This window comes from Pseudomonas sp. CFBP13528 (assembly GCF_005233615.1).
In the GTDB taxonomy this organism is placed as follows: Bacteria; Pseudomonadota; Gammaproteobacteria; order Pseudomonadales; family Pseudomonadaceae; genus Aquipseudomonas; species Aquipseudomonas fluorescens_AM.
Map to the genome: position 1 here is coordinate 1 of NZ_QGAJ01000026.1, position 49,962 is coordinate 49,962.

Genomic DNA, 49,962 nt, shown 5'->3' on the forward strand with positions numbered 1-49,962 from the left:
TGGCGGTGACGGCGCGCGCTTCGATGGCGGCGGCAGCGCCGGCACCGTCGAGGCGGTCCATGTTGGCTTCGGTGGCGTGGCCGGCGTTGGCGCCTTTGACGACCGCTGCAACGCTGTCTTCGTTGTCGACTTCATCCCAACTCAGCATTGAAATACTCCTTCCTGATCTGTTCTGACGGTGTGCGGAACCGTCCAAAAAAATATGCGGTTTGCAGGCTTCAGGCATTGAAATACTGCGCATAGTGTGGTCGGAAAATACCGAGACTGCACACTATGTAGTGGTGTGTTCTGTTTGTGGGCACACTATATGGTGTGTAACAGGGTAGGTCAACGCGCAAGAAGATCGTCTGAATGTTTAAATATCGCGTTGAAAATATCGTGGTATAGCGCCTCAACATTAAATAGAATGAATCTCATTTGAGACTCAGTCGCGCCGCGCAGGTCGCTTGCCATGAATGATGCTGTTGTACCGACCCACGCCCCCGAACTGACCGTGTCGAGCCTGTACCGCGACCATCACAGCTGGCTGGAAAGCTGGCTGCGCCGGCGTTTGGGCAATGCCTGGGATGCCGCGGACCTGAGCCAGGATACGTTCCTGCGCGTGCTCGCCAGCGCGCAGCCAATCGGGCAGATGCAGGAGCCGAGGGCGTATCTGGTGACGGTCGGCAAGCGCTTGCTGGTCAATTTCCATCAGCGACGCAGCCTCGAACAGGCTTATCTGAATGCCTTGGCAAGCCTGCCGCAGGCCTGTGTGCCTTCACCAGAGCAACGCTGGTTGTTGCTGGAAACCTTGCACGCCCTGGACGACCTGCTTGAGGGGCTACCGATGCAGGTGCGCCGCGCTTTTCTGTGGAGCCAGCTGGAAGGCCTGGGCTATCGGGAGATCGCCGCACGCCTCAACGTGTGTGAACGCACGGTAAAGCGCTACATGGCCCAGGCCTACGAACACTGCTTGCTGGTGAACCTGTGAACCGCGACGTTGCCCGCGCCGCCGCCCAATGGCTGGCGCTGCTGGAGTCAGGCGCGGCCACCGAGCGCGATCACGCCGCGTTGCAGCGCTGGCGTGACAGCCATCCCCAGCATGAGCAGACCTGGCAAAGCGCACAGGCCCTGCGCCAGCGTTTCAGCGACTTGCCCCAGGCCCTGGCGATGGCCAGCCTCGATCGCCCGCAACCCGGACGGCGTGCTGTGCTCAAGCGCGCGCTGGGGGTTGCGGCTGTGTTGCCGACGGCCTGGCTGCTCAGCCGGCAATTGCCCATCCAGACCTGGCGCGCCGATCTGCACACGGCCACGGGAGAGCGCAAGCGCTTGGCATTGGCTGACGGCGCCAGCATGCAACTCAATACCGCGACGGCGGTGGACGTCGACCCGGCGCAGCGGCGGATCACCCTGGTCGAGGGTGAGTTGGCGTTGAATGTACCTGCAGCGGCGGCGATAAGCGTACAGACGCGTTACGGCGAGCTGACAGTCAGCCAGGCTGAGGTATGTGTCCGGCAACTGGACACCGGCTGCCTGGTGTCGGTGCTCAAGGGGTCCGTCCGGGTACGCGGCCTGGATGGGCGAACGGCAACCTTGCAAGGAGGGCAGCAAGCGCCGTTGAAAAACAACGGGCTCGGCGCCTGGGTGGCGTTCGATGCGCTGCAACTGGGCTGGCGCGACGGTGTACTGACCGCGCAGAACCAGGCGCTGGGGGATTTCCTGCGGGAATTGACGCGTTATCGGCCGGGCGTGCTGCGCTGGGACCCTCGCCTGGAAACGCTGCGGGTCACTGGTAGTTTTCGTCTGGACGACACCGATCGCATCCTCGACTTGCTGGCTTCCAGCCTGGGGTTGCGCGTTCAGGCGCGGACCCGGTATTGGGTCACACTGTCTTGAAACGCTGACGTCGTAACTGCTGTTGAATGAACACTGCTGCTCATATATCCGTATCGAATAAATAAATAGTTATATATTCCTTTTATTGTTCTTCTCGATGGCGCATTTTGAGGGCCTGCGCATTCGTGCGGATTGACCCAACAGCCAAAAGGAAAGCCGACATGACCATCAAAGCGATCAACGTGCGCAACCAGTTCAAGGGCACCATCAAGGAAATTCTGCTGGGTGAAGTGGTGTCGGAAATCGACGTGCAGACCGCGTCCGGCATCGTCACGTCGGTCATCACCACCCGTTCGGTGCGTGACCTGGAATTGAAAGTGGGCAGTGAAGTGATTGCCTTCGTGAAATCCACCGAAGTGTCCATCGCCAAGCTTTAAAAGGTGCTGGATGGGTACTGTCAGTCGACGCGATCAAACACTCTGGCGATATCTTCGCGACTCAGTACCCCTTTACCGGTTCCGTCCTGCAACTTGAATGTGCCATCGGCATTGATTGTGATGCCGGCGGAACCGGCCAGGGTCACTGCCGCGCCTGAGCGGCCGTTGAGCAAGTCGCGCAGCGGTTGCTCGCCGTGCAAGGTTTGTCCGATGGTCGTTGCCATGCCTTGCAGGGAGCTTGAGTTGATTCCGCCCACCAGGATGACGTGGCTGTTCTTGTCCAACGATGCCTGCAATGTTTGCATCAACCTTTGAGTCGTGCTGCTGCCAGGGTTCAGGCCCAGCTCCAGGTTGCTGCCGGTCAGGTGCATCAGGGTGCGGTCCTGGTAAGCAGACCCGTTCCACCCGGTAAGCACCGCCAAAGCAGAGCAGTCTGACAGACCACGGGTCGTGAGCGCGTCCCGGCCTTTATGCAGGGTCACTGACTGGCCCATTTCAACCTGCACCGTCTGGGTGCCTGCGCGTGCGTCGGGCGGGTTCGCCAGTGGGTGTTTCAACCCCGCCAAGCGCATGGGCCGCTGCGAGGCGTGGGTGTCAGCGGCGTGTAAGGCCGAGGCGGCTGATGCTGCAGGCTCGCGCAATACCGGGTTCGGCTTGAATGATTCCATGATTGGCACAGGGCCGATAGCGGGAGGGCGTGTCGATAGCATAGCGCGCAATGCTCCGAAGGTTTCAGACGTACAAGGGACTCCCCTGAGTGCTGAAAAAGCCTTTTACGGTTCCCGCCCCATTCAGCGGTTTTTCAGACTGCGCTCCATACGCTGCAAGCCCTCTTCCAGCATGGTCCTCGGGCAGCCGAAGTTCAGGCGCACAAACTGCTGGCTGTCATCGCCAAACTCGATCCCGGCACTCAACCCAACCTTGGCCTGTTCAAGGAAAAACTGTTGCGGGTCCTCCAGGCCCAGGGCGCTGCAATCGAGCCAGGCCAGGAATGTGCCTTCTGGCGCATGCATCACCACGCCGGGCAGGCGGGTTTGCACGGCGTTGAGCAGATAGTCCCGGTTACCTTGCAGGTAGTGCACCAGTGCCTGGAGCCAGTCGCCGCATGCGCTGTAGGCGGCGCGGGTGGCTTCCAGGCCCAGGGGGCTGACGCTGTCGACCATGCCGCAACGGGCCTGGTTGAAACGCTCGCGCATCCCGGCATTCTGGACCACCGCGAAACAGGTCTTCAGGCCGGCCACGTTATAAGCCTTGCTGGCCGACATCAGCGTAATGGTGCGCTGCGCAATCTCGGGGCTGAGGCTGGCGGTGGGAATATGGCGGCGGCCGTCAAAGCACAGCTCGGCGTGGATTTCATCGGAGATGATCAGCGCGCCGTTTTCCATGCACGCCTGCGCGATCGCCAGCAGCTCCTGGCGGGGGAAGACCTTGCCGATCGGGTTGTGCGGGTTGCTCAGCAACAGCGCGCCGGCACCGGTCAAGGCATCGCGCATGGCCGCCAGCGGCGTGTGGTATTGGCCGTCAATCAGCTCGAAAGGCACTTCGATACGTGGCAGGTTCCAGTGGCCGGGCGCCAGGCGAATCGGGCGATAGTTAGGGGTTTGCAGCACCACCGGCTGGCCCGGCTGGACGAACGCGTGCAGCGCCATATTGAAACCCGGCTCGACGCCGGGCAGGAACAACAGCTCATCCGGTTCAACACGCCAAGCGTACTTGGCCCACAGGTCGGCAATGATCGCCTCGCGCACATCCGGGCCGGCGACACTGTAGCCGAGCACCTGCCGGTCGAGGCGCGCATGCAGGGCCTCTAGCACGGCGGGCGGGGCGGCGATGTCCATGTCGGCGATCCACATCGGCAACACGTCTTGCGGGTAGCGGTTCCACTTGGTGCTGCCGGTGCCCAGGCGTGGGTGGATCGTGTCGAAATCAAAGCTCATGGGGGGCTCGTATCAGGGGGCGGATAAAGAGTGGCGCTGATTCTAGCGCCATTCGTTTCATAGGCCAGCGCTGAATATTGCGCAGCACCGTTCCATCACCGACAAGCTCTGTCATAAAAACGCCACTGCGCTGGGGATCGAATCAGGGAAGGGCTATTTTGGTGCATCTCAATCACTCGAGTAGTCACGGATGAAATACCAAGCCTTCAACCGCACCTTGATTGCCACTGCCCTGGTGTTGACGGTCAGTGGCGTGCACGCCGCTTCCCAGGCCCCGGTGGCCGGGGAAAATGGCATGGTGGTCACCGCCCAGCATTTGGCAACGCAGGTGGGCGTGGATGTGCTCAAGGCCGGCGGCAATGCGGTGGATGCGGCCGTTGCGGTCGGTTACGCACTGGCAGTGGTGTACCCGGCGGCCGGCAACCTGGGCGGCGGCGGTTTCATGACTGTGCAACTGGCGGACGGGCGCAAGACGTTCCTCGATTTCCGCGAAAAAGCCCCGCTGGCGGCCACTGCCAATATGTACCTGGATAAAGACGGCAACGTCATCGAGGGCTTGAGCACCAAGGGTCATCTGGCCGTCGCGGTGCCCGGCACTGTTTCCGGCATGGAGTTGGCCCTGAACACATACGGCACCCTCAAGCGCGCCCAGGTCATCGCCCCAGCGATCAAGTTGGCAGAACGCGGCTTTGTCCTGGAGCAGGGCGATATCGACCTGTTGCACACCGCCACCGGTGAGTTTGAAAAAGATCAGGACATGCGCGCAATCTTCCTGCACAACGGGCAACCGCTGCAGGTCGGCCAGACGCTGATACAGAAGGACCTGGCCAGGACCCTCAAGGAAGTGTCCGCCAAGGGCAGCGATGGCTTCTATAAAGGTTGGGTGGCCAAGGCCCTGGTGGATTCCAGCCAGGCCGGCAAGGGCCTGATCACCCAGGCGGACCTGGACAAGTACAAACCCCGCGAATTGGCGCCCATCGAATGCGATTACCGTGGCTATCATGTGGTTTCGGCGCCGCCGCCAAGCTCCGGTGGCGTGGTGATCTGCCAGATCATGAATATCCTCGAAGGCTACCCGATGGCGGACCTGGGCTATCACTCGGCCCAGGGCTTGCACTACCAGATCGAAGCAATGCGCCACGCGTATGTGGACCGCAACAGCTACCTCGGCGACCCGGATTTCGTGAAGAATCCGATAGCGCATCTGCTGGATAAAAACTACGCGGCGAAACTGCGCGACGCGATCGAGCCGCACAAGGCCGGGGATTCCCAGGCGATCAAGCCGGGGGTATCGCCCCATGAAGGCAATAACACCACCCACTATTCCATCGTCGACACCTGGGGCAACGCGGTTTCCGTCACCTACACCCTCAACGACTGGTTTGGCGCGGGCGTGATGGCAAGCAAGACCGGGGTGATCCTCAACGATGAAATGGACGACTTCACCGCCAAGGTCGGCGTGCCGAACATGTACGGGCTGGTCCAGGGTGAAGCCAATGCCATCGCGCCGGGCAAGACGCCGTTGTCGTCGATGAGCCCGACCATCGTGACCAGGGATGGCAAGGTGGTCATGGTGGCAGGCACGCCGGGCGGCAGCCGCATTATCACCGCGACCTTGCTGACCCTTCTGAATGTCATCGACTACAAGATGAATATCCAGGAGGCCGTGGACGCGCCGCGCTTCCACCAGCAGTGGATGCCGCAAGCCACCAACCTTGAAACCTTTGCGGTCAGCCCGGATACCCGCAAGATCCTCGAAAGCTGGGGCCATACGTTCGCCGGTCCCCAGGATGCCAACCACGTGGCGGCCATCCTGGTGGGCGCTCCGGCCCTGGATGCCAAGCCGGTGGGCAACAACCGCTTCTATGGCGCGAATGACCCGCGTCGCAATACCGGGCTGTCGTTGGGGTACTGACACCGACCCGTTCGCGCATGGAACATCTGCGGCCTTTCCGGGCTCTACCCCGAGAGCCCCGAAAGGACCCCAGCCATGAAAGCGCTGAAAATCGCCACCTTCAACATCAACGGCATTCGTGCCCGGCTGCCTAACCTTCTGCACTGGCTGGCGCGCGAGCAGCCGGACATCGTTTGCCTGCAGGAACTCAAGGCGCCGGAGAGGCTGTTTCCCTATGCCGATTTCGAGGCGGCCGGCTACGGCGCGATCTGCCTGGGCCAGGCCTCGTGGAACGGGGTGGCGATTCTGGCCAGGGACGCGCAACCGCTGGAAAGCCGGCGCGGTCTGCCCGGCGACGACAGCGACGAGCAAAGCCGCTATATCGAAGCGGCCGTGCATGGCGTGTTGGTCGGTTGCCTGTATCTGCCTAACGGCAACCCGCAACCCGGGCCAAAATTCGATTACAAACTGGCCTGGTTCGAACGCCTGATCGACTATGCCCAGGCGTTGCAAGCCAGTGATCATCCGGTGCTGCTGGCCGGGGATTTCAATGTGGTGCCCACCGACCTGGACATCTATAACCCGCGCTCCTGGCTCAAGGACGCGTTGTTGCAACCCGAGAGCCGGGCCTGCTATCAGCGCCTGCTGGAACAGGGTTGGACCGACGCGGTGCGGCATTTGTACCCTGAAGAGCGGGTGTATACGTTCTGGGATTATTTCCGCCAGCACTGGCAGAAGAATTCAGGGCTGCGCATCGACCATCTGTTGCTCAACCCCGCGCTCAAGCCCTATCTGAAGAATGCCGGCGTCGATGCCTGGGTGCGCAACGAGGCGCATGCCAGTGACCATGCACCCACCTGGATTGAGCTCGGCACGCGCAAGAAGCGTTAATCGGTCGTTGCAGACGCGAGCAAGCGCTCGACGGCGGCAAACGCCGCCTCCCGGCGCGCGTGCCAATCACCCCTGATCACCGCCACCGGCTGGTGCTGCGCGTGCATCCAGTCCAGGCTGGCCTGGAAGAACGCCCGGCGGTCTGCCAGTTGCGGTTGGCAGCGCTGGCCGTCGGCGCTCCATTCCACGTCTTCCGGGGACAGCAGCAGATGCAGGTCGTAGTGACGGGCCAGCAGTTCGCTGTCGAGCCAGCCTGGGTAATCGCCAAACAGCGTCTGGCTCCAGAGCCGGTTGGTCAGCAGGTGGGTGTCGAGGATCAGCAGCGCCGGGCACTTGGCGCGCGCCGCATCCTCCCAGGCCAACTGGCCCCGGGCGATCGCCGGGATATCCGCCAGGCAGGTATCGCGTTGATGTGCGTCGATGAAAGTGCGCACGTATTCCCCCACCATGAGCCCGCCGAAGTGCGCATGAAGCTGCGCCGCCAGCCAGCTTTTACCGCTCGATTCCGGGCCTGCCAGCACCACCACCTTCATGCGTGCAACGCCGGGTCGGCGCGCCATTCACGCCAGCCTTGCACGGCAATCATGGTAAACAGCGCATACAGCGCGGCGGTGAGGTAGAGGCCTTTGTAGAGGAACAGCCCGACGAAAATCACATCCACCGCGATCCACAATGGCCAGCACTGCACGCGCTTTTGTGCCATCCACAGCTGCGCCACCAGGCTGAAGCCGGTGAGGGCCGCGTCGAGCCAGGGCTGGGCGGCGTCGGTCCAGTGAGCCATGGCGGCGCCGAGCAGCAGGCTGCCGACAGCGCCCACCAACAGGCTGACCATGACCGCAGGCATTTCCAGGCGGCTAACCTGGCGTCCCTGCCTGACCGCGCCGGCGCGGGTCCATTGCCACCAGCCATAGAGTTGCAAGGCGGCATACACCACTTGCAGCAACATGTCGGAGTAGAGTTTTACGTCGTAGAACACCCAGGTGTAGAGCAATACCATCACCAGGCCGATGGGCCAGCACCATGGGTTCTGCTTGACCGTCAGCCATACGGCAATCACCCCCAGTGCGGCGGCGAACAGTTCAAGCCCGGACATGGCGGTTCCTTGGGGGAGTGGGAGAGGGCGGTGATTGTACCCAGAGGTGGCCAATCCTCAAAACACAGGCGGGCAAATGTGGGACGGGGCTTGCCCTGGCTTTTTGCAGGAGCGAGCTTGCTCGCGAAAAACTCACAGGCATCGCGTTCATTCAGGAAGCACGCGTTATCGTTGACGTTTTTCGCGAGCAAGCTCGCTCCTACAGGTTAGGGCTTGCCCCCTCCCACAATTTAACTCAGGGCTAGATGCGGAACTGACGCAACAACCCGTCAAGCTGCTCGCTCAAACCCCGCAACTGCGCGCTGGCCACGCTCGACTGCTCAGCCGCCAGCGCGGTGCTGTGGGACAGCCCGGCCGCCTGGGTGACGTTCTGGTTGATGTCTTCCACCACATGGGCCTGTTGCAGGGTGGCACTGGCAATCGAGGCATTCAGGCCGTTGAGATTATGCAGTGCCTGGCCGATGGCATTGAGGCTCGCACCGGCCAGGCCGGCTTGCTCGATGGTCAATTGCGAGGCGCTGTGACTGTCGCTGATCACCTTGACCGCCGCTTCCGAATGCCCTTGCAGGCGCTCGATCATCGCCTGGATTTCAGCCGTGGATTTTTGCGTGCGCTGGGCCAGCAGGCGTACTTCATCGGCCACTACTGCAAACCCACGGCCCTGCTCGCCGGCGCGCGCGGCTTCGATAGCGGCGTTGAGGGCGAGCAGATTGGTCTGGTCGGCAATCGAGCGAATCACTTCGAGCACGCCGCCGATCTGGGTGCTTTCGCTGGACAGGGTGCGGATCACCTCCACGGCCTGGCTGATGGTGCCCGAGAGCTGGTCGATCTGCTGCAGACTGCTGTCGATGTTGACCTGGCCTTGCTGCGCCTGGGCCTGGGCATCGCGCATTTCGCTGGCGGCGTGCTCGGCATTCTTGGCCACGTCCTGCACGCCGTAGGTCACTTCATTGATGGCGGTGGCCACCAGTTCCATCTGTTGCGACTGCTGCTGGCTGCGGTCATGGGCCTGGCTGGCGTTGTGGCCCAACTCGGTCGACGACTCGCCCAGGGCGTTGGCGCACACCTGCAAATGGCCGACCACCTGGCGTAATTTGGCGGTGAAGGTATTGAAGTGCTCGGACAGCTGGGTGACCTCGTCGCGCCCATGAGTGTCGAGGCTGCGGGTCAGGTCGCTTTCGCCGCTGGCAATGTTGCCCATGGCATTTACCGCAGCCTGTAACGGCTGCACGATACTGCGCGCGATCAACAGCACCAGCAGGGTCATGACCAGCGCAATGGCCAGGCCGATAGCGGAGGCTTTCCACACCTGGCCGGTGAACTCGGCCTGCACGTCGTCCACATAGACGCCCGAGCCGATGATCCAGCCCCAGGGTTCGAACAGTTGGATGTAAGAGGTTTTCTGCACCGGCGCATCGGCCCCCGGCTTTGGCCAGCGATAATTGACGATGCCGGCGCCCTTGGCCTTGGCCAGGCTCACGAATTCATTGAACACGGCAAACCCGTCCGGATCGCGGATCGCCGAGAGGTTCTGGCCGTCCAGCTTGGGGTTGGCCGCATGCATGATCATCACGGGGGTGAGGTCGTTGATCCAGAAGTAGTCGTCGTGGTCATACCGCAGGCCGCGCACCGCGCTCAGGGCTTGTTGCTGCGCCGCCTCACGGGTGAGCACCCCGGTCTTTTCCAGGTTCTGGTAGTAGCCGAGTACGCCGCTGGCGGTTTGCACCACGTGCTGGGTCTGTTGGCGCTTGGCCTGGTAGAGGTCGTCATGGATCTGTTTGAGCATCAAGGCGCCCAAGGTCAGCAGCATCAGCACGGCGACTATCAGGATCAGCCAGAGGCGCCGGCTGATCGACATATTGCGCAAACTGTTCATCGTCCTGTCACTCCGAGCCTTTTATAATTGTGGGTGTTGCATCGACTTTTGCGGCTTGTCTGATAGGCTTTCGGCCCGGAATCGAAAAACCTGAGTACTGCCTGATTTTTCACGGAATTTTTGCAGTCCGGCATTGAGAATCAACGCCGGGCGCTGCAGTGTGCTCGTTGTCAGTGAACTTTAAAAAACACTAAGAGGCACGCCAGGCGCGTGACCTTTGGAGAAAGCATGGATTTTTGGACCGCCATACAGGCACTGATTCTTGGCGTGGTCGAGGGGCTGACGGAGTTTCTGCCGATCTCCAGCACCGGCCACCAGATCATCGTCGCCGACCTGATCAACTTCGGCGGCGAGCGTTTCGAGGCATTCAATATCATTATCCAGTTGGGCGCGATCCTCGCCGTGGTCTGGGAATTCCGGCGCAAGATCCTCGACGTGGTCATCGGCTTGCCCACCCAGCGCAACGCCCAGCGCTTCACCGTGAACCTGATCATCGCGGTGTTGCCGGCGGTGCTGCTGGGGGTGATTTTCGCTGACCTGATCAAGCATTACCTGTTCAACCCGATCACCGTGGCCACGGCCCTGGTGGTGGGCGGTGTGGTCATGTTGTGGGCGGAACGTCGCCAACATGCGGTGCATGCGCAAACCGTCGACGAGATCACCTGGAAGGACGCGCTCAAGGTCGGCATGGCCCAGTGCCTGGCCATGATCCCGGGCACTTCACGCTCCGGCGCGACGATCATCGGCGGCCTGTTGTTCGGCCTGTCGCGCAAGACCGCCACCGAGTTTTCATTCTTCCTGGCCATGCCGACCATGGTCGGTGCAGCGCTGTACTCGGGCTATAAATACCGCGACCTGTTTCAGCCGGCGGACCTGCCGGTGTTCGCCATTGGCTTTGTCACCTCGTTCATCTTCGCGATGATCGCGGTCAAGGGCCTGCTCAAGTTCATCGCCAACCACAGCTACGCGGCCTTTGCCTGGTACCGCATTGCGTTCGGCCTGGTGATCCTGGCGACCTGGCAATTCGGCTGGATCGACTGGACCGCCGTCAAGCCATGAACATTCAGCACCCACGCTTGAAGACGTTGCTCTTCGTGCTGCTGGGCGCGGCGCCGTTGCTGGGTTCGGCGCTGCTGTGGCATCGCGGCGAGACCGTGATCCCGCTGGCAGCCTACGGGGTGGTCAGCGTGGTGGCGTTCTTTCTGTACTGGAGCGACAAGCGCAAGGCGCAGACAGAGGGCCGGCGCATCCCGGAAAACATCCTGCACGCCGTCGAGCTGGCGGGCGGTTGGCCGGGGGCATTGATCGCGCAGCAAGTGTTCCGGCACAAGACGCGCAAGGTGTCCTACCAGGTGCTGTTCTGGGTGATTGTGCTGTTGCACCAGGTGTTCTGGCTGGACCAGCTGTTTCTCGGCGGCACGCTACTGTCGATCCTCTAGCCACAACCCGACCTGTGTGCGCTTGGGCAGCTTGCCCACCACCAACTGGTGCGAGCGCTGCAACAAGCCACGCAGTTCGTCGGACCCAAGCGGGTAGGGCGTGTTCATGATGATCCACTGCGCACGTGCCAGGTACGGCGCCGGGTGGATGCCCGGCCGGTCGACGTGGCCGAGGAACAGTGCCTTGTCGACCTTGAACGCCAGCGACTCACCGCGCAAGTTCTGCAGGGCGAACATCTTGTTGCCGGCAATCGAGAACACGCGTACACCGCCCCATTTGTAGTCCTCGCGCGCTCCTGGCAGGCCCAGGCAGAATGCCGCGACTTGTGCTTCGCTCATGCTCATAACGTACGGTCTCCACAGCCTTTGAAGCCTTCTTCCAGGTAGTCGATCCAGGCCCGGATGGCCGGCAGCACGCCGCGCCGGTGCGGGTACACGGCCTGCAGCCAGCCGCCGGGTAGCGACCATTGCGGCAACAGTTGCACCAGCCGGCCGCTGGCCAGTTCCTCTTCGCAATACATCATCGGCAGCACCGTGAAGCCCACGCCCATGAGGGCGCTGGTCTTGCGCACGATAAAGTCATCGATACCCAGGCGAGCCTCCATGACCAGCTCATGGGCGTTGCCCTGGGGGTCGATGATGCGCTGGTGCACCATGCGGTCCGCCTCGAGTGCGCCCATGATCGGCAATTGCCTGAGGTCTTCCAGGGTCTCTACCCGACGGTCACGCAGAAGTGCCGGGCTGGCCACCAGCACGGTCTGGGCCTGGCGCAAGCGTTTGGTGACCAGCAACGGGTCTTCGTCGCCCAGTTCGCGTACGCGCAACGCCACGTCGATGCCTTCGGCCACCAGGTCGACGCGACGGTTGACCAGGGTCATGTCCAGTTGCACCAGCGGGTGCGCGGCGAGAAACCCGGCCACCAGTTCCGGCAGGATCTGCTGGGCCAGCCCGACCGGGCACGTGACGCGCAGGCGCCCTCGGGGCTCGGTGGACATGCTGGCCACGGCCTCGTCGGCCATCTCTGCCTCCAACAGCATGGCCTGGCAGTGGCGTAAGTAACGCTCGCCGACGGCGGTCAGGGTCAGTTGCCGCGTGGTGCGTTGCAACAGGCGCGCGCCCAGGCGCTCCTCCAGCTCGGCAATGCGCCGCGACAGCCGCGACTTGGGAATCCCCAATAGACGCCCGGCGGCGGCGAAACCGCCGGCTTCGACGACTTTGGCAAAGTAATAGAGGTCATTGAGGTCTTGCATGCTCGGCCTATTGTCCTGTCAGTGGGACAAACTATCGCATTTAAGCTGGCTTATCGACTATTGGTTTCATGCGTAGCATCACCACCATCTGATCGCCCCTGTCGATCCCACCTCGGAGATCCACCATGAAACTACTGCATATCGATTCCAGCATCCTCGGCGACAACTCGGCGTCCCGTCAGCTCAGCGCTGGCGTGGTCAAGGCATGGCAAGCCGCCGAGCCGGGTGTGGAAGTGACGTACCGTGACCTGGCCAGCGAAGGGATCAACCACTTCTCCGGCGCGACCCTGGGCGCGTTGGGCACCGCCGCCGAACTGCGCGACGCGGCGCAAAAGCATGAAGCCGAACTGAGTGCATCGTCGCTGGCCGAATTCCTCGCCGCCGATGCCGTTGTGGTGGGCGCGCCGATGTACAACTTCACCATCCCGACCCAGCTCAAAGCCTGGATCGACCGCATCGCCGTCGCCGGCCAGACCTTCCGCTACACCGAAGCCGGTCCTGAAGGCCTGTGCGGCAACAAGAAAGTCATCATCGTCTCCACCGCTGGCGGCCTGCATGCCGGCCAGGCATCCGGTGCGGCCCATGAAGGCTACTTGAAGCTGCTGTTTGGCTTCCTCGGCATCACCGATATCGAAATCGTACGCGCCGAAGGCCTGGCCTATGGCGACGAAGTGCGCAGCAAAGCGTTGAGCGACGCCAATGTGCTGATCAGCGAGCAATTGTTCGCTGCCGCGTAAGGCTTGTGTAAATGTTCGCTTTGCCCGGTTTCAATCTGAAACCGTGCGCCTAAACTCTGTATTCTGATCGCCTGAGCGCGAGCGGAGTACGGAGTTTTCCCGTTATGGCCCAGGTTATGCAGACGTGGGTTCAATACCCGGGAATTTTTAGACGGCCTGCCGGTTCTCATGCAGCAAAGGTGGACATCCCATGATGCGTCTCTGTGCTGTTTTGGTTCTTTCCCTGTGCAGCGGCCTGCTTTCAGTGCAGGCCGCGCCTGCGCCGCACCCGCATTGGAGTGTGGGCTTTCATCGCATGAGCATTCTCGACCCGCTGGATTCTCAGCCGATGAAGGCCATTGCGTTTTACCCGTCCACCGACGCCGAGCACACCACCACATTGGGCGGCGCCTACCATGTGGCTGCGGGCGAAGACGCCAAGGTTGCCATCGGCCGTTTCCCGATGCTGATGTTGTCTCACGGCAACACCGGCACGCCGCTGGCCCTGCATGACCTGGCCACCTCGCTGGCGCGCAAGGGCTTTGTGGTGGTGGCGGTGCTGCACCCCGGTGACAACTACAAGGACCACAGCCGCCTGGGCACCGTGAGCAATTTGTATGGTCGGCCGATCCAGATTTCCCAGGCGATCACAGCGGCGTTGAACGACCCGATGCTGTCGCCCTTCGTTGATATCGACCAGGTGGGCGTGATCGGCTATTCGGCCGGCGGCGAAACCGCGTTGATCCTGGCGGGTGCCAAACCGGATTTCGAGCGCTTGCGCCGCTATTGCCAGCAGCGCCCGGAGGACCGTGACGCCTGCACCACCAAAGGCGAGTTGGTGGTCGACCGCGACGACTTGCAGCCCCAGGCCGATCCGCGCATCCATGCGCTGATGCTGATGGCGCCGCTGAGCCTGATGTTCGGTCGTCATACCCTGGCCGACGTGCACGTGCCGGTGCTGCTCTACAGCGGCGATGGTGACCAATTGGTGGCCGTGGACAAGAACGCCGCCGCCCTGGCGCGCAAACTGCCGGAGCCGCCGGACTTCAAACTGCTGGCCGGGGCAGGGCACTTCGTGTTCATGGCGCCGTGTGACAGCGATCAATTGGCGACGATGCCGGCCATCTGTACCGATGCCGATGGCGTCGACCGTGAGGGCATCCACCGCGACCTGGTCTCCGAAGCCGGGCGCTTTTTCAGTCACACACTCGGCGAGGCGACGCGCGCCGGGCTACAGACCGCTGATCAGTAAGCGCGCCGCTTGAGCTGCACGGTCAGTGCCAGCGCGGTCACTGACAGCAGCGCCGCGCAGAAGAAGATCCAGCCGTAGCCGAGGTTCAGTGCCACGGCGCCCATCAACGGCCCGGCAATCGCCAGGGCCAGGTCGAAAAACACCGCATACGCACTGAGCCCCGCGCCCCGGCTGCTGTCCGGCACACGCTTGATGGCTTCCACGCCAAGCGCCGGGTAGACCAGTGACAGACCGACGCCGGTCAACCCCGCGCCAATCAACGCCACGCCGGTCGACGGCGCCAACCACAGCAGCGTGAGGCCCAGGGTTTCGATGAGCATGCAGGCGATGGCGGCGATAAAACCACCCACGCGGGTGATGGCGGAAATAAACACCAGGCGCGACAGAATGAAACATGCGCCGAACACCGTCAGGCAGTACGCCGCGCCGGTCCAGCCGCGATTCAGGTAATACAGGGTGATAAAGGTGGTCAGCGTGCCATAGCCAATCGAGGCCAGGCACAGGCTGGCGCCAAACGGTGCGATACGGCTGAACACCGCCCAGAACGGCAGGCGCTCGCCGCGCACCACCGGTACCGAAGGCTTATTGCGGATCAGCACCAGGCCCAGCGCGGCCAACCCTGCCAGTGCCAGGCCCAGGCTGGCGAAGCCGTAATCAGCCACCATCACCACCCCCAGCGGCGCGCCAATGGCGATAGCGCCGTAGGAGGCGATGCCGTTCCAGGAGATCGAGCGGGCCGTATGCTCGGTACCGACCGCGCCCATGCACCAGCTGATGGTGCCTACGCCAATCAGGCCCTGGGCCACGCCCAGCAACAGCCGACCAACGATCAGGATAGCCAGGCTCAGCGCCGGCACGTGCTCAAGCAGTACGGCGATAAACGTCAGTACCCCACTGATCAGAATACCGGCCAGGCCCAGCACAATCGCACGCTTGGTGCCGACGTTGTCCGACATGCGCCCGGCCATTGGCCGACTGAGCAAGGTGGCCAGGTACTGCGAACCGATGGTGACGCCGGCAACGACCGCACTGTAGCCCAGATGCTCGTGCACATAGCCTGGAATCACCGCAATCGGCAGGCCGATGCAGATAAACGCGATAAAGGTGTAGAAGACGATGGAGACGATCTGCAGCGTGATCGACAGGGAGGAGGGGGCGGCAGGCATGAATAGTCAATCGCTGGCGGGCGGTAGAAGCATCATGGCATATCCCGCACGACTGTAGGAGCGAGCTTGCTCGCGAAGAACGTCAACGATAACGCGGGTTGCCCGATTCTGCGCGGTGCTCTGAGGTTTTTCGCGAGCAGTAGTGTGCATGCAAAAAAGCCCTGTCACAGGGACAGGGCTTTTTCTTGCAGCTTGCAGCTGAGTGCTGCTCTTAGAACACCACACCCTGGCTGCGCAGGTAGTCGTCATAGGTGCCGCTGAAGTCGATCACGCCACTGGCGCTCAGCTCGATGATGCGGGTGGCCAGGGACGATACGAACTCACGGTCGTGGCTGACGAAGATCAACGTGCCCGGGTAGTTCTCCAGCGCCAGGTTCAGCGCTTCGATGGATTCCATGTCCAAGTGGTTGGTCGGTTCGTCCATGATCAGCACGTTCGGCTTTTGCAGGATCAGCTTGCCGAACAGCATGCGACCTTGTTCACCACCGGAGATGACTTTTACCGACTTCTGGATTTCGTCGTTGGAGAACAGCATGCGGCCCAATGTGCCACGAATCATCTGCTCGCCCTGGGTCCACTGGCCCATCCAGTCGAACAGGGTGACGTCGTCTTCGAAGTCATGGGCATGGTCCTGGGCGTAGTAACCCAGTTCCGCAGCGTCGGTCCACTTGATGCTGCCGGCGTCCGGGGTCAGTTCGTTGACCAGGGTGCGCAGCAGGGTGGTCTTGCCGATACCGTTCGGGCCGATGATCGCCACGCGCTCGCCGGCTTCAACCTGGAAGCTGAAGTCTTTGAACAACGGCTTGCCGTCAAAACCTTTGGCCATCTTCTCGACCATGACCGCCTGACGGTGCAGCTTTTTGTTCTGTTCGAAACGGATGAACGGGCTCACGCGGCTCGACGGCTTGACCTCGGCCAGTTGAATCTTGTCGATCGCCTTGGCACGGGAAGTGGCCTGCTTGGCTTTCGAGGCGTTGGCCGAGAAGCGGCTGACGAAGGATTGCAGCTCGGAGATCTGCGCCTTCTTCTTGGCGTTGTCCGACAGCAGTTGCTCGCGGGACTGGGTCGCCACGGTCATGTACTCGTCGTAGTTGCCCGGGAACAGGCGCAGCTCGCCGTAGTCCAGGTCAGCCATGTGGGTGCACACGCTGTTCAGGAAGTGACGGTCGTGAGAGATGATGATCATCAGGCTGGAGCGCTGGGTGAGGATGTTTTCCAGCCAGCGAATGGTGTTGATGTCCAGGTGGTTGGTCGGTTCGTCGAGCAACAGCACTTCCGGATCGGAGAACAGCGCCTGGGCCAGCAATACGCGCAGCTTCCAGCCGGGCGACACTTCGCTCATCGGGCCGAAATGCTGTTCCAGCGGAATGCCCAGACCCAGCAGCAGCTCACCGGCGCGGGATTCGGCGGTGTAACCGTCCATCTCGGCGAACTCGGTTTCCAGCTCGGCCACGGCCATGCCGTCTTCTTCACTCATTTCCGGCAGCGAGTAGATGCGGTCACGCTCGGCCTTGACCCTCCACAGCTCCTCGTGGCCCATGATCACGGTGTCGAGCACGGTGAATTGTTCGTAGGCGAACTGGTCCTGGCGCAGCTTGCCCAGGCGCACGTTCGGCTCCAGCATGACCTGGCCGCCGGACGGCTCGAGGTCGCCGCCGAGGATTTTCATGAAGGTCGACTTGCCGCAACCGTTGGCACCGATCAAACCATAGCGGTTGCCGGCGCCGAACTTGACCGAGACGTTCTCGAAGAGCGGCTTGGCGCCGAACTGCATGGTGATGTTAGCTGTGGAGATCAATTACTTTACCTATCAATAGCTTAGGGTGCGCTTATTTGAGCTGGGACCAATTTGGGACCAATCTGGAGCTTTTCCATTTCGCTCCAGTCCGAGCTTGAGTTGATCCAACGCGCATAAGTCGAGAGCAGCATCTGCACACTATGGCCGAGCTGCTGGGAAATGAAGGCGGGGTTCATGCCAGACATAATGCATATTGTCGCATAGGTGTGACCACAGTTGTATGGCGGCCGACGACGGATATTCAGCGCTTTTAGCGTTGCAACCCACTGTTTGTGTAGGTCAGATGTCTGTTTCACGTACTCCGCGTTCTTTGAAAGCGGAAAAATGAAAGGCGTTTCCAGCACCTTGCCTTTGCCTTTTTTCCGACGTTCTGCGTACTCCCTGGCAAATTGCAGAGCATGCATGGCGCGGTCATTCAACAAAACGAAGCGATCTCCGCCCGTTTTCGTACGTTCCACCACTTCCGTCGAGGCGACTCCGCGACACACGTGGGCCGTCCTCTTCTCCTCGTCAATCGCATCCCAGCGCATCGCCAGGGCTTCGGACAGACGCAATCCTGTAAAAAACACAAACTCAAAAAACGCCGCATAGATCGTGCTGGGCCAGTGATCGTGCTGATACATCTTCGCGATGATCTGGTTTGCTTCTTCTCGAGGTGTTAGTAAATTTGGCAGGGTTTGACTCGCTGCCTCATGCTGCGATCAGCGAAAAGCTCTCAATAACGGTTTGAAAAATCACGAAGCTAAATGTCAATTTTGCCGGTGTTGGGGTATCACGAGTGACCGGCATGGGTCCTCGTCAGTAAAAAGTGAGTCTAAAAATTGCCTGCAGAATTTCCAGAGTTTTCTCTTAAAAGAATCATTCTTAGAAAAGTTCGTCCTGAGGATGTTGGCTCTGTTTACGCGGGTCTGTCGGATCCGCGAGTGGTGGCTCAGTACGGTGTTTCCTATACAAGCTTGGCTGCTACTGATGAGCAGATGAGATGGTTTGAGCATATCGTCAGCCAGGAGACAGGAAGATGGTGGGCTATAGCCCTCAACACAGATGATTCAATGATCGGAGCATGCGGGCTGAATGATTGGTGCCATAAGCACCGCAAGGCTGAAATCGGCTATTGGCTGATGCCCGAGCACTGGCGCAAAGATCTCTTAACTGAAGCTCTACCAGCAGTTATCCGGTACGGCTTGCGGGAAATGGGGCTACATCGGATCCACGCAGACGTGGAGCCTGATAACAAGCCCAGCTGCGCGCTTCTGACAAAGTTTGGATTTCACCTCGAAGGCACGCTTCGTGATGTTGAGCTTAAGGATGGCAAGTTTCTAAGTCTTCACCAGTACGGCCTGCTTGCCTCAGATGCCGCTGCATCACGGTTCCTTAACTGATCACCACCGTGGAGTACCGGTGGTGGCAATTTGGTTTGGGTTGGAGTATTACGGGAGATCGGCATGGGGCCGATCTTGGGTCGATTGTTATGATTGATAACCCTGAAAATGCTCTGGAGCTCGCGCTCGGCATGCTGTTGGCTTCGATTGATATTCAGGGGCTAGATGCTAAAGATTTTGTAGATCATGCCTCCGGACTTGTCACGAAGGCCTCTAACCACTTCGAAAACGATGCAGTTGGGAGTCGGGTTATAGCTGAGCTTCACAGTGCCTATGCGCAAATGTTGGCTTCGAAGCAGCGACGTGAGACTTGAGATGATTTTTTGGTCCGACAGTGAAGCGCCGGAATTTGTTGAGGGTCTTCTTGTCCGGCGGCAAGGACTCGGAAAGGCCGTAGTCTTTCGCCTTGATGAAGTCGTTGAAGTTCTTCGGCCGGCTGCACAAAGCGCTGCCGGGTCATCCAGGATCTGATCAAGACGCTCAGACTGATCGCAGCAACGGTGGCGATAAGTAGTATTCAGCGATCACAAGATAAATCACAGAGCCCGGCCATCGGCCGGGCTCTTTATGAGCCGCAATTGGCTATAGGCGAAATTGGTTAACCATCCGGTTCAGTTCAGCCGCCAGCTTCGACAGTTCCAAACTGGCCGACGCGGTCTGGTTAGATCCTTCCGACGCCTGGCTCGACAAATCTCGGATACTGACCAGGCTTCGATCCACTTCGCGGGCTACTTGAGCTTGCTCCTCTGACGCTGTGGCAATCAGCACGTTGCGCTCCGTTATGTCGTCAATGGTTTCGGTAATTTCCACCAATGCCGACCCAGCACCACGCGCTGTATCGAGTGTTTTTTGCGCTTGGGTGTTGCTATTACTCATTGCAGAAACGGCGGCTCCAGTACCTTTCTGAATGGACGTGATCATCTGTTCGATCTCGCTGGTCGAAGTTTGCGTTCTATGCGCGAGCGCTCGGACTTCATCGGCGACCACAGCGAACCCGCGGCCTGCTTCTCCTGCCCTTGCGGCTTCGATTGCAGCGTTGAGTGCAAGCAAATTAGTCTGTTCGGCGATGGCCCTGATGACGTCTAGAACCTTACTGATGTCGGTAGCCATCACCGCGAGCCCTTGAACCTCATTGGATGCGTCTCCCACGCTTGAAACCATCAGGCTAATCGCTTCGACGGTTTCATCCACTCGTGCGCGGCCGGCTATAGCTGCCGAATTGGATCGCGTAGCGGCTTCAGATGCCGCAGAGGCATTTCTGGCCACTTCTTCAACTGCAGCGCTCATCTCGGTAACAGCCGTAGCGGCCATTTCCACTTCGTGGCTCTGTTGCTGCATGCCGGTATTCGCGTTTTCGGTTACGGCATGCATTTCCTCGGATGTCGATGCCAGCTGGTTGGATGAGTCGGATATCGACAAAAGTGTGGTTCGCAAGTTAGCCTGCATCGCTTTCAAAGCCTGCATCAGCCGCGCTACCTCATCGGTGCCTTGCACATCGATCACTTCGCTAAGGTCGTTTTTTGCAATCCGCTCAGCGATGGCCAATGATCGATTGACCGGGGTGGTGAGGCTTCGGGTGTACATGAAAGCAAGTACTATCGCAGCCAGCGTGCTCACCAAAATGAAACCGCCGACGACCAGTTTGCTTTGTTCATAAGTATGCGTTGCCTCTTTGCCCGCATTTAGTGCTTTATTGTTATTGAGTTCGATCAGATTCTGAAGAACGGTGTTTACGCCATCCGCCCCAAACTTCATTACCTCGCTGGACAGCTTGACTGCATCCTCGAATTTTCCGGCACCTGTAAGGGCCAGGTATTGATCCTGAACGACCTCATAGGTGCGGTAATCTTTCGCCAATTCCCCGATAAGCTGTTTGCCCTTAGCTGTTACGATGAGCGGTTGGAGTTTCTGGATGAGGTCCTCAAAATTTCCGCGCGATTTTTCGACCTCTACAAGCGCTTGCGCTCTGCGTTCGGCAGGCTCAATAGGGTTGCGCAATCTCGAATTATTATTTCGAATGCTCAAAAACTCGCGGTCCATCTTGGCGAGTATCGAAATGCTGGGCACCACGTTGTTTTCTACAAACTTCTCAGCGTCGTTTAAGCTTGATGCCTGGATGAGAGCTACCACTCCCAACCCAATTATCATCAAGCAAAAAAAGCCGAAGCTAAGTGTGGAACGTGGTGCGATATTGAGTTTGCGCAAAATCATATTTAGACCTCTCCCTGATCCTAAGGTATCGGCAGCAAACTGAGCCGCAGCAGCCCGTCCATCGGTACGAGGCATGTTAGTGCTACGAGTACAAAGGGCTTTGCACCTATTTCCAGCCTCGACATTGATCGGGGCCTTTCGTTTTCAGCCCGCCACACCCGTCGCACTGAGCAGTGAGTGCCGCTGGGGCTGACCTGTTTCAAACATGCCCCACGGAGTCGAGCGCATGGAGTATCTACAGCGCCTGCTCGACAAGATCGACAGGTTCGAATTGTTGATTGCGGGCCTGATTGGGGCTGTTGTTGCCAGTGGGTGGCACAAGGATGACTTGTCCGACTGGTGCGCCTGGATGATGTTCTTGATCACGGGGGTGGCCTGCTCGCTGTACCTGACGAGCATGGTCAGCGCCTACCTGAATGTCACTGAGCCCAAGATCGTCGCGGGGATTGGTTTCCTCCTGGGCACGTTCGGCGGTTCTCTCCTGGCAGCAATCAACCGAGCCATCAAAGCCGCTGACCTCTGGGCGCTCATCCGCCAGCGGTTCGGGGGAGGCAACCCATGAATCTTGAACTGATCAACTCCATCGCCTGCGGCCTTATCGCGCTGTGGGCCACCTGGTGCGTACTGAAATTGTTAGTTTGGGGCGCAGAGGGCCAGCTTGTTGCGTTTCACTCATGTGAACGTCCTTGTGATTTGACATCTATCAATACCTGCAACTATTAACCAGTTCAAGTTGGAGTGGCACTTCGATGACGACCATTGCCTACAAAGACGGTGTGATCGCCTATGACTCCCAGGTAACACGTGGTGACGTCATCACAGACGATGCGTATGAGAAGTGCATCGAGCAGAAGGGCCTGAAGTTCTTCTGTGCTGGGCCGGTGTCTGACCACCAGCGGCTGGTTGACGTCTATGACTGTGCTTGATCAGATCAACGAGCGCTGGGCAGAGGTACGCTCCGGTCTGCCAGCGTGCCGACCAATCCCGACTGGATGATGCGTCGGGAGATGATGAGGCAGAGCTATACCACCAAACTGGACCAGCTCTGGACGGTGGCTTGCTAATAAGAGGCATATTTCGATCGGCAGAACGCCGTGGGTGGTATTTATCAGATAAAAACACGAAGCCTTGGTCGTACTACTGATTTAAGGCAATCAATCGGAATCCTTGAATACTGCCAGAGTCATTTTTATGAAGTTTGCATCATGGCCGATGGTGAAGAGCGCCCCGCGCACGTTTTCTGCCACCTAGGCAGAACCTTGCCGGTCGACCCAATTCGATAGTTTCAAATGGCCGCTTCTAGGGCGAGTTGATTCTCGTAGAGTTTGAAAAGCAGGGGAGGGAGCAGGTCAGAATTCAGCATCGTTGTTCCTCCGTGGAGTGAACAGCGTAGCAGGCAAATTATGGAGTTGGGAGATCGGTCGGCAGGACGCCGGAGCAGGGTTATGCAGTTTCGGCATGAGCTTGAATTTACCCGTTGGGACCAGTCTTGGGACCAACGGGCGCATTTCGGAGCGTTATGGTTGATTACTCATGACGACATGGACCAGTAAACACTGATCACCAGTAATCACCAGAATGCGTTTCATACCGCATGGTCATGTTAGCCGTGGAGATCAATTACTTTACCTATCAATGGGTTGCGAGCGTGACGGCAGGTGCCTTCAGGCATGCGTCAACAGCGACATCAAGGCGCGAAACCCGGTCGCTGAGCGGAAAATTCGGGATGTGTGTTGGAATTTGGCGCGCCTTTTCGCATATGTCAGGCAACAGTTGTATGGCCAGCGAAGGTTGGTTTGGCCAATGTCTCCGGCATGGCCAGCCACAGTAGCAGCAATGCGGCGGCGGCCACCCCGGCCAGGGTCAGGAAGGCGGCGTTGTAGCCGGCCATTTGCACCACGAAGCCGGCCAGGCTGCTGCTCAGTGCCGCGCCCAGGCCGAATACAGTCGACAGTGCGCCAAGGCTGACGTTGAAGCGGCCGGTGCCTTGGGTCAGGTCCTTGACGATCACCGGGAACAACGCGCCGAAAATGCCTGCGCCGATGCCATCGAGCATCTGCACGGCAACCAGCCAATAGGGGTCGTTGGAGAAGGTGTAGAGCACGCCGCGCAACGGCAGAATCATGAACCCGGCCAGTAGCAGCGGCTTGCGTCCCCACACGTCGGCCTTGATCCCCACCAGCATCGCCGTTGGCACCATCACCAACTGCGCAGCGACGATGCAGGCCGAGGTCAACGGCGTGGCCATCTGCAGGTTGATCTGCGACAGCTTCTGACTGACCAACGGCAACATCGCAGCATTGGCCAAGTGAAACAGCGCGCAGCAAATGGCGAACAGCAGCAACGGGCGGTTGGCGAGCAGCACGCTCAGCCCCGAGGGCTGCTCATGGTCAGTGTGATGAGCCGGGTCGAAGCCACGGGCCACCTCGTGGTCGATGGCCTTGGCCGGGACGCAACTGACGGCGATGACACTGGCGACGGCCATAAACGCCATGAGGTAGAACACCACTACCGGCCCGAACAGATACGCCAGGCCGCCGGCCAGCAATGCCGCTGCGGCGTTGCCGGCGTGATTGAAGGTTTCGTTGCGCCCGGTACGCCGGGTAAACGCACGCGGCCCGGTGATGCCCAGGGAAATCGCGGAAATCGCCGGGGCGAACACCGAGGCGGCGATGGCGCTGGCGGCCTGGGTCAGCGCCACCCAGCCGAATGAACTGACGAAAGGCAGCATCAGGCAGCTGAGCGTGACCAGCAGCGCGGCAATCGCAATCACCGCGCGTTTGCTGCGGGTACGGTCGATCAACGCACCCGCCGGGCCCTGGGTGAGCAACGCGGCGACCCCGGCAAGGGTCATGACCACGCCGATACTGGCCGGGTCCCATTGGTGTACCGCCAGCAAATAAATCGCCAGGTACGGACCCAGGCCGTCGCGCACATCCGCGAGAAAGAAATTCAGGCTGTCCAGGGACAAGGCAGTGCGCAGGTCTGAGTGATGGGCCACGGTGCTATCTTCCAGAGCGCAGTCCGGGGCTGGACACGCGTTGGGGTAGTGACCTGCACGCCGGGTCATTAGTTCGCTGTTGCCTGGCAATTGCAGGCGCAAAAAAAAGCCCGCAAGCAGAGGCGGGCCAAGGGATTCACTGGAGTAGGTAGGCTTCACCTTAGAGGTCGGAAAGTGAAGGCCTTGTGAAAATGCTGTGATCAAACCGGATAAGCAGGCCGTTCATGCCCGACGCACGAAGGTGCGCATGGTCTGCCCCGGGCCTGTGCTGAATACAGTGGGCCGGGGCATGCCTTCATCGGCGGCGATGAACACAAAATGATCGCCCTCGAGGCGGTAGCTGGCCGGTAGCGACTTGCCGGCGTCCGCGCCGATGGCGTCCACCCAGGTAATGCTCTTGGGCGTGGTGTCGGCGTCCAGTACAAAACAGCCTGACAGCAAGATTTCCCCCTCGACGGTGACGACTTCGAACCTATCCGCGCTGATAGTGGTAATGGCGCCTGGCGCGCTGTGCGCGTCGGGAGGGTTGAGCACGCCATTGTCTTCCAGGGCGATTTGCTCCCAGGCACCTTGCAGGGCGCGATAGTCCGTGGCTGAAGGGGATGGCATGCAATTTCCTTGTGCTGATGTGGGGAGGCGGACAGTGGTACTGGCAATGTAACAGCACTGCAGATAACGGGATTTTTTTCTTTATGGGACAGCCATTTGACAGCTTTTTCATGTTGTATTGACTACGCTTGTAGCGTGATTAGTCCCACATCGAAATATGTTTGTGACTACACGTCGACATGAAGCAGAAATAATCCTTAAAGCAGTGGGATTTTTCGTCAGCCTAAGTGGTCAGACTGCCATTGGTCGGCCGTGTTCAGGGCGTTGTCCCTGACTTGAAGCCGCTAGGGCTTCCGCTAAGTGATGGCCTTTTAGTATTAATTTAAGGTGTTCTTATTTTGAATCGAAGTTCCTCGCTTACGCCTGCTGTAGCGTCTGATGAAATGGATCTGTTTGAATTGTTTAATGCCATATGGCGGCAAAAGAAGCTGATCGTGGGGTGTACGGTTCTGGCGGGGATTCTGGGTGCGGGATATGCCTTTCTCGCGCCCAAGACGTATGAGGTCAGCAGTGTGCTGCGACCTGCGGCAATCAATGAGTTGGACGCGCTGAACCGCTCGGAAGTGTATAAGTTGCCGCCCGCTGATGCGTTGCTCAAAGTGGGCGCGCAGTTGGACTCGTACGAGGCGCGTCTGGGCTTCTTCAAGGACCATGAAGAATTGTTCAAGGCGTTCAAGAAGCCAGGGCAGACCCTGGAGCAGAGTTTTGAAGACTTCAATCGCAATTCGGTCAATCTGATCCTGCCGGACCCGAAAAAATCCGACTCGCTGAGTAACTATATCCGCCTGGAATTGCAGTACCCGACCGATGTCGACGGGGTGAAGATTCTCAATGGGTTTGTCGACTACGCCATTGCCGCAGAGCGTCAGCAGGTGGGGGCCGACCTCAAAGTGATCGTGAACAACCGCCTCAATGAGCTCAAGGGCAAGATCGGCGCGGCCCGTGCCAACTACGACACCGACAAGGAATCGAAGATCGCCAAGCTGCTCGAAGCCGACCGGCTCAAGCGCGCCCAATTGGAGGATGAGCTGAGCGCCCTGCGCTTGCAGATGAAAATGGAGCGGACCAACCGCCTGGCCGAATTGGCTGAAGCAATCGGCATCGCCCAGTCCATGGGGATCAGGACACCGACCACGCCATCCTCGATGGCCGACTCCACGCGAACCGGCTCAAGCCAGGTGATGCGCACTGAGGTCAACAATCAGAAGATTCCGCTGTACTTCATGGGTACCGAGGCGCTGGAGGCTGAGCGCGTCGCGCTGCAAAAGCGCACCAGCGATGACTTCACCAACCCGCGTATTGCTGAAATCGGCAAGGAACTGCGGTTATTGGACGCCAACCGGGAAGTTGAAGTGCTGCGCAAACGTGGCAATGAAGACATTTTCCTGCAGGACGTAGAGCCACTGCGCGCCGAAGTCGCCAGGCTGCGTGGTTTGAACATCGACATGAGCAACCTGAAGCTGGTGACGATCGACCGCCGCGCCCAAGAGCCACTGTCACCGATCAAACCGAAAAAAGCCCTGGTCATTGCATTGAGCCTGGTGGGCGGTCTGCTGCTGGGCCTGATGGTCGCGCTGGTCCGCCACCTGGTGCTGACTCGACGCGACGTCGTGCCTTTCTCGGCATTGGAAGACAGCAGTTTTTCCCGCCGTGAGCGTAAGGACGATCAACTGTAAGCCATGGCACTGCCCTCCAGTGGGCGGGTCTTGAGGCCCGCCTGCTCATCCCCCCAGCACACTCAGTAGACAGCTTTTCACAATTCTTAGTTAACCTTTGGTTACAAAGTATGGCTAAATAACCGCCAATGGTCACACATCGCATGGTCCTCCAGCCGGTCGTGTCACCTGTATGTGAATTGTGATTTCAGGTGCTGCTATCCATCCTCGGCCGTTGTGGGCACGCAGGAGCAGCCTGTTTTCTCCCAGACGTGTGACGAATCCCTTGAAACTCATCATTGTTGCTCTCTACGTTGCCTCCATCGCGTATGTACATCTGCGTGGCCGGGTGCGACACAAGCTGGGCCGCCAACTTAGCGACCATTCGACGTTCCTGGCGCCGATCAACTGCTTCCTGTACCTGTTTTCCAGGCAACCCAGCCGCCCCTTTCTGTCGCCCAGCGACTTTCCGGACCTGAGCCCGTTGCAGGAGCACTGGGAAGAGATCCGCCAGGAAGGCCAGAACCTGATGCGGGCCGGAGAAATCAAACGTTCGCAGCAGTACAACGATGTGGGGTTCAACTCGTTCTTCAAGTCCGGCTGGAAGCGCTTTTATCTGAAATGGTATGGCGACAGTCACCCTTCAGCGATGAAGCTGTGCCCGCGTACCACCGAACTGGTGCAAAGCATCGGCTCGATCAAGGCCGCGATGTTCGCCGAGCTGCCGCCGGGCTCCAGGCTCGTGCGTCACCGTGACCCTTACGCCGGTTCCTATCGTTATCACCTGGGGCTGGACACGCCGAACGATCCGGGCTGCTATATCAATGTGGACGGCGAAAGCTATTACTGGCGCGACGGCGAGCCGGTGATGTTTGACGAGACCTACATTCATTATGCGCAGAACACCACATCGCATAACCGCATCATTCTGTTCTGCGACATCGAACGACCGATGAAATACCGCTGGGCAGCCGCATTCAACCGTTGGTTCAGCCGCAATGTGATGGCCGCTGCGGGGTCGCCCAATGACGAGGGCGACAAGACCGGCGCCCTCAACCGCGCCTTTACCCGATTGTATAAAATCAGGTTGCGTGGCAAGGAACTCAAAAAGCGCAATCGCACGCGCTATTACCTGGAAAAATGGGCAATCTTCGCCGGGTTGGCATTGATCTTCATCCTTATCTGAGCTGCGCGGGCGCGAATCACTTCGGTGGCTTCGCGCCTAGCTTGTCCCACATCTGCTTGCTGATCTTCTGACGATTGGCATAGCCGGCCCAAGGGTCGGCCTTCAACTCCCGCAACCGTTCGTGCAGATTGGCCACCGTCCATTGCTGGGCGCCGCGCACGCCACTGAGTTCATCCCGACTGATGGGCACCGACACCGGCAGGCCCGGCCGTGCCCGCACGGAGTAAGCCGCTACGGTGCTGGCGCCGCGGGCGTTGCGCAGATAATCGATGAAGATTTTGCCTACGCGGTTCTTCGGGCCGCTGGTGGCGGTAAAGCGCTCCGGCAGTTGTTGGGTCATGAATTGGGCGATGGCTTTGGCGAAGGCTTTGACGGTGTCCCAGTTATCCCGTCGCGCCAGCGGTACGATCAGGTGAAAGCCTTTGCCACCGCTGGTTTTGACGAAGGCCTGCAAACCTATTTCATCCAGTACCGACAGCGTCAACTGCGCAGCTTCCAGCATGGACTTCCAGGGCAGGGCGGGGTCCGGATCCAGGTCAAGGACGAACAGGTCGGGGGTTTCGATCTTGTCCGTGGTCGCGCCCCAGGTGTGCAGTTCAACCGTGCCCATTTGCACCGCGCCGAGCAGGGCATCGGCGCTGTCTATTTCCATCAGGCGGGCGTGGCCGGGGTCAAGTGCCGGGTCCAACTGCTTGATGTGCGGGATGGTCATGCGTTCGGAATGCTTCTGGAAGAACTGTTCGCCTTCGATGCCCTCTGGCGCCCTGAGCAGCGAGACAGGCCGGTTGCGCAGAAAGGGCAGGATGGATGCACTGATATCGGCGTAGAACTGCGCCAATTCCTGCTTTTGCGTGCCGCTCTGCGTGTCGATGACACGATCAGGGTGGGTGATTTTCATGGCTTTCACGGTTTTCACCGCCTTCCCGGGTTTTTTCGTCTTTGGCGCCTTCACCGATTTGGCCGTACGCGGCTGTTCATGAATGATCTGCGCAGCCGGCTTGTCGGTGCGCATGCCCACAAATGCAGCCTGGCGCACCACGCCTTCTCGGGTCCACTCGGCAAACTGCACCTCACCGACCAGACTGGGCTCGACCCAGTGCACGCCGCGCGCCTGGGCACTGGTCAACGGCTTTTGCAGCGGCGAGTCCGTGCGCTCAAGCGCGGTGAGCCTGGCATAGATGGCTTTGAGCGACGCCTGGTCGAAACCGGTGCCCACACGCCCCGCATACACCAGCCCGGCGTCGTCGTTGACCGCCAGGAGCAGCGCGCCAAACCCGGTGCGCGAGCCTTGGGGGCGGGTATAGCCGACAATCACGAATTCCTGGCGCAAACGGCATTTGAGCTTGATCCAGTCGGCACTGCGGCTGGACACATAAGGGCTGCCGGCACGCTTGCCGATGACACCCTCCAGGGCCAGGTCGCAGGCGCTTTCGAAAATGTCGCGGTGGTCGGCGGCAAAGGCTTCAGAGAAGCGCAGCAGCTTGCTCTTGCTGGCAGACAGAGCGGATTTAAGTGCCGCGCGACGGCTTTCTACCGGCTCTTGGCGCTGATCGCGACCGTCAAGAAACGGCGCATCGAACAGGTAGTAAACGATGTCGAGGCTGCGGCCGATATCGAAGGCATTCTGCAAGGCCTGGAAATCCGGCAAGCCGTCGCTGTTGAGGCTGACCACTTCGCCATCCAGCCAGCTGTCCTTGAGCTTGAGCGCTTGCAAGGCTTTGGCCTGGCGCGGCAGGCGCTCGGTCCAGTCGTGGCCGTTGCGGGTGAACAGGCGGACTTCACCGTCGCGAATGCGCGCGAGGATGCGGTAACCGTCGAATTTGATCTCGTAATGCCAGTCACCTTCGGGTGCCCGGTCGACCAGGGTTGCCAGCTGTGGGGAGAATGCTTCGGGGACGGCGGTTGCTCGCTTGCGCGTGCTCGCCTTGGGGGCTGTCTTGGCTGCCGCTGCAGTTTTGGCCTTGCCCTTGGCCTTACCCACCACCGCGTTGCTGAGCACGCTGGCGGGTTCGGCCTCGACGACATCGTATTGCGCCGAGGCGCGCGCCTGTTGATCCTTTTCCTTGATCAGCAGCCATTGCTCCTTGTCACCGCTGCCTTTGAGCCGCGTGCGCACCAACGTCCAGTCCCCTGCGAGTTTTTCGCCGACGAGGCTGAATTTCAGTTTGCCGGCGGCGTAGGCCTTGTGCGGATCGTCATGGGGTTGCCAGATGCCGCGGTCCCACACGATGACATCCCCGGCGCCATATTGCCCGGCAGGAATACTACCTTCGAAGCCGCCATAACTCAGGGGATGGTCCTCGACGTGCACCGCCAGGCGTTTCTGGCTCGGGTCCAGGCTCGGGCCCTTGGGCACGGCCCAGCTCAACAGCACGCCGTCCAGCTCCAGGCGAAAGTCGTAGTGCAGGTTGCGCGCAGCATGCTTCTGAATCACAAAACTCAGGGCCGAAGCGTTGCGCTTGCCGGCCGCTGACTTGCCGGCCGGCTCGGCGGTGATCTCGAAGTCGCGTTTGCGGTTGTACTCGCTCAGGGGCTTTGCCATGTCGTTCTCCAGCCTATGGCAGGCTCAAGAGGCCTTTTTATTGGATTTTTTTGCCGCTGGTTTTTTCGCCGCAGGTTTACCCGCCAGGCTGCGCTTGAGCAATTCGGTCAAGTCGATCACATCGGCTGATTTGCGCTCTTCGCTGCCTTCGCTCGATTCGACGTCCTCGATCTTGCCGGCCTTAGCCTTCTTCTCCACCAGCGCCATGATCTTTTCCTGGAAGCTGTCGCGGTATTCCTCGGGTTGCCAGTCTGCGCTCATGTCTTGCACCAGACGCTTGGCCATGTCCAGCTCACCCTTGGCCAGGGTCGGCTTGGTCACGTCGCTGCCCAATTCCAGTTCATCCAGGCTGCGCACTTCGGCGGGCCAGCGCAGCATCACCAGCACCAGGGCCGACTCCAGCGGCATCAGTGCGGCCAGGTGTTGCTTGGTGTGCAACACCACGTTGGCCAGGGCAACCTTGCCGGTTTTTTTCAGGGTTTCGCGCAGCAGCGCGTACACCTTGCCGCCGCGTTTATCTGGCGCCAGGAAGTAGGGCGTGTCGATGTTCTGCAGGGGAATCTGGTCGCTGGCGACAAAGGCGATGATTTCGATGGTCTGGGTCGACTTCGGGTGGGCCGAGCGGATTTCTTCTTCGCTGAGCACCACGTAGCGGCCCTTCTCATACGCCACGCCCTTGACGATATTCTCTTTGTTGATCTCTTTCCCGGTCGCCTTGTTGATGCGCTTGTAGCCCACCGGGTCCATGCTGCGTTTATCCAGCCAGTCGAAATCAACGCCTTGGGAGGCTGTCGCCGACACCAGCGAGACCGGGATGTGAACCAGACCGAAGCTGATGGCGCCTTTCCAGATTGCCCGGGGCATAGATACCTCTCCTTCAAAGAATAAGCCTGTGTTCTGGTGACTCATGGGCCCGGGCAAAAGTTTCGGCGGCTGGATGCTCGGACAGATCCTGTTACACGTGATGAGAAACAATTTGATGTCCCCAGCCGAACCCCTGGGGTAGCGTGTTATCGAAAGCACGAGCACTACTCGACATAGCACTACTCGACAGAGAGAGGCAGGGTCATGAACAGTTGTATGCGTTATCTGGCAGTGCTGGCATTGGGGCTCATCCTGGCCCCCGTAGCGCTGGCGCAAAACTTGCCGGGCCAATACGATTCCAACAACAGCCCCATTCATCGGGCCAACCCCAACAGCATGCAGGGCACCCAGCCCAATGCGCCGGCCGTTCGCGGTATCCAGACCGCCCCGAGCAACCCTCGGCCTACGGTGCAAAACGGCGGGATCGGCAATAGCTATCCCAAGCGCGACACCGCGCCCAGTCGCCCGACCACCGAGACCCAAGCGCCCACCTATGATGCCAACGGCAATCGCCGGTAAGGATCCGTCTTATGTTTCTACGCAAAACCCTGCTAGCCGCCCTGTGCGCAACTACGCTGCTGCCATTGGCCGCAGTCCATGCCGCCGAGGTCCGACAGTTTCCCAGTGAGCAAGGCAGCATCACAGCGACGCCGGTCGCCAAGGGCCTGCATCATCCCTGGGCGGTCGCTTTCCTGCCGGACAGGCAAGGCTTCCTGGTGACCGAGCTTCCCGGCCAGCTGCGTTTTGTCAGCCAGGACGGCAAGCTTTCCGCGCCGTTGACGGGCGTGCCGCAGGTGTGGGCCAAGGGGCAGGGCGGTTTGCTTGACGTGGTGCTGTCGCCCGACTTCAAGCAAGACCGTCTGGTCTACCTGTCCTACGCCGAAGGGGGCGGTAAGGATGGCCAGGCCGGGACCGCCGTAGGGCGAGGGCGCCTGGCCGATGACTTGAGTGGCTTGAAGGACTTTACGGTGATCCTGCGCCAGGAGCCCAAGCTGTCCACCGGCAATCACTTTGGCTCGCGCCTGGCGTTTGACCGTGACGGCTACCTGTTCGTGACCCTGGGCGAAAACAACGACCGGCCCACCGCACAGGACCTGGACAAGCTGCAAGGTAAGGTCGTGCGCATCTACCCGGACGGTCGCGTGCCCGACGACAACCCGTTTGTCGGCCAGCCCGGGGTACGCCCCGAAATCTGGTCCTACGGCCAGCGCAACCCGCAGGGCCTGGCGCTGAATCCGTGGAGCGGGACGATCTGGGAAAACGAACACGGGCCACGTGGCGGGGATGAAATCAACATCATCGAGCGCGGCAAGAACTACGGTTGGCCGTTGGCCACGCATGGCATCAACTACTCCCTGACGCCGATTCCCGAGGCCAAGGGCAAGACCGTCGAAGGCACCGTGGCGCCGCACCATGTGTGGGAGAAATCGCCGGGGATCAGTGGCATGGCGTTCTACGACGCCGACCGCTTCAAGGCCTGGCAGCACAACCTGTTTATCGGCGCATTGGCCAGCCAGGAGCTGATCCGGTTGCAGTTCGACGGTGACAAGGTTGTCCATGAGGAGCGTTTGCTGGGTGATTTGAAAGCGCGCATTCGCGATGTGCGGCAGGGGCCGGATGGGTATCTGTATGTGCTGACGGATGAAGATGATGGCGTGCTGTATCGCGTCGGGCTGGATCAGGACTAGGCAATCAGGACTAGGCAGATATAGCTGACGTTCCGAGATCCAAATGTGGGAGGGGGCTTGCCCCCGATGGCGGTGTATCAGTCACTGATGGACTCACTGACCGGTCCTCATCGGGGGCAAGCCCCCTCCCACAGGTTACAGGCCCAGCTCGGACAAACCCGGATGATCATCCGGACGCCGCCCCAACGGCCAGTGGAACTTGCGCTCGCTTTCCTTGATCGGCAGATCGTTGATGCATGCAAAACGGTTGGCCATCAGGCCGTTCTCATCGAACTCCCAATTCTCGTTACCGTACGAGCGAAACCAGTGGCCGGAGTCATCGTGCCATTCGTAGGCATAGCGCACGGCAATGCGATTGTCGGTAAACGCCCATAACTCCTTGATCAGTCGATAGTCCAGTTCCCTGGCCCATTTGCGCGTGAGAAAAGCCTTGGCTTCTTCGCGGTTGTGGGCGAATTCGGCGCGGTTGCGCCATCGGGTGTCCAGCGTATACGCCAGTGAAACCCGGTGCGGGTCGCGGCAATTCCAGCCGTCTTCGGCCAGGCGCACTTTTTCGATGGCCGATTCGCGGGTAAAGGGCGGCAATGGCGGGCGTACTTCTGCGTCAGTGGACATAGAGCAACTCCTGAAAACAGTAGAGCGGATCGAAAGTTGCCAAAAGCGTGCGGTTCAAAGTGCCAATAACGTTCGCGCCATATCCTGCGCATTATCGGCGGCCGTTGAATCGCCCATCACCAGGGCAACGGTAATGGCGCCATCGATCAGGATCAGCAGTTGCGCGGCCTGCCGCTCCGGGTCGGGGGTGCCATGTGCGTGACACAGCTCGAGTGCGTACTCGAACAGTTTTTGTTTGTGGGCCTTGGCCAGCAGGCGTACCGGGTCTTGCGCATTGCCGGTCTCGCCACTGGTATTGATAAAGGCGCAGCCGCGGAAATCCGCCGAGCCGAACCAGCTTTTCAGCGCGCTGAACAGCGCCAGCAGGCGCTCGCCACTGTCGTCGCTGCGCTCCACTTGCGTGCGCAGCCAGTGCATCCAGCGTTCGTCGCGGCGCTGCAGGGCGGCAATCACCAGCTCATCCTTGTTGGCGAAATAGCGATAGATGCTTTTTCTCGAGACACCGGCAGTTTTCACCAGCAAGTCCACACCGGTGGCCGCGATGCCATGGCGATAAATCAGCTTCTCGGTAACGTCGAGAATGATATCGCGTGTTTCGTTAGAGGTCATATCGTTCATGGCTGGAACAGTAGAACGATCGTTCTTCTTGGTCAAGGGGCTTTTTCGGTTCGCGCTGACGAGACCTGAGCATCCTCATGGTGTAAGCTTTGGGCCTCTTCGGATTCGACCTCTGCGAGCCTTATGCCGTCGTTCTTCAAACGCTCCCTGTTGCCTAAACTGCGCGGTTTCCCGGTGTCCATCGATGCCATCGAGGTGCTGTCCGGCGCCGATGCCTATCGGCGTTGCCTGCTGGAGAACATTGCGCAGGCCACCCGGCGCATTTACATCGTTGCGTTGTACTTGCAGCAGGATGAAGCGGGGCAGGAGATCTACGACGCACTGCACGCCGCGAAGGCGGCACGGCCGGAGCTGGACATCGTGGTGATGGTCGACTGGTTGCGCGCCCAGCGTGGGCTGATTGGCGCCGGCAAGCAGCCGGGCAACAGCGCCTGGTACCAGGCCATGACCCAGAGCCATGCCAGTGAAGTGCCGGTGTACGGCGTGCCGGTGCAAACCCGCGAATTGTTCGGCGTATTGCACCTCAAGGGCTTTGTGATCGATGACACGGTGTTGTACAGCGGCGCCAGCTTGAACAACGTGTACCTGCACAAGTTCGACAAGTACCGCTTCGACCGCTATCACCTGATCCACAGCCAGCCGCTGGCCGATTCCATGCAACATCTGGTGGAGCATGGCCTGGTGGCGTCCAAGGCGGTGCACCGCCTCGACCTGCCCAACCCGCCCACCACCCGCAGCCTGCGCAACGATATCGGTGACCTGCGCAGCCGGCTCAAGCATGCGACGTATGACACCAGTGCCGGGCAGTTGCCCAACGGGCACTTGCAGGTCAGCCCGCTGCTCGGTGTCGGCAAGAACAACCCGCTCAGCCGGGTGATCCTGGAACTGATCGCCAGCGCCCAGCAGCAACTGACGATCTGCACGCCGTATTTCAACCTGCCGCTGCCGGTGACTCGGGAGATCAACCGGGCCCTGGCGCGCGGCGTGAAGATCGACATCATCGTCGGCGACAAGACCGCCAACGACTTCTACATTCCGCCCAGCGAACCTTTCAAGGTGATCGCAGCGCTGCCTTATCTGTATGAGATCAGCCTGCGTCGCTTTGCCAAGCGCCACCAGCCGATGATCGACAGCGGCCAGTTGAACCTGCACCTGTGGCGCGACGGTGACCACAGCTACCACCTCAAGGGCATGTGGGTCGACGAGCGCTACACCTTGCTGACCGGCAACAACCTCAACCCCAGGGCTTTCCGACTCGACCTGGAAAACGCCTTGCTGATCGACGACCCCAAGGGCGAATGGCTGGCGCCGCGAGCGCAGGAGCTGGCGCATATTTTCCAGCACGCCACGCGCATTGCCGGTTACCAGCAATTGCAGACGCTGGTGGATTACCCGGCGGCGGTGGGCAAGTTCCTGCGGCGGGTGAGCAGGGTGCGTATCGAGCGGTTGCTGTACCGGATTCTGTAACTCACCCGGCCCATAAAAAAACACCCAGGCTCCCGACGGGGCCTGGGTGTTTTTTTGCGCGGTCGGCTTGGCTCAGGCCCAATCAGTTCAGGCCCAACTTGCCGCGCAGCATCGACAGGTCTTCGGCCAGGGTGTTAACCGGGCCCACCAGGGCTTTGCGGTCGTTGTCTTTCACCTTGTCGTAGGTCTCGAACCCGCCGTCCGGGGTCTTGTACTTGGCGAGGATTTTGTCCACGGTGGCAAAGTTCTTGTCGACCTTGGCCAGGAATGCCTTGTCTTGCTTGGCGATCTGGCCACGGAACAGGTCGACGATCTTCTTCGCACCGTCGATATTGCCCTGGAAGTCATACAGGTCGGTGTGGCTGTAGCGGTCTTCTTCGCCGGAAATCTTGGTGGCGGCCACTTCTTCAAGCAGCGCTGCCGCACCGCCGACGACTTTTTCCGGTGGGAAGGTCAGGCCGTCCACGCGGGTTTTCAGGTCCAGCACGTCGCTGTTGAGCTTGTCGGTGAGCGCGTCGAGGCCCTGGGTGGTGTTCTCGGAAAACAGGCTGTATTCGATGCGGTGAAAGCCGGTGAAGTCGTCGGCCTTCACGCCTTTTTCGTGGTCATCGACACGTGAGTCGATGGAGGCGTCGAGGTCGCTGAACAGCTCGGCGATCGGCTCGATGGACTCGTAGTGCACACGGGTCGGCGCATAGAGTTTCCTGGCGGTGGCTAGGTCGCCTTGTTTCACGGCGGCGGTGAAGGCCTGGGTCTGGGTGACCAGTTCACCGATCTCTTCGGTGACGTAGATCTTGTAGTCGGACACCGGCCCTACCAGGTCCAGTGGCGCCGTGGCGGCGAAGGCGGCCAGTGGCGAAAGGGTGATCAGCAACGACAACGCGAGGGTCGACTTTTTCATGGGACGGTATCCGCTCTGAGTTTGTTTCAGGTTTTGGCAGTAGTTTGAAGGGGCGTTGCCGCGAGCAGCGTGCGCCCGATGAAATCCTCAGCGCCCGTGACGCCCGGCAGGGTAAAGAAATAGCCGCCGCCGACCGGCTTGAGGTATTCCTCCAGGGGCTCACCGTTGAGCCGGGTTTGCACGCTGATAAAGCCTTTCTCCAGGTCAGCCTGGTAGCAGATGAACAGCAGCCCCATGTCCAGCTGACCGTTTTTATTCACGCCGTTGGAATAGTTGAACGGCCGGCGCAGGATCAGGTTGGCCTGGGTCTCTGGGGTGCGCGGATTGGCCAGGCGGATGTGGGCATCGAGCTTGGTCACCTTGCCTTCCGGGTCCTTGCTGTAATCGGGCACCTGGGATTCCTTGTCGCCCCCCATCGGCGCGCCGGTGGGTTTGACCCGGCCAATGATGCTTTCCTGTTCCTGCAGCGGGGTACGGTCCCAGCGCTCGACGAAGTTGCGGATGATGCGCACCGCCTGGTAGCTGCCATGGGCGGCCCAGGCGGGTTCGTCACTGCCGGGCTGGACCCAGACGATGCGGTCCATGGCCTTGGCGTCGTTGGAGTCGGGGTTGGCCGAACCATCACGAAAACCCAGGAAATTGCGCGCACTTTGCGCAGGTTCACCGGCTTTGGCCGGCGCCTGGGGCGGTACGCTGCCTTCCTGTTTCCAGCGCACCAGCAACAGGTCCGGCAGGTTTTTCACGATGTCGCGCAGGGCGTGGATATTGGTGTCTGGCGTATTGGAGCTGAACTGCAGGCTCAGGTCGCCGTGGCACTGTGCCGGTTCCAGCGCATCGTTGGGAAAGCCGACCATGCGAATCAGGCGCTTGGGTTTGGCTGCACCGAGGCCGAAGCGCTCATCGAACAACGACTCGCCGACCGAAACCGTGATGGTCAGGTTATCCGGCGTTACCACCGGGCCGAGGATGCCGGAGTCGGTGGGCGGCAGTTTGGGGTCGACCTGCGGCACGGTGCCGCCGCTCATCAGGAACGCGATGCGCTCGTTCAAGGTACGGAACAGACGTTCCAGGTCTTCCCGGTCGCTGGCCAGCACATCGAAGGCCACCACCATGCCGCAGGCCGGGCGCGGGGTGACGATACCGCTCTGATGCTGGCCAAAGAATGCGTGGTGGTCCTGGGTCTTGTCGCTGCGCGGCGCGGTGGTGACTTGTTCGGTGGCCGCAGCCATGGCCGGGCAGGTCAAGGTGCTGCCGGCGATGGCTGCGCCGGTGGCGGCCATGCCCAACAGGACTCGGCGACGCTGAAGGTTGAATTGTTGTGAATCACTCATGTCTGCGTTCGTCTCACTGCAGGCCGGAAAGGCCGAGGGCGGGGTCGATTCCATCGAGTGCGGCGGCCAGTGCCTTGGCCTTGTCGGCGATCTGCTTGCGCTGATCGGCCGTGACGCTGTCGTACGTGCTGTAGCGGCTGCCGACTTTGAAACCGGCAAGTTCGGCGTCCAATTGCGCCAGTGCGCTGTCGATGGTCGGCAGCAGATCCGCCGCCGACTGGGTCAACAGTGGGCGCATCAGGTCGACCACTTTGTGCGCCACCTGCAGGTTGGCGGCGAAACCGTTGAGGTCGATATGGCTGTAGCGTTCCTCTTCACCGCTGGCGGCGCGCACATCTGCCAGGCTGTTGAGGTTGCGCACCACAATGCTCACCAGTTGCTCCGGCGGCAGGGATTGTGCGAGCAGCTGTTGCTTGAGCGTGGTGACGTCGTTGACCAAACGCTGCGCAATGGGCGCCAGGCCATCGAGGCTGCGCTGCTGAAACAGGCTGTATTCCAGGCGGTGGAAGCCGCTGAAGGCCGGGTCCTGCTCGCGCTTTTCGAAGTAGTCGGCGCGGGCGTTGATCGCGTTGTCCAGCTCGGCCAGGCGTTGCGAGGCCGGCGCCAGGCGTTGGTAGGCTTCGCGGGCCGGTACGTACAAAGCCTGGGCCTGGGTGAGGTCGCCGGCATCGATTGCCTGCTGCAACGCCGTCACAGCCTTGACCAGCGCACTGCCCTGGCTGCTCAGGTACACGCGAAACTCCGACAGCGGCCCGATAAATGCCACCATCGACGGCTTGGCCCTGGCCTGGGCGTCGGACTCAGCGGTGGGCGTCACATGCAAGGTACCGCGTGGGTTACTCAGCAGGCCGCAGGTGATGGCGTAGTCGCCGGGCAGCAGGTTGGCGTTGATCACCTGGCTCAAGCCTGGGGCAATATTTTCCCGCTCTTCGACGACCAGCACGCCGTCGAGGATTTCCCATTCCACCGCGCGATCGGAGCGGTTGATGATGCGAAAGCTCGCACGCCCGGCCGGCACCGTCAGTGCGTTGGGCTCGCAGGCATGGCCGTGGATGGTCACCGCGATTTCATTGTGGTTGGCCTGGCGCTTGCCGGCGGCCAACTGCGAGGCGTAATAAAACAGGCCACCGGCGGCGATCATCACGACCACCGAGCCGGCCAGGGCCCAGCGCAGCGCGCGGGATGGCGCAGCCGGTTGAGGGGTTGGGTTGGACAAGGGGCGGTCCTTACTGGCTGGAGACGGAAGAAGGGTGGGTAACTGACTTGGCGGAAGGCGAGGGCAGGAAGAACATCACCAGGGCCACCACCAGGTAAATCAGATAGGCACCGAGCGTGCTGACCGTCGGTGCTTCCTGATACCCGAACATACCGGCCAGCACTGAGCCCAGCGGGCTGTCCATCGGCAGCGCGGCGCTGAAATCGAACAGCACGGTTTGCAGGTGATTCCACACGCCCGCTTCATGCAGGGCCTGCACCGAGTTGGCGAGAATGCCGGCCGCCACCACGAGAATGAACAGCCCGGTCCAGCGGAAAAACGCGCCGAGGTTCAGGCGCATGCTGCCGGAATAGATCAGAAAGCCCACGACAATCGCGAGGATCAGGCCGAGCAGCGCGCCCGTCGGCGCGCCGGGGCCTTCGCTCTGCTGGAACACGGCGAGCAGAAAGAACACCGTTTCCAGGCCTTCGCGGGCCACGGCGAAGAACACCATGGCGATCAGCGCAAACACTTGATGCCTGGAACCGGCCAAGGCATGGTCAAGGGACTCATGCAGCGAATGTTTGATGGAGCGCGCCACCTTGCGCATCCAGAACACCATGGAACTGAGGATGCCCACCGCGACCAGCCCGACGATGCCCTCGAACAATTCCTGCTGTTTCTGCGGAAATTCGGCGCTGACCAGTTCCAGCCCACCGCCCACCAGCAAGGCCAGCGCAGCGGCGAGAAATACACCGATCCACACGGCGGGCATCCACTGGCCGCGCCCGGTCTGTTGCAGGTAACTGGCGATGATGCCAACGATCAACGCCGCCTCAATGCCTTCGCGCAGCATGATTAAAAAAGGAACGAGCATCGGGCACCACGGCGTAACTAGATAGGAAGCTAAGTTGTAACATAATGATACTCATTGCTAAACAAGAAATATTGACCTTTGCTGAACCTGGGCTGAACGGTGGTGGCGAAGCGCAACCGCCCTTATGATGCAGGCCACCTGGTTTGAAGTCGGATAACTCAACATCCCATGTCGGAAAAAGACACCATCTCCATCCACCTCGTGCGCGAAGCCTTGCTGCAAAGCTGTGCGCCTGGTGCGGCCACTGTCGAGGCATTGAGCAAAGTCGGGATTGATCCTGCGTTGCTTGAGCAGCCCAATGCTCGTGTCCCGGCCACGGCCTATGCGCGCCTTTGGCGTTTGCTGGCGCGGCGCAGGGATGACGAGTTTTTTGGCATGGACCCGCGCACACTCAAATCCGGTAGCCTGGCGTTTCTGTGTCGCGCCGCCATGGCGCAACCGAGCCTGGCGGCGGGCCTTGAAACCGGCCTGGGGTTTCTGTCGTTGATGCTGGAGCACATGCCGGCCCAGTTGGTTCGCCAACAGAGCCTGGCGGAAATCGTCCTGCTCGAACCCGATGAGCCCACGCGTGCGTTCACGTATTTCACTTATTGGATGATCGTCCACGGCGTTGCGTGCTGGCTGGCGGGGCGTCGCATCCCGATCCTGGCCATTGAGCTGCGTTGCGCACAGCCGGACTTCTGTGACGATTACCAGGTGATGTTTTCCGACAACCTGCGCTTTGATCGACCCCGTACCCGCATGATCTTTTCCGCCGAGTGCCTGGACCTGCCGATCAAGCGCAGCCCGCAGGAGCTCCAACGTTTTCTCGCCCATGCGCCGGCTAACATCCTGGTCAAATACCGCGATCCCGAAAGCCTCGCCACGCGCATCAAGCACGACCTTCGGCAGATGCCTCCCGATACCTGGCCGGAAACGGAGGGCCTTGCCGGCACGCTATGTATTTCCGCGTCCACCCTGCGCCGACGCCTGGCGGAAGAAGGGCAGACCTACCAGGGCCTCAAGGACAGCGTGCGCAAGGAACTGGCGATTGTATGGCTGGCAGAGCCGCAGATCAGCTTTGCCCAGATTGCCGAGCGGTTGGGGTTTGCCGATGCGAGTTCGTTCTATAAGGCGTTTCGTAAATGGAGCGGGTCGAATCCGGGGCATTACCGGAGTTTGATCCTGAATGATCAGAGCTGATAGGCAAAAAAAAGCCCCGCGACCGAATGGATCGCAGGGCTAAAAATTGGCTGGATGCGACCAACCAAAGGAGCTCTTTACATCACTTGGCGGTAGCGACCACCGTATCCGGCTGCCAGCCACCCCCCAGCGCCTTGTAGATCGCGACTATCCCGCGATACAGGTCCACTTCGGCCTGGGCCTGGGCGTCTTCGGCGGCCAGGCGTTCGCGCTGGGCGTCGAGCAGTACCAGGAAGTCGACGGTGCCTTCGCGGTAGCGGATCGCTGCGAGGTCGGCGGCGGCGCGGCTGGATTCGCTTTGGCGGATCAGCGAGACCAGGCGTTGCTGGCGCTTGCCGTAGTCGCTGAAGGCGTTTTCGGATTCCTCCAGTGCCAGCAGCACTTGCTGTTCATAGGTTGCCAAGGCGCCATCGGCCTCGGCATTCGCACCGCGCAAGCGTGCGCGCACGCTGCCCAGGTCGAACGCGGCCCAGGTAATGCTTGGGCCCAGGGACCAGGCATTCGCTGCGGCCGAACCGATCTGCGAGCCGCGCCCGGCGGTAAAGCCGAGGAAGCCACTGAGGCTGACCCGTGGGAACAGGTCGGCCTTGGCCACGCCGATCCGCGCGGTGGCGGCGGCCAGTTTGCGTTCGGCGCTGAGGATGTCCGGGCGGCGTTGCAGCAGTTGCCCCGGATCGCCAATCGGTAATGCCTTGGCAATCGCCGGCAGGTTTTTGGGGCTCAGGTCCACACTCAGTTTGTCCGGGCGCTCGCCGAGGAGGGTGGCGATGCGGTTACGCTCGCGCACTTGCTCGGCCTGCAGTTGCGGCACGCTGGCTTCTACCGCCGCCAGGCGCGCATCGGCACGTTCCACGTCAAGCTGATCACCCACACCGGCATCGCGCAGGCTCACGGTGATGCTGCGCGAATCCTGCTGGTTCTTCAGGTTGTCCAGGGCGATGCGCTCACGCAGCTGTGCACCGCGCAGTTGGCCGTAGGCATCCACCAGTTCGGCAATCATGGTGACTTGCAGTTGGTACAGGTCGGCTTCGGCCACTTGTTGGTCGGCGTCGCTGGCTTCCAGGTTACGGCGGATGCGCCCGAACAGGTCGACCTCCCAGGCCATGTCCAGGCCCAGGTCGTAGCGCTCGCTGTTGACACGCCTGGTGGTCTGGCCCGGAATCTGGCCTTTGCCCACTTCACTGCTGGCGCGGGAGGTGACCACCGGCATGACGTCATTGGCCGCGTCATCACGAATCGCACGTGCCGCCCGCAGGCGGGCAAACGCTACGCGTAAATCACGGTTGCCGCTCAATGACTGGGTCACCAGCTGGTTAAGTGTCGGGTCTTCGAACTGCTGCCACCAGATACCTTCGTATTTGGCGTGGTCGTAGCTTTTGCTGTCGGCGGCGGCCGTGATATTGGCCGCCTCCAGCTGTTGGGTCTTGTAGTCCGGGCCTACGGCACAGGCGGCGAGCGCCAGTACCAGCAGGCTCGGCAGGAATATTTTCACACTCATTGCTGTGTCTCCAGCTTCAGGGCCTTGGCCGCTTTGCGCGCTTCCTGGCGCTCCACATAGCGCCGGATCAGTACGTAGAACACTGGCGTCAGCAACAGACCGAAGAAGGTCACCCCGATCATCCCGGAGAACACCGCCACGCCCATGGCATGCCGCATCTCGGCACCGGCACCGCTGGACAGCACCAGCGGCACCACGCCCATGATGAACGCGAACGAGGTCATCAGGATCGGCCGCAGACGCAGGCGGCAGGCTTCCAGTACCGCAGCCAGTGGGTCGAGGCCTTCCTGCTGTTTATCCTTGGCAAACTCGACGATCAGGATCGCGTTCTTGCAGGCCAGGCCCACCAGTACGATCAGGCCGATCTGGGTAAAGATGTTGTTGTCGCTGCCCGAGAGAATCACTCCGGTGATGGCCGACAGCAGCGTCATCGGTACGATCAGGATCACCGCCAGCGGCAGGCTCCAGCTTTCGTATTGGGCGGCCAGTACCAGGAACGCCAGCAGCACGCAGAGCGGGAACACGAACAGCGCGGTATTGCCCGAGAGGATTTGCTGATAGGTCAGGTCGGTCCACTCATAGGTCATGCCGTTGGGCAGTTCATCTTTCAACAGCTTTTCAATGGCTATCTGGGCCTGGCCGGAGCTATAGCCCGGTGCGGCGTTGCCGTTGATTTCAGCGGTGATAAAGCCGTTGTAGTGCATCACGCGATCGGGACCTGAGGTGTCGCTGACCTTGATGAAGGTTGCCAGCGGGATCATCTCGCCTTTGTTGTTGCGCACTTTCAACTGGCCGATCTGGTCGGCGTCCTGGCGGAACTGCTGCTCGGCCTGCACGTTGACCTGATAGGTCCGTCCGAAGCGGTTGAAGTCGTTGGCATACAACGAGCCCAGGTAGACCTGCAGGGTGTCGAAGATGTCGCTGATCGCCACGCCATGGGTCTTGGCCTTTTCACGGTCGATGGCCGCGTCGACTTGTGGCACGTTCACCGTGTAGCTGGTGAACAGGCCGAACAGCTCGGGCACGTTGTGGCTCTTGGCGATGACGTTCTGCACTTCTTTGTACAGCTCGTCATAGCCGAGGTTGCCACGGTCTTCGATCTGCAGGCGGAACCCGCCGATGGTGCCCAGGCCTTGTACCGGTGGCGGCGGGAAGATCGCCATGTAGGCTTCTTCGATATTGGCGTATTGACCGTTCAGTGCACCGGCAATCGCACCGGCAGACATGCTCGCGTCCTTACGTTCGTCGAAAGGCTTCAAGGTCACGAACACGATGCCGCTGTTCGGGCTGTTGGTGAAGCCGTTGATCGACAGGCCGGGGAAGGCAATCGCGGCTTCCACGCCAGGTTGTTTCAGGGCGATCTCCGACATGCGCTTCATCACGCTTTCGGTGCGATCCAGGCTCGCGGCGTCGGGCAGTTGGGCGAAGGCCACCAGGTATTGCTTGTCCTGGGCCGGTACGAAACCGGTCGGGGTATGGGCAAACCCGAAGAACGTCAGCACCATCAGGCCGGCGTACACGAACAGGGCAATGCCGCTGCCGCGAATCACCCGGCGTACGGTCCCCACGTAGCCATGGCTGGCCTTTTCGAAGAAGCGGTTGAACGGACGGAACAACCAGCCGCCGAAGACCTTGTCGAGGAACCTGGAGAAACGGTCCTTCGGCGCGTCGTGGGCACGCAGCAGCACGGCAGCCAGGGCAGGGGACAGCGTCAGCGAGTTGAACGCCGAGATCACCGTCGAGATTGCAATGGTCAAGGCGAACTGTTTGTAGAACTGTCCGGTCAAGCCGCTGATGAAGGCGGCCGGGATGAACACCGCGCACAGCACCAGCGCCGTGGCGATGATCGGGCCGGTCACTTCGCTCATGGCCTTTTCAGTGGCCGGGAACGGCTCCAGGCCCAGCTCGATATTACGCTCGACGTTCTCCACCACCACGATGGCGTCGTCCACCACGATGCCGATGGCCAGTACCAGGCCGAACAAGGACAGCGCGTTGAGCGAGAAGCCGAACAGGTGCATCACCGCAAACGTACCGATCAAGGAGACCGGGACCGCCACCAGGGGAATGATCGAAGCGCGCCAGGTCTGCAGGAACAGGATCACCACCAGCACCACCAGAATCAGTGCTTCGAACAGGGTATGCACCACCGCTTCGATGGAGCCGCGCACAAAGATGGTCGGGTCATAGGCGATGCGGTAATCCATGCCCGCCGGGAAGCTCTTTTTCAGCTCGGCCATTTTTGCGCGTACATCGTTGGAGATGTCGATGGCGTTGGAGCCGGGACGCTGGAAAATCGGAATCGCCACGGCCGGCTGGTTATCGATCAGCGAGCGCAGCGCATATTGGCTGGAGCCCAACTCGACCCGGGCGATGTCCTTGAGCCGTGTGATTTCACCGTTGGCACCGGCGCGAATCACAATGTTCTCGAACTCTTCCTCGGTGACCAGGCGGCCTTGGGTGTTAACCGACAGCTGGAAGCTGGTGTCACTCGGCGCAGGCTGGGCGCCCAGGGCACCGGCGGCCACCTGACGGTTCTGCTCGCGAATCGCCGTGACCACATCGGTCGCGGTCAGGTTGCGTGAGGCGGTCTTGTTCGGGTCGAGCCACACGCGCAGGGAATAGTCGCCCATGCCGAACAGCTGCACGTCGCCGACGCCGCCCAGGCGGGCCAGCTCATCCTTGATATTGAGGATGGCGTAGTTGGACAGGTACAGCATGTCGTAACGCTGATCCGGGGAGGTCAAGTGCACCACCATGGTCAGGTCGGGAGAGGCCTTGTCCACGGTGATGCCGATGCGTGTCACTTCCTCAGGCAGTTTTGGTTGAGTGCGCGTCACCCGGTTTTGCACCTGCACCTGCGCATTGTCCAGGTCGGTGCCCAGGGCGAAGGTGATGGTCAGGGTCAGCTTGCCGTCGGCGGTCGACTGCGAGGACATGTACAGCATGTTCTCGACGCCTGTAATGGCTTGCTCCAGCGGAGCCGCCACGGTTTCGCCGATGACTTTGGGGTTCGCACCCGGGAAGTTGGCGCGTACCACGACGGTCGGCGGCACCACTTCCGGGTATTCACTGATCGGCAGCTGGAACAGCGAGATTGCGCCTGCGATCAGGATCAACAGCGACAGCACCGCTGCGAAGATCGGCCGCGAAATGAAGAACTTGGAAAAATTCATCTTGAGTCGTATCCCTTAACCGCGTGGAGTCGCGCTGCTGGCAAGCTTGGGCGCGGTTTTGTCCGGCGCCACTTGCTCCAGGTTGCTGGCTTCAAGCGCTTGTCGTTGTTGGGCCAGGGCGGCGAGGGTTTCCTGGCTGGCCATCGGAATGGTTTCCGGCGCCACCGGTGAGCCCGGGCGCACGCGCTGCAGGCCCTTGACGATAATGGTGTCGTCCTTGTTCAAGCCGCTGCGCACGATGCGCAAGCCTTCGATCTTCGGGCCCAGTTCCACGGCGCGATAGGCCGGCTTGTCGCCTTCCATCACCAGTACGAACTTCTTGCCCAGGTCGGTGCCCACGGCTTCGTCGTTGATCAGCACGGCGGAGTAGGTGCCGCTGCCCACCAGCTTCAGGCGCGCATACAGGCCAGGGGTGTATTCGCCCTTGCTGTTATCGAACACTGCACGTCCGCGGATGGTGCCGGTGGCCGGGTTGACCTGGTTGTCGACGAAGTTCATCTGGCCCAGGTGCGGGTTGCCGGTTTCATTCGACAGGCCCAGGTACACCGGCGTGGTCGCGCCGCGACGGCCTTGGCGGGCCAGCTCGGTGTACTTGAGGAACACACGCTCATCGGCATCGAAGTAGGCGTAGACCTTGTCGGTGGAGACCACACTGGTCAGCGCGGTGGTGTCGGCGGTGACCAGGTTACCGGCGGTGATCTCGGCACGGCTGACGCGGCCGCTGATGGGCGAGGTGACGCGGGTAAAGCTCAGGTTCAACTTGGCCAGGTCCAACTGCGCCTGGATCCCGGCCATCGCGGCGCGGGCTTCCTGGGCCGCAGTGGCGCGCGAGTCGGCGAGTTCGGCGGAGATCGCATTGCTCTGGCGCAGGCGTTCGCCGCGTTGTGCTTCGTTTTCACTGCGGGTGGCCGCGGCCTTGGTCTGCGCAAGCTGAGCTTCAAGGCGGCGCACTTCGGCCTGGAACGGGCGCGGATCGATCTGGAACAGCAGGTCGCCTTTCTTGACCAAAGCGCCTTCGGTGAAAGCGACTTGGTCAATCTGGCCAGAAACCCGCGGACGAATCTGTACGGTTTCCGGAGCTTCCAGGCGCCCGGTGAATTCATCCCACTCGTTGACCGGCTGTTCCAGCACCTTGGCCACGCTGACTTTGGCAGCAGGCATGGCGGCCGCTTGTTCCGGGGTCTTGCCGCACGCGCTCATCACCACCACGGCCAATATCGCCAGGGGCAAGCGCAAATGTTTGAGTGACTGTTCCATGAGGTGCATCCGCCAATGTATTTGAGATGGGCGGATCATGCGCGGGGAGGCGGTATGTCACGAATCGAATGAAGCAAAGGTAACTATCATTCGGAATGATATAAGCGCCGGGGACAGCCCCCTAGTGTGCAGTTTTAGTTAGGGAGCTATCAATGTGATTGATGGCAAATACTGTTGTTGCTGGCGTGTTTGAACTCACCGGTATTGTCCCAGCCTCGCAGGCCGGGACAACTAGGTGACTTTTACGGCTGAGACTGAGCGGGCTCTCCGCTCAACGCATCGACCATGGGTGGGTGCTCCTGCACCGCCTGGCGCAAGTCCTCGGTGACTCGCAGCTCGGCGCCCGTCGGCGAGAACGTTGCCGCTGCCGCAAACGGCGCGGGATTGGCCGGCACGGGGCGCTTGCCGCGTCGCCACAGGAAGAAGGTGACCATGCACAGGTTCACCAGCGCAAATACCCAGAACAGGCCGTTGGCGCCGAACGAATTCATCACCGGCGAAATCATCATCGGGCTGATGGCCGAGCCCAGCGAGTTGATCAGCAACAGCCCCTGGATCATCGGCACCAACGCGTCGGCGGGGGCGCGGTCGGCGGCATGGCTGACGGCGACCGGGTACAGCGCGAACACCGCGCCGCCGAGCAGGAACAACAGCACCGCCAGCAGCATCGACGACAAGGGCAGCAGGACGATCAGCAGTGACAATACGCTGCATGCCACCGCCAGAATGGTCAGCACCTGCAAGCGATCCTTGTGGTCGGACCAGCGTCCGACCGGGTATTGCAGGAGCATGGCGCCGAGGATCGTCCAGGCCATCATGCTGCCGACTTCGCCCACGTTCAGGCCGGCGCGCTGCAGGTACAGCGGCAGCAAGGTGTAAACCGCCGCGATGCTGACCCCCGAGCCGAAACACCCGACCAGCCCGGTCGGCGTCACGCCCAGCAGTTGTCGTGGTTTGAGCGGTTCAACCTGATCCAGCAGGGGCGAGACCCGTGGCAGGATCACAATTGGCAATACCGACAACGAAGCGAGCATGCCGGCCACCATGAACGGCGCGCTGTCGCTCAGGCCGGCGATTCTGCCCAGCGCCGCCTGGCCCAGCACGCCGGCGCCATACAGCACAATCATGTACAGCGCGAGCAAGCGCCCGCGAATCTTGGCATCGCCGGCCAGCAGCAGCCAGCTTTCGATCACCAGAAAGACCCCGACCGTGGCCCAGCCGTTGACCAGGCGCAGCGCGAACCAGCCCCAGCTGTCGTAGAACAAGCCCTGCAGCAGGATGGTCACCGCGATCAACGAGGCAAAGCTGCCGTAGGCGCGGATATGGCCGATGCGCAGAATCAGCCGGTCATTGAAGACGGCGCCGAGCGTCAGGCCGATGAAGTAGGCCGATGACACGATCCCGATCATCGTGGCCGATGCGCCGGCCGCGTCGAGTCGAAGGGTGGTCAGGGAGGAAAGAAAGCCGTTGCCCAGCGCAACAATGAACAGCCCCAGCAAGGGCGCCAGCGCCATGGCCAGCAAACGCGCAGACATAAAGACCTCTGGAAAATCGAACGGCGAAACAGGCGGTCGCCTGCAAACGAGCGCGGGATTCTACGGCCTGCGCGTGATTTTCCAAGCGCTGTCTGCTGCGACGTTAGGTCGCAGGTGTAATAGGGTCGACCACATAAAGCGCAAGAAAATTTTTTCCATCCATCCTCTCCCGCAAAGCTCCCGTCCGGTCGAGCAAAGACCCTGGCGGGCCTGCGCCTTGATAATCGCTGCACTCAACTCCACCGCAGCAACGAGCACCGCGTCCCGCCATGAACCTGCGCACCTTCATCCGTAGCCACTGCCTTAACTGCGCGCTCGCTACGAAGGCACTGACCCGACTGCATAAGTCGCTCTCTGTACTTGTCACTCACCTGGCCATGCGAGGCTTCGACTCCACAGCCTGTCCGGCCACCCGTGACGAGGCCGCACTCGACCGTCGCCTCAGTACCCTGTGCCCGGAGCTGGCCGCCACCGTGTTCAGCCATGCCCGCGACGGGATCATCCTGGTCGACCCGTTCGGCCGCGTCATCGCCGTGAACGAGGCCTTCAGCCGGCTCACCGGCTACGGGCGGGACGAGGTGCTGGGGCGAGCGTTGAATTCCCATCGCATGGTGCGTCGGCTGGCGACGTTTTATGCGCCGATGAAGAACGCACTGGATTTCCACGGGCACTGGTCCGGTGAGATCCAGAGCAGCCACAGGGATGGACGGCAGATGACTTCGCGAATCAGCGTCAGCGCGGTGCATGACCGTCACGGGAATGTTCAGCACTACGTGGCGCTGTTCAGCGACATGACGCAGATGAAGCAGCGCCTGCAGTTGCTGGAACGTGATGCCCGGTATGACGCGCTCACCCAGTTGCCCAATCGGTTGCTGTTGGCCGAGCGGATGCGCCAGGCACTGGGCAAGGCGCGCATTGAGCAGCAGAAAGTGGCGATCGCGTTTATTGACCTTGATGGGTTCAAGGCGCTTAACGACAGTTACGGCCATGATTGGGGCGATCGGGTGTTGCAGATTGTCGCGGCGCGGATCAACGCGACGTTGCGCGAAGGCGACACATTGGCGCGGCTCGGTGGCGATGAGTTTGTGGCGGGACTGGTGGGTTTGCAGGCAGCGGAAGACAGCGAGCCTTTGCTCCAGCGAATGTTGCAGGCCGCCAACGCGCCGATTCTGATTGGCACGCAGACGGTGGAGATTGCCGCGAGTATCGGCGTGGCGTTTTACCCGGAGCATGGGGCGCAGGTCGATGGGCTGATCAGCAAGGCGGATCAGGCGATGTACCTGTCGAAAAAGGCCGGTGGTAACCGTTTGGCGTTTTGTCCGATGCGGTGTGTTTCGGCTATCAAGGCATAGGTATCTACACAACGTTGGCGTGACGCCGAGCTTGTGGCGAGGGAGCTTGCTCCCGTGACAGTCGGACAGCTAACGCGTATCGACCTGATGCTCCGCATCCAAATGTGGGAGGGGGCTTGCCCCCGATGGCGGCCTCAGGATTGGCCAGGATGTTGGATCAGACCGAGTACATATCCGTTTCTGCGGTAACGGCTGCTATGGGTTCCGCTTTTACAGCGGGTCACTTTTGGAAAAGAGCCCCAAAAGTAACCAAAAA

46 protein-coding genes and 4 pseudogenes are annotated in these 49,962 nt (G+C 60.6%); 22 read left to right on the top strand and 28 right to left on the bottom strand.

Going from position 1 to position 49,962, the window contains the following annotated elements:
• Positions 1 to 148, bottom strand: a pseudogene (locus PspCFBP13528_RS26520) (ribonucleotide-diphosphate reductase subunit beta); the annotation flags it as partial.
• Positions 149 to 451: 303 nt separating this feature from the next.
• Here PspCFBP13528_RS26520 and PspCFBP13528_RS26525 point away from each other — a divergent pair.
• The 3 genes from PspCFBP13528_RS26525 to PspCFBP13528_RS26535 all read left to right on the top strand — a co-directional run bounded on the left by PspCFBP13528_RS26525 (position 452) and on the right by PspCFBP13528_RS26535 (position 2,252).
• Positions 452 to 970 (top strand): sigma-70 family RNA polymerase sigma factor, encoded by a 519-nt coding sequence (locus PspCFBP13528_RS26525; RefSeq protein WP_065950880.1) that lies wholly within the window; start codon positions 452 to 454, stop codon positions 968 to 970.
• A complete protein-coding gene (locus PspCFBP13528_RS26530) occupies positions 967 to 1,875 on the top strand; it encodes a FecR domain-containing protein (RefSeq protein ID WP_065950879.1) in 909 nt (302 codons plus the stop codon). The genes PspCFBP13528_RS26525 and PspCFBP13528_RS26530 overlap by 4 nt, the downstream gene beginning before the upstream one ends.
• A 161-nt stretch (positions 1,876 to 2,036) precedes the next feature.
• Positions 2,037 to 2,252: a TOBE domain-containing protein gene (locus tag PspCFBP13528_RS26535; protein ID WP_057725249.1), complete on the top strand. Its 216-nt coding sequence runs from the start codon at positions 2,037 to 2,039 to the stop codon at positions 2,250 to 2,252.
• Positions 2,253 to 2,272: 20 nt separating this feature from the next.
• On the opposite strand, the gene PspCFBP13528_RS26540 is transcribed toward PspCFBP13528_RS26535, so the two are convergent.
• Both PspCFBP13528_RS26540 and PspCFBP13528_RS26545 read right to left on the bottom strand, forming a co-directional pair.
• A complete protein-coding gene (locus PspCFBP13528_RS26540; RefSeq protein WP_137201845.1) occupies positions 2,273 to 2,920 on the bottom strand; it encodes a hypothetical protein in 648 nt (215 codons plus the stop codon).
• Positions 2,921 to 3,043: 123 nt separating this feature from the next.
• On the bottom strand, positions 3,044 to 4,189 hold the full coding sequence (locus PspCFBP13528_RS26545) for a PatB family C-S lyase (protein ID WP_137201846.1): 1,146 nt from the start codon (positions 4,187 to 4,189) through the stop codon (positions 3,044 to 3,046).
• Positions 4,190 to 4,379: 190 nt separating this feature from the next.
• Between PspCFBP13528_RS26545 and ggt the strand changes: the two genes are divergently transcribed.
• Both ggt and xth read left to right on the top strand, forming a co-directional pair.
• Complete coding sequence (gene ggt / locus PspCFBP13528_RS26550) at positions 4,380 to 6,104, top strand: gamma-glutamyltransferase (protein WP_137201847.1); 1,725 nt, start codon at positions 4,380 to 4,382, stop codon at positions 6,102 to 6,104.
• Positions 6,105 to 6,179: 75 nt separating this feature from the next.
• On the top strand, positions 6,180 to 6,974 hold the full coding sequence (xth, locus tag PspCFBP13528_RS26555; RefSeq protein WP_065950875.1) for an exodeoxyribonuclease III: 795 nt from the start codon (positions 6,180 to 6,182) through the stop codon (positions 6,972 to 6,974).
• Here the strand turns inward: xth and PspCFBP13528_RS26560 are convergent.
• From PspCFBP13528_RS26560 to PspCFBP13528_RS26575, 3 genes are all read right to left on the bottom strand, one after another.
• On the bottom strand, positions 6,971 to 7,507 hold the full coding sequence (locus tag PspCFBP13528_RS26560) for an AAA family ATPase (RefSeq protein WP_101220391.1): 537 nt from the start codon (positions 7,505 to 7,507) through the stop codon (positions 6,971 to 6,973). The genes xth and PspCFBP13528_RS26560 overlap by 4 nt on opposite strands.
• A complete protein-coding gene (gene pnuC / locus PspCFBP13528_RS26565; protein WP_065950873.1) occupies positions 7,504 to 8,067 on the bottom strand; it encodes a nicotinamide riboside transporter PnuC in 564 nt (187 codons plus the stop codon). Before pnuC ends, PspCFBP13528_RS26560 begins: the two co-directional genes overlap by 4 nt.
• Before the next feature lie 241 nt (positions 8,068 to 8,308).
• Positions 8,309 to 9,943, bottom strand: coding sequence for a methyl-accepting chemotaxis protein (locus tag PspCFBP13528_RS26575; protein WP_065950872.1), 1,635 nt, complete (start codon positions 9,941 to 9,943; stop codon positions 8,309 to 8,311).
• A gap of 228 nt (positions 9,944 to 10,171) precedes the next feature.
• Here PspCFBP13528_RS26575 and PspCFBP13528_RS26580 point away from each other — a divergent pair, with 228 nt between their 5' ends.
• Both PspCFBP13528_RS26580 and PspCFBP13528_RS26585 read left to right on the top strand, forming a co-directional pair.
• The gene (locus PspCFBP13528_RS26580) at positions 10,172 to 11,002 is read left to right on the top strand and encodes an undecaprenyl-diphosphate phosphatase (protein WP_137201849.1); all 831 of its coding nucleotides are present in this window, start codon (positions 10,172 to 10,174) and stop codon (positions 11,000 to 11,002) included.
• Positions 10,999 to 11,382, top strand: a complete 384-nt coding sequence (locus tag PspCFBP13528_RS26585) for a DUF1294 domain-containing protein (RefSeq protein WP_137201850.1) — start codon at positions 10,999 to 11,001, stop codon at positions 11,380 to 11,382. The genes PspCFBP13528_RS26580 and PspCFBP13528_RS26585 overlap by 4 nt, the downstream gene beginning before the upstream one ends.
• Here PspCFBP13528_RS26585 and PspCFBP13528_RS26590 read toward each other — a convergent pair.
• Both PspCFBP13528_RS26590 and PspCFBP13528_RS26595 read right to left on the bottom strand, forming a co-directional pair.
• Positions 11,365 to 11,727, bottom strand: a complete 363-nt coding sequence (locus tag PspCFBP13528_RS26590) for an MmcQ/YjbR family DNA-binding protein (protein WP_065950869.1) — start codon at positions 11,725 to 11,727, stop codon at positions 11,365 to 11,367. The two genes, PspCFBP13528_RS26585 and PspCFBP13528_RS26590, sit on opposite strands and share 18 nt — an antisense overlap.
• A complete protein-coding gene (locus PspCFBP13528_RS26595) occupies positions 11,724 to 12,632 on the bottom strand; it encodes a LysR substrate-binding domain-containing protein (protein ID WP_137201851.1) in 909 nt (302 codons plus the stop codon). The genes PspCFBP13528_RS26590 and PspCFBP13528_RS26595 overlap by 4 nt, the downstream gene beginning before the upstream one ends.
• A 125-nt stretch (positions 12,633 to 12,757) precedes the next feature.
• Here PspCFBP13528_RS26595 and PspCFBP13528_RS26600 point away from each other — a divergent pair, with 125 nt between their 5' ends.
• On the top strand, positions 12,758 to 13,369 hold the full coding sequence (locus PspCFBP13528_RS26600; RefSeq protein ID WP_065950867.1) for an FMN-dependent NADH-azoreductase: 612 nt from the start codon (positions 12,758 to 12,760) through the stop codon (positions 13,367 to 13,369).
• Positions 13,370 to 13,559: 190 nt separating this feature from the next.
• Complete coding sequence (locus PspCFBP13528_RS26605; RefSeq protein ID WP_065950866.1) at positions 13,560 to 14,600, top strand: dienelactone hydrolase; 1,041 nt, start codon at positions 13,560 to 13,562, stop codon at positions 14,598 to 14,600.
• Here PspCFBP13528_RS26605 and PspCFBP13528_RS26610 read toward each other — a convergent pair.
• The 3 genes and pseudogenes from PspCFBP13528_RS26610 to PspCFBP13528_RS26620 form a co-directional block, all read right to left on the bottom strand.
• On the bottom strand, positions 14,594 to 15,766 hold the full coding sequence (locus PspCFBP13528_RS26610; protein ID WP_137201852.1) for an MFS transporter: 1,173 nt from the start codon (positions 15,764 to 15,766) through the stop codon (positions 14,594 to 14,596). The genes PspCFBP13528_RS26605 and PspCFBP13528_RS26610 overlap by 7 nt on opposite strands.
• Before the next feature lie 211 nt (positions 15,767 to 15,977).
• Complete coding sequence (locus PspCFBP13528_RS26615; protein WP_082632055.1) at positions 15,978 to 17,564, bottom strand: ABC-F family ATPase; 1,587 nt, start codon at positions 17,562 to 17,564, stop codon at positions 15,978 to 15,980.
• 20 nt (positions 17,565 to 17,584) lie between these two features.
• Positions 17,585 to 18,214: pseudogene (locus PspCFBP13528_RS26620) on the bottom strand (site-specific integrase); the annotation flags it as partial.
• Positions 18,215 to 18,385: 171 nt separating this feature from the next.
• Here PspCFBP13528_RS26620 and PspCFBP13528_RS26625 point away from each other — a divergent pair.
• Both PspCFBP13528_RS26625 and PspCFBP13528_RS27540 read left to right on the top strand, forming a co-directional pair.
• Entirely contained in the window at positions 18,386 to 18,946 is a 561-nt protein-coding gene (locus tag PspCFBP13528_RS26625; protein WP_137201853.1) for a GNAT family protein, read from the top strand.
• Between the two features lie 89 nt (positions 18,947 to 19,035).
• Complete coding sequence (locus tag PspCFBP13528_RS27540) at positions 19,036 to 19,260, top strand: hypothetical protein (RefSeq protein WP_161594774.1); 225 nt, start codon at positions 19,036 to 19,038, stop codon at positions 19,258 to 19,260.
• 19 nt (positions 19,261 to 19,279) lie between these two features.
• On the opposite strand, the pseudogene PspCFBP13528_RS28015 reads toward PspCFBP13528_RS27540, so the two are convergent.
• Positions 19,280 to 19,381: pseudogene (locus PspCFBP13528_RS28015) on the bottom strand (nucleoid-associated protein YejK); the annotation flags it as partial.
• A 147-nt stretch (positions 19,382 to 19,528) separates the two neighbouring features.
• Entirely contained in the window at positions 19,529 to 21,157 is a 1,629-nt protein-coding gene (locus PspCFBP13528_RS26635; protein ID WP_137201854.1) for a methyl-accepting chemotaxis protein, read from the bottom strand.
• Between the two features lie 226 nt (positions 21,158 to 21,383).
• Between PspCFBP13528_RS26635 and PspCFBP13528_RS26640 the strand changes: the two genes are divergently transcribed.
• The 4 genes from PspCFBP13528_RS26640 to PspCFBP13528_RS28020 all read left to right on the top strand — a co-directional run bounded on the left by PspCFBP13528_RS26640 (position 21,384) and on the right by PspCFBP13528_RS28020 (position 22,221).
• Complete coding sequence (locus PspCFBP13528_RS26640; protein WP_137201855.1) at positions 21,384 to 21,719, top strand: MFS transporter; 336 nt, start codon at positions 21,384 to 21,386, stop codon at positions 21,717 to 21,719.
• A complete protein-coding gene (locus PspCFBP13528_RS27545) occupies positions 21,716 to 21,880 on the top strand; it encodes a hypothetical protein (protein WP_161594775.1) in 165 nt (54 codons plus the stop codon). The genes PspCFBP13528_RS26640 and PspCFBP13528_RS27545 overlap by 4 nt, the downstream gene beginning before the upstream one ends.
• A 26-nt stretch (positions 21,881 to 21,906) precedes the next feature.
• Positions 21,907 to 22,083: a hypothetical protein gene (locus PspCFBP13528_RS27550; protein ID WP_161594776.1), complete on the top strand. Its 177-nt coding sequence runs from the start codon at positions 21,907 to 21,909 to the stop codon at positions 22,081 to 22,083.
• A gap of 66 nt (positions 22,084 to 22,149) precedes the next feature.
• Positions 22,150 to 22,221 (top strand): hypothetical protein, encoded by a 72-nt coding sequence (locus tag PspCFBP13528_RS28020; protein WP_241669146.1) that lies wholly within the window; start codon positions 22,150 to 22,152, stop codon positions 22,219 to 22,221.
• A 90-nt stretch (positions 22,222 to 22,311) separates the two neighbouring features.
• Here PspCFBP13528_RS28020 and PspCFBP13528_RS28025 read toward each other — a convergent pair.
• The 3 genes and pseudogenes from PspCFBP13528_RS28025 to PspCFBP13528_RS26660 form a co-directional block, all read right to left on the bottom strand.
• Positions 22,312 to 22,520, bottom strand: a pseudogene (locus PspCFBP13528_RS28025) (hypothetical protein).
• Positions 22,521 to 22,919: 399 nt separating this feature from the next.
• On the bottom strand, positions 22,920 to 24,158 hold the full coding sequence (locus tag PspCFBP13528_RS26655) for an MFS transporter (protein ID WP_101220468.1): 1,239 nt from the start codon (positions 24,156 to 24,158) through the stop codon (positions 22,920 to 22,922).
• Between the two features lie 222 nt (positions 24,159 to 24,380).
• On the bottom strand, positions 24,381 to 24,767 hold the full coding sequence (locus PspCFBP13528_RS26660) for a TIGR03067 domain-containing protein (RefSeq protein WP_137201856.1): 387 nt from the start codon (positions 24,765 to 24,767) through the stop codon (positions 24,381 to 24,383).
• 383 nt (positions 24,768 to 25,150) lie between these two features.
• Between PspCFBP13528_RS26660 and PspCFBP13528_RS26665 the strand changes: the two genes are divergently transcribed.
• Both PspCFBP13528_RS26665 and lpxO read left to right on the top strand, forming a co-directional pair.
• Entirely contained in the window at positions 25,151 to 26,443 is a 1,293-nt protein-coding gene (locus tag PspCFBP13528_RS26665) for a Wzz/FepE/Etk N-terminal domain-containing protein (RefSeq protein ID WP_101220470.1), read from the top strand.
• A gap of 265 nt (positions 26,444 to 26,708) precedes the next feature.
• Positions 26,709 to 27,608 (top strand): lipid A hydroxylase LpxO, encoded by a 900-nt coding sequence (lpxO, locus tag PspCFBP13528_RS26670; RefSeq protein ID WP_065950798.1) that lies wholly within the window; start codon positions 26,709 to 26,711, stop codon positions 27,606 to 27,608.
• A gap of 16 nt (positions 27,609 to 27,624) precedes the next feature.
• Here the strand turns inward: lpxO and ligD are convergent, their stop codons facing one another.
• Positions 27,625 to 30,150 (bottom strand): DNA ligase D, encoded by a 2,526-nt coding sequence (gene ligD, locus PspCFBP13528_RS26675; RefSeq protein ID WP_137201857.1) that lies wholly within the window; start codon positions 30,148 to 30,150, stop codon positions 27,625 to 27,627.
• A gap of 24 nt (positions 30,151 to 30,174) precedes the next feature.
• Positions 30,175 to 31,014, bottom strand: a complete 840-nt coding sequence (locus PspCFBP13528_RS26680) for a Ku protein (RefSeq protein WP_101220472.1) — start codon at positions 31,012 to 31,014, stop codon at positions 30,175 to 30,177.
• 204 nt (positions 31,015 to 31,218) lie between these two features.
• Here PspCFBP13528_RS26680 and PspCFBP13528_RS26685 point away from each other — a divergent pair, with 204 nt between their 5' ends.
• A complete protein-coding gene (locus tag PspCFBP13528_RS26685) occupies positions 31,219 to 31,533 on the top strand; it encodes a hypothetical protein (RefSeq protein ID WP_065950795.1) in 315 nt (104 codons plus the stop codon).
• An 11-nt stretch (positions 31,534 to 31,544) separates the two neighbouring features.
• Positions 31,545 to 32,702, top strand: coding sequence for a PQQ-dependent sugar dehydrogenase (locus tag PspCFBP13528_RS26690; RefSeq protein ID WP_101220473.1), 1,158 nt, complete (start codon positions 31,545 to 31,547; stop codon positions 32,700 to 32,702).
• Between the two features lie 135 nt (positions 32,703 to 32,837).
• Here PspCFBP13528_RS26690 and PspCFBP13528_RS26695 read toward each other — a convergent pair whose 3' ends face one another.
• Both PspCFBP13528_RS26695 and PspCFBP13528_RS26700 read right to left on the bottom strand, forming a co-directional pair.
• Positions 32,838 to 33,317: a nuclear transport factor 2 family protein gene (locus PspCFBP13528_RS26695; RefSeq protein ID WP_137201858.1), complete on the bottom strand. Its 480-nt coding sequence runs from the start codon at positions 33,315 to 33,317 to the stop codon at positions 32,838 to 32,840.
• 54 nt (positions 33,318 to 33,371) lie between these two features.
• The gene (locus PspCFBP13528_RS26700) at positions 33,372 to 33,935 is read right to left on the bottom strand and encodes a TetR/AcrR family transcriptional regulator (RefSeq protein ID WP_137201859.1); all 564 of its coding nucleotides are present in this window, start codon (positions 33,933 to 33,935) and stop codon (positions 33,372 to 33,374) included.
• Positions 33,936 to 34,058: 123 nt separating this feature from the next.
• On the opposite strand from PspCFBP13528_RS26700, the gene pssA reads away from it, so the two are divergent.
• Entirely contained in the window at positions 34,059 to 35,402 is a 1,344-nt protein-coding gene (gene pssA, locus PspCFBP13528_RS26705; protein WP_101220476.1) for a CDP-diacylglycerol--serine O-phosphatidyltransferase, read from the top strand.
• Between the two features lie 82 nt (positions 35,403 to 35,484).
• Here pssA and efeO (PspCFBP13528_RS26710) read toward each other — a convergent pair whose 3' ends face one another.
• Genes efeO (PspCFBP13528_RS26710) through efeU form a run of 4 tightly spaced genes read right to left on the bottom strand, consistent with a single transcriptional unit; the run spans position 35,485 to position 39,706 of the window.
• Positions 35,485 to 36,303, bottom strand: coding sequence for an iron uptake system protein EfeO (efeO, locus tag PspCFBP13528_RS26710; RefSeq protein WP_065950790.1), 819 nt, complete (start codon positions 36,301 to 36,303; stop codon positions 35,485 to 35,487).
• A 26-nt stretch (positions 36,304 to 36,329) separates the two neighbouring features.
• Complete coding sequence (efeB, locus tag PspCFBP13528_RS26715; RefSeq protein WP_137201860.1) at positions 36,330 to 37,634, bottom strand: iron uptake transporter deferrochelatase/peroxidase subunit; 1,305 nt, start codon at positions 37,632 to 37,634, stop codon at positions 36,330 to 36,332.
• Between the two features lie 13 nt (positions 37,635 to 37,647).
• A complete protein-coding gene (gene efeO, locus PspCFBP13528_RS26720) occupies positions 37,648 to 38,850 on the bottom strand; it encodes an iron uptake system protein EfeO (protein ID WP_065950788.1) in 1,203 nt (400 codons plus the stop codon).
• Positions 38,851 to 38,860: 10 nt separating this feature from the next.
• The gene (efeU, locus tag PspCFBP13528_RS26725) at positions 38,861 to 39,706 is read right to left on the bottom strand and encodes an iron uptake transporter permease EfeU (RefSeq protein WP_137201861.1); all 846 of its coding nucleotides are present in this window, start codon (positions 39,704 to 39,706) and stop codon (positions 38,861 to 38,863) included.
• Positions 39,707 to 39,874: 168 nt separating this feature from the next.
• Here efeU and PspCFBP13528_RS26730 point away from each other — a divergent pair, with 168 nt between their 5' ends.
• A complete protein-coding gene (locus tag PspCFBP13528_RS26730) occupies positions 39,875 to 40,888 on the top strand; it encodes an AraC family transcriptional regulator (protein WP_137201862.1) in 1,014 nt (337 codons plus the stop codon).
• An 82-nt stretch (positions 40,889 to 40,970) separates the two neighbouring features.
• Here PspCFBP13528_RS26730 and PspCFBP13528_RS26735 read toward each other — a convergent pair whose 3' ends face one another.
• The 4 genes from PspCFBP13528_RS26735 to PspCFBP13528_RS26750 form a co-directional block, all read right to left on the bottom strand.
• Positions 40,971 to 42,386, bottom strand: a complete 1,416-nt coding sequence (locus tag PspCFBP13528_RS26735; protein ID WP_137201863.1) for a TolC family protein — start codon at positions 42,384 to 42,386, stop codon at positions 40,971 to 40,973.
• Entirely contained in the window at positions 42,383 to 45,562 is a 3,180-nt protein-coding gene (locus PspCFBP13528_RS26740; RefSeq protein WP_065950784.1) for an efflux RND transporter permease subunit, read from the bottom strand. The genes PspCFBP13528_RS26735 and PspCFBP13528_RS26740 overlap by 4 nt, the downstream gene beginning before the upstream one ends.
• Before the next feature lie 15 nt (positions 45,563 to 45,577).
• Positions 45,578 to 46,819, bottom strand: coding sequence for a multidrug efflux RND transporter periplasmic adaptor subunit MexE (gene mexE, locus PspCFBP13528_RS26745; RefSeq protein ID WP_065950882.1), 1,242 nt, complete (start codon positions 46,817 to 46,819; stop codon positions 45,578 to 45,580).
• A 242-nt stretch (positions 46,820 to 47,061) separates the two neighbouring features.
• Positions 47,062 to 48,354, bottom strand: coding sequence for an MFS transporter (locus PspCFBP13528_RS26750; RefSeq protein ID WP_101220482.1), 1,293 nt, complete (start codon positions 48,352 to 48,354; stop codon positions 47,062 to 47,064).
• Positions 48,355 to 48,623: 269 nt separating this feature from the next.
• Between PspCFBP13528_RS26750 and PspCFBP13528_RS26755 the strand changes: the two genes are divergently transcribed.
• Positions 48,624 to 49,706, top strand: coding sequence for a sensor domain-containing diguanylate cyclase (locus tag PspCFBP13528_RS26755; protein ID WP_137201864.1), 1,083 nt, complete (start codon positions 48,624 to 48,626; stop codon positions 49,704 to 49,706).
• Positions 49,707 to 49,962 lie beyond the last annotated feature (256 nt).

Coding starts and splice junctions, on each gene's coding strand:
- ligD (WP_137201857.1), bottom strand. CDS start 30,150: ATGGCAAAGCCCCTGAGCGAGTACAACCGCAAACGCGACTTCGAGATC.
- PspCFBP13528_RS27550 (WP_161594776.1), top strand. CDS start 21,907: ATGACGACCATTGCCTACAAAGACGGTGTGATCGCCTATGACTCCCAG.
- PspCFBP13528_RS26755 (WP_137201864.1), top strand. CDS start 48,624: ATGAACCTGCGCACCTTCATCCGTAGCCACTGCCTTAACTGCGCGCTC.
- efeO (WP_065950790.1), bottom strand. CDS start 36,303: ATGAAAAAGTCGACCCTCGCGTTGTCGTTGCTGATCACCCTTTCGCCA.
- PspCFBP13528_RS26735 (WP_137201863.1), bottom strand. CDS start 42,386: ATGAGTGTGAAAATATTCCTGCCGAGCCTGCTGGTACTGGCGCTCGCC.
- PspCFBP13528_RS26560 (WP_101220391.1), bottom strand. CDS start 7,507: ATGAAGGTGGTGGTGCTGGCAGGCCCGGAATCGAGCGGTAAAAGCTGG.
- PspCFBP13528_RS26600 (WP_065950867.1), top strand. CDS start 12,758: ATGAAACTACTGCATATCGATTCCAGCATCCTCGGCGACAACTCGGCG.
- PspCFBP13528_RS26545 (WP_137201846.1), bottom strand. CDS start 4,189: ATGAGCTTTGATTTCGACACGATCCACCCACGCCTGGGCACCGGCAGC.
- PspCFBP13528_RS26610 (WP_137201852.1), bottom strand. CDS start 15,766: ATGCCTGCCGCCCCCTCCTCCCTGTCGATCACGCTGCAGATCGTCTCC.
- PspCFBP13528_RS26730 (WP_137201862.1), top strand. CDS start 39,875: ATGTCGGAAAAAGACACCATCTCCATCCACCTCGTGCGCGAAGCCTTG.
- mexE (WP_065950882.1), bottom strand. CDS start 46,819: ATGGAACAGTCACTCAAACATTTGCGCTTGCCCCTGGCGATATTGGCC.
- PspCFBP13528_RS26580 (WP_137201849.1), top strand. CDS start 10,172: ATGGATTTTTGGACCGCCATACAGGCACTGATTCTTGGCGTGGTCGAG.
- PspCFBP13528_RS26590 (WP_065950869.1), bottom strand. CDS start 11,727: ATGAGCATGAGCGAAGCACAAGTCGCGGCATTCTGCCTGGGCCTGCCA.
- PspCFBP13528_RS26635 (WP_137201854.1), bottom strand. CDS start 21,157: ATGATTTTGCGCAAACTCAATATCGCACCACGTTCCACACTTAGCTTC.
- efeB (WP_137201860.1), bottom strand. CDS start 37,634: ATGAGTGATTCACAACAATTCAACCTTCAGCGTCGCCGAGTCCTGTTG.
- PspCFBP13528_RS27540 (WP_161594774.1), top strand. CDS start 19,036: ATGATTGATAACCCTGAAAATGCTCTGGAGCTCGCGCTCGGCATGCTG.
- PspCFBP13528_RS26605 (WP_065950866.1), top strand. CDS start 13,560: ATGATGCGTCTCTGTGCTGTTTTGGTTCTTTCCCTGTGCAGCGGCCTG.
- PspCFBP13528_RS26695 (WP_137201858.1), bottom strand. CDS start 33,317: ATGTCCACTGACGCAGAAGTACGCCCGCCATTGCCGCCCTTTACCCGC.
- PspCFBP13528_RS26640 (WP_137201855.1), top strand. CDS start 21,384: ATGGAGTATCTACAGCGCCTGCTCGACAAGATCGACAGGTTCGAATTG.
- PspCFBP13528_RS26750 (WP_101220482.1), bottom strand. CDS start 48,354: ATGTCTGCGCGTTTGCTGGCCATGGCGCTGGCGCCCTTGCTGGGGCTG.
- PspCFBP13528_RS27545 (WP_161594775.1), top strand. CDS start 21,716: ATGAATCTTGAACTGATCAACTCCATCGCCTGCGGCCTTATCGCGCTG.
- pnuC (WP_065950873.1), bottom strand. CDS start 8,067: ATGTCCGGGCTTGAACTGTTCGCCGCCGCACTGGGGGTGATTGCCGTA.
- PspCFBP13528_RS26660 (WP_137201856.1), bottom strand. CDS start 24,767: ATGCCATCCCCTTCAGCCACGGACTATCGCGCCCTGCAAGGTGCCTGG.
- PspCFBP13528_RS26575 (WP_065950872.1), bottom strand. CDS start 9,943: ATGAACAGTTTGCGCAATATGTCGATCAGCCGGCGCCTCTGGCTGATC.
- PspCFBP13528_RS26665 (WP_101220470.1), top strand. CDS start 25,151: ATGGATCTGTTTGAATTGTTTAATGCCATATGGCGGCAAAAGAAGCTG.
- PspCFBP13528_RS26680 (WP_101220472.1), bottom strand. CDS start 31,014: ATGCCCCGGGCAATCTGGAAAGGCGCCATCAGCTTCGGTCTGGTTCAC.
- PspCFBP13528_RS26540 (WP_137201845.1), bottom strand. CDS start 2,920: ATGGAATCATTCAAGCCGAACCCGGTATTGCGCGAGCCTGCAGCATCA.
- xth (WP_065950875.1), top strand. CDS start 6,180: ATGAAAGCGCTGAAAATCGCCACCTTCAACATCAACGGCATTCGTGCC.
- PspCFBP13528_RS26690 (WP_101220473.1), top strand. CDS start 31,545: ATGTTTCTACGCAAAACCCTGCTAGCCGCCCTGTGCGCAACTACGCTG.
- ggt (WP_137201847.1), top strand. CDS start 4,380: ATGAAATACCAAGCCTTCAACCGCACCTTGATTGCCACTGCCCTGGTG.
- efeU (WP_137201861.1), bottom strand. CDS start 39,706: ATGCTCGTTCCTTTTTTAATCATGCTGCGCGAAGGCATTGAGGCGGCG.
- PspCFBP13528_RS26740 (WP_065950784.1), bottom strand. CDS start 45,562: ATGAATTTTTCCAAGTTCTTCATTTCGCGGCCGATCTTCGCAGCGGTG.
- PspCFBP13528_RS26585 (WP_137201850.1), top strand. CDS start 10,999: ATGAACATTCAGCACCCACGCTTGAAGACGTTGCTCTTCGTGCTGCTG.
- PspCFBP13528_RS26595 (WP_137201851.1), bottom strand. CDS start 12,632: ATGCAAGACCTCAATGACCTCTATTACTTTGCCAAAGTCGTCGAAGCC.
- pssA (WP_101220476.1), top strand. CDS start 34,059: ATGCCGTCGTTCTTCAAACGCTCCCTGTTGCCTAAACTGCGCGGTTTC.
- PspCFBP13528_RS26535 (WP_057725249.1), top strand. CDS start 2,037: ATGACCATCAAAGCGATCAACGTGCGCAACCAGTTCAAGGGCACCATC.
- PspCFBP13528_RS26700 (WP_137201859.1), bottom strand. CDS start 33,935: ATGAACGATATGACCTCTAACGAAACACGCGATATCATTCTCGACGTT.
- PspCFBP13528_RS26685 (WP_065950795.1), top strand. CDS start 31,219: ATGAACAGTTGTATGCGTTATCTGGCAGTGCTGGCATTGGGGCTCATC.
- PspCFBP13528_RS26525 (WP_065950880.1), top strand. CDS start 452: ATGAATGATGCTGTTGTACCGACCCACGCCCCCGAACTGACCGTGTCG.